The 57,671-nt window shown below is 43.6% G+C and carries 55 protein-coding genes, 1 tRNA gene, 1 rRNA gene and 1 riboswitch; of the genes, 17 read left to right on the top strand and 40 right to left on the bottom strand.

From position 1 onward, the window contains the following. Positions 1-609: 609 nt before the first annotated feature. Positions 610-1,062 carry an RNA recognition motif domain-containing protein gene (locus IQO02_RS00285; protein ID WP_102265622.1) on the top strand — a complete coding sequence of 151 codons (453 nt, stop codon included), beginning with the start codon at positions 610-612 and terminating at the stop codon, positions 1,060-1,062. Here the strand turns inward: IQO02_RS00285 and murI are convergent. The 3 genes from murI to btuB are packed head-to-tail and all read right to left on the bottom strand — an operon-like array spanning position 1,025 to position 4,441. Next, positions 1,025-1,831: a glutamate racemase gene (murI, locus tag IQO02_RS00280; RefSeq protein WP_029203650.1), complete on the bottom strand. Its 807-nt coding sequence runs from the start codon at positions 1,829-1,831 to the stop codon at positions 1,025-1,027. The two genes, IQO02_RS00285 and murI, sit on opposite strands and share 38 nt — an antisense overlap. 60 nt (positions 1,832-1,891) lie before the next feature. Beyond that, entirely contained in the window at positions 1,892-2,557 is a 666-nt protein-coding gene (locus tag IQO02_RS00275) for an ATPase (RefSeq protein WP_016795182.1), read from the bottom strand. 48 nt (positions 2,558-2,605) lie between these two features. Next, positions 2,606-4,441 carry a TonB-dependent vitamin B12 receptor gene (btuB, locus tag IQO02_RS00270; protein ID WP_102265623.1) on the bottom strand — a complete coding sequence of 612 codons (1,836 nt, stop codon included), beginning with the start codon at positions 4,439-4,441 and terminating at the stop codon, positions 2,606-2,608. Positions 4,442-4,480: 39 nt separating this feature from the next. Then, positions 4,481-4,685, bottom strand: a riboswitch (cobalamin riboswitch). Positions 4,686-4,839: 154 nt separating this feature from the next. Between btuB and trmA the strand changes: the two genes are divergently transcribed. Next, entirely contained in the window at positions 4,840-5,949 is a 1,110-nt protein-coding gene (gene trmA, locus IQO02_RS00265) for a tRNA (uridine(54)-C5)-methyltransferase TrmA (RefSeq protein ID WP_016783992.1), read from the top strand. Positions 5,950-6,029: 80 nt separating this feature from the next. Here trmA and IQO02_RS00260 read toward each other — a convergent pair whose 3' ends face one another. Both IQO02_RS00260 and fabR read right to left on the bottom strand, forming a co-directional pair. Further along, a complete protein-coding gene (locus IQO02_RS00260) occupies positions 6,030-6,401 on the bottom strand; it encodes a YijD family membrane protein (protein WP_004736696.1) in 372 nt (123 codons plus the stop codon). Next, positions 6,401-7,042 (bottom strand): HTH-type transcriptional repressor FabR, encoded by a 642-nt coding sequence (gene fabR / locus IQO02_RS00255; RefSeq protein ID WP_010438693.1) that lies wholly within the window; start codon positions 7,040-7,042, stop codon positions 6,401-6,403. The genes IQO02_RS00260 and fabR overlap by 1 nt, the downstream gene beginning before the upstream one ends. 327 nt (positions 7,043-7,369) lie before the next feature. On the opposite strand from fabR, the gene sthA reads away from it, so the two are divergent. After that, on the top strand, positions 7,370-8,770 hold the full coding sequence (gene sthA, locus IQO02_RS00250; RefSeq protein ID WP_010438694.1) for a Si-specific NAD(P)(+) transhydrogenase: 1,401 nt from the start codon (positions 7,370-7,372) through the stop codon (positions 8,768-8,770). Positions 8,771-8,959: 189 nt separating this feature from the next. Here the strand turns inward: sthA and dinF are convergent, their stop codons facing one another. From dinF to IQO02_RS00230, 4 genes are all read right to left on the bottom strand, one after another. After that, complete coding sequence (gene dinF, locus IQO02_RS00245; RefSeq protein WP_193838488.1) at positions 8,960-10,315, bottom strand: MATE family efflux transporter DinF; 1,356 nt, start codon at positions 10,313-10,315, stop codon at positions 8,960-8,962. Between the two features lie 117 nt (positions 10,316-10,432). Continuing rightward, positions 10,433-11,311, bottom strand: a complete 879-nt coding sequence (locus IQO02_RS00240; RefSeq protein WP_016768444.1) for a class I SAM-dependent methyltransferase — start codon at positions 11,309-11,311, stop codon at positions 10,433-10,435. A gap of 98 nt (positions 11,312-11,409) precedes the next feature. Further along, positions 11,410-12,030, bottom strand: a complete 621-nt coding sequence (gene lexA / locus IQO02_RS00235) for a transcriptional repressor LexA (RefSeq protein ID WP_022570862.1) — start codon at positions 12,028-12,030, stop codon at positions 11,410-11,412. A gap of 94 nt (positions 12,031-12,124) precedes the next feature. Next, entirely contained in the window at positions 12,125-12,487 is a 363-nt protein-coding gene (locus IQO02_RS00230) for a diacylglycerol kinase (RefSeq protein WP_010438699.1), read from the bottom strand. Between the two features lie 221 nt (positions 12,488-12,708). Here IQO02_RS00230 and plsB point away from each other — a divergent pair, with 221 nt between their 5' ends. Continuing rightward, entirely contained in the window at positions 12,709-15,132 is a 2,424-nt protein-coding gene (gene plsB / locus IQO02_RS00225) for a glycerol-3-phosphate 1-O-acyltransferase PlsB (protein WP_016791847.1), read from the top strand. Between the two features lie 101 nt (positions 15,133-15,233). On the opposite strand, the gene ubiA is transcribed toward plsB, so the two are convergent. Further along, positions 15,234-16,088: a 4-hydroxybenzoate octaprenyltransferase gene (ubiA, locus tag IQO02_RS00220; RefSeq protein ID WP_010438705.1), complete on the bottom strand. Its 855-nt coding sequence runs from the start codon at positions 16,086-16,088 to the stop codon at positions 15,234-15,236. Then, positions 16,089-16,631 (bottom strand): chorismate lyase, encoded by a 543-nt coding sequence (locus IQO02_RS00215; RefSeq protein ID WP_193838487.1) that lies wholly within the window; start codon positions 16,629-16,631, stop codon positions 16,089-16,091. Positions 16,632-16,793: 162 nt separating this feature from the next. Here IQO02_RS00215 and IQO02_RS00210 point away from each other — a divergent pair, with 162 nt between their 5' ends. Then, positions 16,794-17,201: a flagellar basal body-associated protein FliL gene (locus tag IQO02_RS00210; protein ID WP_010438708.1), complete on the top strand. Its 408-nt coding sequence runs from the start codon at positions 16,794-16,796 to the stop codon at positions 17,199-17,201. A 90-nt stretch (positions 17,202-17,291) separates the two neighbouring features. On the opposite strand, the gene glpG is transcribed toward IQO02_RS00210, so the two are convergent. The 6 genes from glpG to ftsY all read right to left on the bottom strand — a co-directional run bounded on the left by glpG (position 17,292) and on the right by ftsY (position 22,906). Beyond that, positions 17,292-18,134: a rhomboid family intramembrane serine protease GlpG gene (gene glpG / locus IQO02_RS00205; RefSeq protein WP_016768442.1), complete on the bottom strand. Its 843-nt coding sequence runs from the start codon at positions 18,132-18,134 to the stop codon at positions 17,292-17,294. Between the two features lie 55 nt (positions 18,135-18,189). Further along, positions 18,190-18,513 (bottom strand): thiosulfate sulfurtransferase GlpE, encoded by a 324-nt coding sequence (gene glpE, locus IQO02_RS00200; RefSeq protein ID WP_010438714.1) that lies wholly within the window; start codon positions 18,511-18,513, stop codon positions 18,190-18,192. Positions 18,514-18,931: 418 nt separating this feature from the next. Continuing rightward, positions 18,932-19,789 (bottom strand): RNA polymerase sigma factor RpoH, encoded by an 858-nt coding sequence (rpoH, locus tag IQO02_RS00195; protein ID WP_010438716.1) that lies wholly within the window; start codon positions 19,787-19,789, stop codon positions 18,932-18,934. 177 nt (positions 19,790-19,966) lie between these two features. Continuing rightward, on the bottom strand, positions 19,967-20,935 hold the full coding sequence (ftsX, locus tag IQO02_RS00190) for a permease-like cell division protein FtsX (RefSeq protein ID WP_010438718.1): 969 nt from the start codon (positions 20,933-20,935) through the stop codon (positions 19,967-19,969). Further along, positions 20,922-21,599: a cell division ATP-binding protein FtsE gene (gene ftsE, locus IQO02_RS00185; RefSeq protein WP_004736585.1), complete on the bottom strand. Its 678-nt coding sequence runs from the start codon at positions 21,597-21,599 to the stop codon at positions 20,922-20,924. The genes ftsX and ftsE overlap by 14 nt, the downstream gene beginning before the upstream one ends. A 77-nt stretch (positions 21,600-21,676) precedes the next feature. Continuing rightward, entirely contained in the window at positions 21,677-22,906 is a 1,230-nt protein-coding gene (gene ftsY, locus IQO02_RS00180; RefSeq protein WP_102282502.1) for a signal recognition particle-docking protein FtsY, read from the bottom strand. A gap of 230 nt (positions 22,907-23,136) precedes the next feature. Between ftsY and rsmD the strand changes: the two genes are divergently transcribed. Together rsmD and IQO02_RS00170 are read left to right on the top strand one after the other, a co-directional pair. Further along, a complete protein-coding gene (gene rsmD / locus IQO02_RS00175; RefSeq protein WP_016787986.1) occupies positions 23,137-23,739 on the top strand; it encodes a 16S rRNA (guanine(966)-N(2))-methyltransferase RsmD in 603 nt (200 codons plus the stop codon). 10 nt (positions 23,740-23,749) lie between these two features. Further along, the gene (locus tag IQO02_RS00170; protein ID WP_009848233.1) at positions 23,750-24,016 is read left to right on the top strand and encodes a DUF1145 domain-containing protein; all 267 of its coding nucleotides are present in this window, start codon (positions 23,750-23,752) and stop codon (positions 24,014-24,016) included. A 117-nt stretch (positions 24,017-24,133) separates the two neighbouring features. On the opposite strand, the gene IQO02_RS00165 is transcribed toward IQO02_RS00170, so the two are convergent. The 4 genes from IQO02_RS00165 to IQO02_RS00150 form a co-directional block, all read right to left on the bottom strand. Further along, positions 24,134-24,718, bottom strand: a complete 585-nt coding sequence (locus tag IQO02_RS00165) for a YhgN family NAAT transporter (RefSeq protein ID WP_010438728.1) — start codon at positions 24,716-24,718, stop codon at positions 24,134-24,136. A 215-nt stretch (positions 24,719-24,933) separates the two neighbouring features. Continuing rightward, a complete protein-coding gene (locus tag IQO02_RS00160) occupies positions 24,934-25,170 on the bottom strand; it encodes a YecH family metal-binding protein (RefSeq protein ID WP_010438731.1) in 237 nt (78 codons plus the stop codon). 90 nt (positions 25,171-25,260) lie between these two features. Then, the gene (locus IQO02_RS00155) at positions 25,261-25,881 is read right to left on the bottom strand and encodes a lysoplasmalogenase (protein ID WP_010438734.1); all 621 of its coding nucleotides are present in this window, start codon (positions 25,879-25,881) and stop codon (positions 25,261-25,263) included. 927 nt (positions 25,882-26,808) lie between these two features. After that, positions 26,809-27,183, bottom strand: coding sequence for a hypothetical protein (locus IQO02_RS00150; protein ID WP_010438737.1), 375 nt, complete (start codon positions 27,181-27,183; stop codon positions 26,809-26,811). A 244-nt stretch (positions 27,184-27,427) separates the two neighbouring features. Here IQO02_RS00150 and IQO02_RS00145 point away from each other — a divergent pair, with 244 nt between their 5' ends. Further along, the gene (locus IQO02_RS00145; protein WP_010438739.1) at positions 27,428-27,757 is read left to right on the top strand and encodes a DUF2500 domain-containing protein; all 330 of its coding nucleotides are present in this window, start codon (positions 27,428-27,430) and stop codon (positions 27,755-27,757) included. A gap of 74 nt (positions 27,758-27,831) precedes the next feature. Here the strand turns inward: IQO02_RS00145 and IQO02_RS00140 are convergent, their stop codons facing one another. From IQO02_RS00140 to rhtB, 7 genes are all read right to left on the bottom strand, one after another. Continuing rightward, positions 27,832-28,845, bottom strand: coding sequence for an acyltransferase (locus IQO02_RS00140; protein ID WP_010438741.1), 1,014 nt, complete (start codon positions 28,843-28,845; stop codon positions 27,832-27,834). Positions 28,846-29,014: 169 nt separating this feature from the next. Further along, on the bottom strand, positions 29,015-30,235 hold the full coding sequence (gene arsJ, locus IQO02_RS00135; RefSeq protein WP_010438743.1) for an organoarsenical effux MFS transporter ArsJ: 1,221 nt from the start codon (positions 30,233-30,235) through the stop codon (positions 29,015-29,017). Positions 30,236-30,332: 97 nt separating this feature from the next. After that, positions 30,333-30,842 carry a cyclin-dependent kinase inhibitor 3 family protein gene (locus IQO02_RS00130; protein ID WP_016784001.1) on the bottom strand — a complete coding sequence of 170 codons (510 nt, stop codon included), beginning with the start codon at positions 30,840-30,842 and terminating at the stop codon, positions 30,333-30,335. Positions 30,843-30,865: 23 nt separating this feature from the next. Then, positions 30,866-31,867, bottom strand: coding sequence for an ArsJ-associated glyceraldehyde-3-phosphate dehydrogenase (locus IQO02_RS00125; protein WP_016768437.1), 1,002 nt, complete (start codon positions 31,865-31,867; stop codon positions 30,866-30,868). Positions 31,868-31,908: 41 nt separating this feature from the next. Then, positions 31,909-32,250 (bottom strand): metalloregulator ArsR/SmtB family transcription factor, encoded by a 342-nt coding sequence (locus IQO02_RS00120; RefSeq protein ID WP_010438748.1) that lies wholly within the window; start codon positions 32,248-32,250, stop codon positions 31,909-31,911. A 99-nt stretch (positions 32,251-32,349) separates the two neighbouring features. Continuing rightward, a complete protein-coding gene (locus IQO02_RS00115) occupies positions 32,350-33,570 on the bottom strand; it encodes an EAL and HDOD domain-containing protein (RefSeq protein ID WP_010438750.1) in 1,221 nt (406 codons plus the stop codon). Between the two features lie 45 nt (positions 33,571-33,615). Further along, positions 33,616-34,233 (bottom strand): homoserine/homoserine lactone efflux protein, encoded by a 618-nt coding sequence (rhtB, locus tag IQO02_RS00110; RefSeq protein WP_016787982.1) that lies wholly within the window; start codon positions 34,231-34,233, stop codon positions 33,616-33,618. 81 nt (positions 34,234-34,314) lie between these two features. Between rhtB and IQO02_RS00105 the strand changes: the two genes are divergently transcribed. Both IQO02_RS00105 and IQO02_RS00100 read left to right on the top strand, forming a co-directional pair. Beyond that, positions 34,315-35,295: an alpha/beta fold hydrolase gene (locus IQO02_RS00105; RefSeq protein WP_016768436.1), complete on the top strand. Its 981-nt coding sequence runs from the start codon at positions 34,315-34,317 to the stop codon at positions 35,293-35,295. Between the two features lie 186 nt (positions 35,296-35,481). After that, positions 35,482-36,309, top strand: coding sequence for a Cof-type HAD-IIB family hydrolase (locus tag IQO02_RS00100; protein ID WP_016791844.1), 828 nt, complete (start codon positions 35,482-35,484; stop codon positions 36,307-36,309). An 87-nt stretch (positions 36,310-36,396) separates the two neighbouring features. Here IQO02_RS00100 and IQO02_RS00095 read toward each other — a convergent pair whose 3' ends face one another. After that, complete coding sequence (locus tag IQO02_RS00095) at positions 36,397-36,864, bottom strand: EVE domain-containing protein (RefSeq protein ID WP_004740480.1); 468 nt, start codon at positions 36,862-36,864, stop codon at positions 36,397-36,399. A 39-nt stretch (positions 36,865-36,903) separates the two neighbouring features. Here IQO02_RS00095 and IQO02_RS00090 point away from each other — a divergent pair, with 39 nt between their 5' ends. Then, positions 36,904-38,448 (top strand): COG3650 family protein, encoded by a 1,545-nt coding sequence (locus tag IQO02_RS00090; protein ID WP_010438767.1) that lies wholly within the window; start codon positions 36,904-36,906, stop codon positions 38,446-38,448. A 2-nt stretch (positions 38,449-38,450) separates the two neighbouring features. Continuing rightward, the gene (locus IQO02_RS00085) at positions 38,451-39,047 is read left to right on the top strand and encodes a tRNA-uridine aminocarboxypropyltransferase (RefSeq protein WP_010438769.1); all 597 of its coding nucleotides are present in this window, start codon (positions 38,451-38,453) and stop codon (positions 39,045-39,047) included. A gap of 132 nt (positions 39,048-39,179) precedes the next feature. On the opposite strand, the gene IQO02_RS00080 is transcribed toward IQO02_RS00085, so the two are convergent. The 8 genes from IQO02_RS00080 to lptM all read right to left on the bottom strand — a co-directional run bounded on the left by IQO02_RS00080 (position 39,180) and on the right by lptM (position 49,151). Further along, a complete protein-coding gene (locus IQO02_RS00080) occupies positions 39,180-41,660 on the bottom strand; it encodes an EAL domain-containing protein (RefSeq protein WP_016791843.1) in 2,481 nt (826 codons plus the stop codon). 192 nt (positions 41,661-41,852) lie between these two features. Continuing rightward, the gene (locus IQO02_RS00075) at positions 41,853-44,351 is read right to left on the bottom strand and encodes an EAL domain-containing protein (RefSeq protein WP_016791842.1); all 2,499 of its coding nucleotides are present in this window, start codon (positions 44,349-44,351) and stop codon (positions 41,853-41,855) included. Between the two features lie 168 nt (positions 44,352-44,519). After that, a complete protein-coding gene (gene yigB / locus IQO02_RS00070; RefSeq protein WP_016791841.1) occupies positions 44,520-45,236 on the bottom strand; it encodes a 5-amino-6-(5-phospho-D-ribitylamino)uracil phosphatase YigB in 717 nt (238 codons plus the stop codon). Positions 45,237-45,251: 15 nt separating this feature from the next. Continuing rightward, the gene (xerC, locus tag IQO02_RS00065; protein WP_010438782.1) at positions 45,252-46,184 is read right to left on the bottom strand and encodes a tyrosine recombinase XerC; all 933 of its coding nucleotides are present in this window, start codon (positions 46,182-46,184) and stop codon (positions 45,252-45,254) included. Beyond that, positions 46,153-46,851: a DUF484 family protein gene (locus IQO02_RS00060; RefSeq protein WP_010438784.1), complete on the bottom strand. Its 699-nt coding sequence runs from the start codon at positions 46,849-46,851 to the stop codon at positions 46,153-46,155. The genes xerC and IQO02_RS00060 overlap by 32 nt, the downstream gene beginning before the upstream one ends. Positions 46,852-46,896: 45 nt before the next feature. After that, positions 46,897-47,727, bottom strand: a complete 831-nt coding sequence (gene dapF / locus IQO02_RS00055) for a diaminopimelate epimerase (protein WP_016784009.1) — start codon at positions 47,725-47,727, stop codon at positions 46,897-46,899. Between the two features lie 11 nt (positions 47,728-47,738). After that, positions 47,739-48,992 (bottom strand): diaminopimelate decarboxylase, encoded by a 1,254-nt coding sequence (gene lysA / locus IQO02_RS00050; RefSeq protein ID WP_010438789.1) that lies wholly within the window; start codon positions 48,990-48,992, stop codon positions 47,739-47,741. A gap of 42 nt (positions 48,993-49,034) precedes the next feature. Then, on the bottom strand, positions 49,035-49,151 hold the full coding sequence (gene lptM, locus IQO02_RS22525) for an LPS translocon maturation chaperone LptM (protein ID WP_022570868.1): 117 nt from the start codon (positions 49,149-49,151) through the stop codon (positions 49,035-49,037). 75 nt (positions 49,152-49,226) lie between these two features. Here lptM and cyaY point away from each other — a divergent pair, with 75 nt between their 5' ends. Beyond that, entirely contained in the window at positions 49,227-49,541 is a 315-nt protein-coding gene (gene cyaY, locus IQO02_RS00040) for an iron donor protein CyaY (protein ID WP_010438796.1), read from the top strand. Positions 49,542-49,609: 68 nt separating this feature from the next. Here the strand turns inward: cyaY and IQO02_RS00035 are convergent, their stop codons facing one another. Continuing rightward, a complete protein-coding gene (locus tag IQO02_RS00035; RefSeq protein WP_016784010.1) occupies positions 49,610-52,138 on the bottom strand; it encodes a class I adenylate cyclase in 2,529 nt (842 codons plus the stop codon). 344 nt (positions 52,139-52,482) lie between these two features. Here IQO02_RS00035 and hemC point away from each other — a divergent pair, with 344 nt between their 5' ends. From hemC to IQO02_RS00015, 4 genes are read left to right on the top strand one after another with little or no spacing between them, the layout of a single operon-like run. Continuing rightward, positions 52,483-53,421, top strand: a complete 939-nt coding sequence (gene hemC, locus IQO02_RS00030) for a hydroxymethylbilane synthase (protein ID WP_010438801.1) — start codon at positions 52,483-52,485, stop codon at positions 53,419-53,421. A 2-nt stretch (positions 53,422-53,423) separates the two neighbouring features. Then, the gene (locus IQO02_RS00025) at positions 53,424-54,152 is read left to right on the top strand and encodes a uroporphyrinogen-III synthase (protein ID WP_010438803.1); all 729 of its coding nucleotides are present in this window, start codon (positions 53,424-53,426) and stop codon (positions 54,150-54,152) included. Positions 54,153-54,171: 19 nt separating this feature from the next. Next, positions 54,172-55,398: a uroporphyrinogen-III C-methyltransferase gene (locus IQO02_RS00020; protein ID WP_010438805.1), complete on the top strand. Its 1,227-nt coding sequence runs from the start codon at positions 54,172-54,174 to the stop codon at positions 55,396-55,398. Then, complete coding sequence (locus IQO02_RS00015) at positions 55,398-56,579, top strand: heme biosynthesis protein HemY (RefSeq protein WP_010438807.1); 1,182 nt, start codon at positions 55,398-55,400, stop codon at positions 56,577-56,579. The genes IQO02_RS00020 and IQO02_RS00015 overlap by 1 nt, the downstream gene beginning before the upstream one ends. Before the next feature lie 672 nt (positions 56,580-57,251). Here IQO02_RS00015 and IQO02_RS00010 read toward each other — a convergent pair. Both IQO02_RS00010 and rrf read right to left on the bottom strand, forming a co-directional pair. Continuing rightward, positions 57,252-57,328 (bottom strand) — tRNA-Asp (locus IQO02_RS00010). A 67-nt stretch (positions 57,329-57,395) separates the two neighbouring features. Next, positions 57,396-57,511, bottom strand: a 5S ribosomal RNA gene (gene rrf, locus IQO02_RS00005). Between the last annotated feature and the right edge of the window lie 160 nt (positions 57,512-57,671).

The raw sequence follows: 57,671 nt of genomic DNA, 5'->3' as shown, positions 1-57,671 counted from the left end.
CTCTTTCGAAAAAGATTGATGAACATGTAATTCTAAAGCTATTACCCCTCTCTTCTTAAATAAATAGGAACAGAATGGTAATGAATTGACTGTGCCGAATAACTACAAGTAGTTAAACGTATTGGTCACTCAGTTCATTGAAATCAAGTTTGTTACCGAAGTAACTGTTACTACCTAAGTAATAACGTTTTGATATTCATCAACGAGTGCCCACACAGATTGATAGGTTTAAATTGTTAAAGAGCGCTAGCGTTTTGTGATTCACATCTCAGTCGCTAGGGGTGCGTACTATACCTGCACCACTTTGAGAGTCAAGGGTTATTTTCAAACTCTTTTTCTCTACCGATTTCGCTGTGTGACTCTCGTCTCACTCTGTGTCGGTGAGGCGGCATTATAGAGAGATTGATATGGAGCACAAGGACTTTTTCAAATAAAAATTTCGTTCGTCTAAAAAGCCACCAGATTCGCATTTTTCGAATAAAAACTAAACATTTGAGACGTATCACAGCAATACATTGGAAATATGGAAGCCATGAACGTAAGATTCATGTGTCTATTTTGTTAATAGTAGATGCGTCTATTTCGTTTATTAATATGTAGTATTCCGATATGAACTCAAAAAAATCGATGTTGTTAATTGTCGCACTGGCTGTATTAGGCGGCATTGTTTTCTCTCAGGTAGATATATCGCCTGCAATTACCTTTATCCTTGGTGTCTTGGCTTCCGCTTTTGTTGTTAACTTTTCAAGCACCGACTCAAAATCTGATTCTGAACCTAAGGCTTCAACAAAAACACTTTATGTGGGTAACCTTCCATACAAAGCGAATGAATCACATGTACGTGAATTATTCTCAGAGCATGGTGAAGTATTTGCAGTACGTTTAATGAAAGACAAACGTACTGGTAAAAGAAGAGGCTTTGGATTTGTTGTTATGGCAAGTGATGATGTGAATCATGCAATCTCTGCACTTAACGATAAAGATTACATGCAACGAACTTTAAAAGTGCGAGTTGCAAATGATCCTAAACATCCAGAAACGGACGAAGCTGAACTGAGCTAAATCCTAACTGCTTCAACATGCTATTTAGTGCACTTTCTTTCTTAGGAAGTGCACTACAAAAAACCTCACGCACTCCCCCTTCTTTATCACTACTCTCCAAATCCAATAAATCTTGAACTCGCTTCGCAATCGCTTTACCGGAATCAACCAATAAAACACTCTTACCTAGGACTTGTTGAATCTCTGATTTTATTAAAGGGAAATGTGTACACCCTAAAACGGCCACATCAATTGTGTTGATCATCGGTTGAAGGATGAGTTGCAACTCTTCAAGATCAATCGCCTCACCTCTGAGTTTATCTTCGGCCATATCCACCAGCCGAGTAGAGCCTAAAAGTTCGACTCTTTTATTACTCGAGAAGTTTTTGATGAGCTCGTGTGTGTATTCACGAGTAATCGTTGCGGGAGTAGCAATAAGACCCACCGCTTTATTGGCAAGTAGGGATGCAGGTTTGATTGCCGGAACAACGCCAACAATTGGGATTAGATTATTAGCACGCAGTGTAGGTAAGACAATCGTACTTGCGGTATTGCAGGCTATAACTACGATATCAATAGCGTGGCTAGCCACAAAGCTAGCGACGATACTTTGAACTCTGCGGACAAGAACTTGTTGATCGAGTTCACCGTATGGGTAAGCCTCGTTATCGAATACATAAGTATAGTTATGATTCGGTAGTAACTGGCTTATCTCCTTATATACAGATAGGCCACCCACTCCAGAATCAAAGACCAATATATTTTTTTGTAGACTATCCGACACAACGATTACCTATAATAAGTTTCGCTGCAATGATACTCCTTCGCTTAGTTTTCGCCAATCCTCACTCTATATAATGCAAGCTTGATAACGTTGATGAACAAAGCGCTTACCTTGCTCCACATTTTCTTGATCTATCTTGAGCTTACCTTTAAAGCATGGCGCTGATGTCACTAAGGTATGGAACTCGCCATCTTCGCCACATGGATCAACATGACTCGGTAAGCTGTCTATTAGTTCAAGCGTGTATTTTTTCCCGCAATAGCTCATGTCTAATGCATCGCTATCGACCGTTACAAGAAAGGTTTCGATTCCTCTGTCTATTATTTCACTAGCAAGTGCCTGACTGCTCTCTCCCATAAGAGGAAACACACACTCCCAACCCGCTGGTTCTATATAGCTTCTTCGATAGTCGGCAATACCATTACAAAACATGTCTCCAAACGCGACTGCATCGATTGATAAACCAGAACCTTTAAGTGCGGAGACAATGGTACTTTGATAAATCTCATTACTAGGGAACACTTCTGGAAGCTCAATCGTGATTAATGGCAACCCGACTAACTTAGCTTGCATAGCAACCACATCAATCGGAGTCACTTGAAAAGGAACTTCATCTCCAACATGCGTCGTATAGAGAGCGACAACTTCATATTCGGAGCTTTCAAGTAGACGCTCCAGCGTTAATGTCGAATCCTTCCCTGACGACCAACTTATGATGACTTTCTTTTTCATTGATATACCCAATAAGAAAAAACCGCCCGGAGGCGGTTTAGGTGTAAATTAGAATTGATAAGCTACGTTCAGGTAGTAAGCACGCTCTGCGGCTGGGTACCCTAAAGCCGTTTCGTAGTCTTCATCAAGTAAGTTATCAACACGAGCACTGATCGTAGTGTTCTCATTAGCATAATAGCTAACAGCAGTGTCGACCAATGAATAAGATGGGAGAGTGACATCACTATATGGCCACGTCCCGTAATCAACATCAGGTCGCTTACCTACATATTGATAGCTTATAGACCAATCGACGACGTCAAATGCCACCAATGCATTCCACTTATACAGTTCTTTTGCTCGGCGTTGCAACTGCTTGCCATCATCACCTTCTGCATCTTTATAATCAGCACTCAGCTGGTGTTGAACAATGCCCGTATCAAACTCGGCAGTCAGCTCTACACCTTGAATATGCGTCTCACCATCAACGTTGATGTATTTATATGTTGTTGGGTGGTAATCGATTAGATTGGTGATTTTGTAATCGTATCCAGTTAATGTCCAATATACGTCTTTCACTAGACCATAGAAGCCTACCTCAATCGCATCAGATTCTTCTGGCTTAAGATCTTGAGTTCCGTAAGACGGATCATACTGTTGGTAAAGGTTTGGAGCTTTAAAAGCTGTACCGTATGAAGCTTTCATACCAAATTCTGGAATAAATTGATAACCAGCCCCGACGTTATATGTCGTTTCTGTACCAAATTCTTCATTGTCATCGACTCTTGCACTTGCTTCTAAAGTTGCAGAATCAACAGTGACCGAAGATAGACCGAATACTGCCAAGTTAGAACGGTCGAATGTTTTATTCGCATTCTTATCTACATATGACTCATCGCGCCAATCAACGCCACCAGCTAACACAACATTCTTGTTTAATTTATAGCTATTAATCCACTGAACATTGCTTTGTTCTAACTCGTCTTGAGTTCCAGAGGTTTTGCTTTCACCAAATTGATAGTTCCAAGAATCTTGGCTTTGTACTGTAGCTTGCATTTCAGAGCGTAATTGAAGGCCTTGATAAGTACCACCAATCGACACTGATAAATCGTCTTTTTCAGATTCCATATAACTACGTGTACTGTATGTATTGTCGTACTGGTAAATATTCTCATAGGCACGAACATTACCAAATACACTGAATTGTTCATTCAACTTATGAGTATAACCAATCAAACCGTTCAACGTCTCGAAGCCATGGCGGTCGCCATCATTTAAGCCTGGTACGGGCTTAACATTGTAGCCTTCATCGCTTTCATGGCTAATAGCAAGGTTTAGCTGACCATTTTCAGAAGTCGCAACACCGGATGCTAGACTAAGTTCTTGATAGTCTAGGCTACCCAAACCAGCACTCAATGTTGTTGACTCATCCGTCGCACGAGCAATCGTAATAATGTTGATTACACCACCAATAGCTTCGGAACCGTATAAAGAAGCTCGAGCTCCTCGTACATACTCGATCCTCTGAACATAACTCAATGGAATCTGGTTGAAATCTACCGCACCTTTTGCTGCACGAGCAAAACGAACACCATCAACTAAAACGAGGACTTGATCAGAACTTGTTCCGCGAACAAATATAGAAGCGAGCTGTCCCCTACCACCATTTTGAGTAATCTGGATCCCTGTTAATCTTCTCAACACATCTGGGATTGTTTTAGCTTGTGTTCTTTGAAAATCTTGGCGGGTAACAACTTCAACATCAGTTAATGTCGCCGTGGCAGACTGCTCAAAACGGTTAGCCGTAACCACCATGGTTTCGTCGGCAGTGGCTTCTTGGGCATGTAAATTGGAGATAGGTGAAAGCAGCGATGCTACAGCAACCGCTAAAAGGGATTTTTTCATGTTGTGATCCTAAATCGCGTAAAGTCCTACCAAACCACATTGTGTGACTTAGCCGCTGGCAGGTATTCGGACTCAAGAGCACAACCTTATGGTTACCTAATATTCGACTTCCCACAAAAAGCTATTTGCAGTGTCTTATGAATATTCGTTCTCTTTTACCGCTGCGCGTCAGTTCTGGATTCACACCAGATTCCCTCTTCAGCCATCTATACATCCAAATGGCACCAGCTTGTCGGAGATAGTATTAACCTATGAATCATTTGTCTAGTCTAAGATAGTTATAAGCTATAGTTTTCAAGGTCGATTTACATTGAATAGCTCTCAACACTGGACAAGCGCCTGTGATTGAATAAAATCTGCGCTCTTGATTTAAAAGCACGACAGCAAAAGGCATAACAATGGCGAATTTAGATGTAAACCCGCAACGCTACCAAGAACAGCTCGCAGAAAAGACTGAACGTCTTACTGAAATGTTCTCACAATACAATGTGCCTGAGCTGGAAGTGTATGAATCTCCAGAACAACACTACCGCATGCGTGCTGAATTCCGCGTGTGGCATGAAGGTGACGATATGTATTACGTCATGTTCAATCAAGAGACCAAAGAAAAATACCGCGTAGACCAGTTTCCTGCGGCTAGTCGTCTTATCAACGATCTAATGCCTCTATTAACGGATGCAATGAAGAGCAACCACTCTCTACGCCACAAGCTATTCCAAGTAGACTTCCTTTCTACGTTAAGCGGTGAGATTTTGGTGTCACTGCTTTACCACCGTCAATTAGGTGAACAGTGGATTCAAGATGCTAAAGCGCTTAAGCAGCAATTAAATGATGAAGGCTTTAACCTAAACCTGATTGGCCGTGCGCGTAAGATGAAAATCGTACTGGATCGCGACTACGTCATTGAAAAGCTAGATGTGAATGGTGATAGCTATATATACCAGCAAGTAGAGAACAGCTTTACTCAACCAAACGGCAAAGTAGCAGAGAAAATGTTGGAATGGGCTGTCGACTGTACTCAAGACAGCAAAGGTGACTTGCTTGAGCTTTACTGTGGTAACGGTAACTTCTCATTAGCTCTGGCACAAAACTTTGAGCGTGTACTTGCAACAGAGCTAGCGAAGCCATCTGTAGAATCTGCTCAATACAACATTGCGGCGAACAAGATTGATAATGTTCAGATCATTCGTATGTCTGCGGAAGATTTTACCGTAGCAATGGAAGGTAAGCGTGAATTCCGCCGCCTACAGCAAGCAAACATCGATCTAAAGAGCTACAACTGCAACACTATCTTTGTTGATCCACCGCGTTCAGGTATGGACGTTGATACTTGTAAGATGGTGCAAGGCTACGAGCGCATCATGTACATCTCTTGTAACCCTGAAACACTGAAAGAGAACCTAGAGATCTTAAGCGAAACCCACGATATCACTCGTTTTGCTCTGTTCGACCAGTTCCCTTACACGCACCACATGGAAGCAGGTGTGTTCTTAGAACGTAAAGCATAAAACACGCTTTCTCGACCTAAGACAAACAGCAGATACAAAAAAACGAGCCAATCGGCTCGTTTTTTTATTTATAGGTTGGCTTAAGCTGTCTTGCCGATAAAGCCTAACTTCTTACCTACCCAAGCTAAAAGCAGCATCGCGACAATAATCGCAAAGAAGTTTGAACCTGCATCAGGGTGCTGTGCTTTCACAAAAGCCGAGTGGCCAAATGCACCTACAAAGAAACAAGCCAAACCCACTAACGGAATATCTTCAGATACTGGATTAGTTAGGTATTCTTGGTAAAGCGCTTGTACAGCCAAAACTAAAGCAATCAACGGGAAAATAGAGAAGCCCACTTCGCTCATTGTTACCCAAGATAACAGTGCATCACCACACACACCTGCAACAACAGCAAGTACGAGTGTCTTTCTTTCAGAACCACGGTTTACAGTATTATTTTCATTCGACATTATTCAATCCCGCCTTTTAATCGGTTACGTTCACGTTCTTTACGATACCAAAAAGCCCCTTTGGCCATCATTCGTAATTGCATGATCAAGCGTTCAGCCAATTCATCTCGCTGACGTCGATCTAAATCTAATGCTTCTGCCCCTGAGTTGAAAACCAATATGACCGAGGCTTCTGCTTGAGTAAAAGCTTCATCTCTTGTCATGCCTGTCGTTATCAGGTATTCGGTTAATTCAGCAGAGAAGTGTTGTATCTCACGAGCTACCGCTGCACGAAACTCAAATGAAGTTCCTGAGCGCTCGCGTAATAACAGTCTGAATACGTTTGGGCTGCTTTCAATGAATTCCATAAAGGTTTCAACCGATGTGCGAATCACACTGCCTTCTTTTACTATACGCTGACGAGCTTGACGCATTAATTGGCGTAATAATAAACCACCTTCATCAACCATGGTTAAGCCGAGCTCATCCATATCTTTAAAGTGACGATAAAAGGAAGTCGGTGCTATTCCAGCCTCACGAGCGACTTCTCTCAAGCTTAGGTTGGAAAAACTACGATCGGCGCTGAGTTGGCTAAATGCTGCATCAATTAAGCTACGACGAGTTTTTTCTTTTTGCTGTGCGCGAATGCCCATTGGTTTCATACTTTATCAATTTCTTCTTTTACAGCCTAAACAGGCATGTCTGATTCTCTGGTTAATATAACGCGAATCACTTCTTTATATAAGGCACTCTGGTTATATAAGACACTAAACACACCTCTTTGTTCACGTATCGAAGTAAATACGTTCGAAGAAAAAATTTCAATATCCACACTGTCATTTGGAGACATACGACATACCAAATATTCTTTTTTCGATGACTCGGCGTGATCTCACCGACTCTCTGATACCCTTTTCATGTACCCAAGAACAGAATCAGTTAAAATCTCGCTAAAGCAATGTTAATCAAATATAACAAGGAAGATAGCTATGCCACACTCCAACCACTTTGATGTAATCGTAATTGGTAGTGGCCCCGGAGGAGAAGGGGCAGCGATGGGATTAACCAAAGCCGGGTTGAACGTTGCAATCATTGAGAAAGAAAGCAGCGTTGGTGGTGGTTGTACTCACTGGGGAACCATTCCGTCAAAAGCACTGCGTCACGCTGTTAGTCGTATTATCGAATTCAACAGCAATCCGCTGTTTTGTCAGAACAACAAAAGCATTCACTCAACGTTCTCTAACATCTTGGGGCATGCTAAATCAGTCATCGACAAACAGACTCGCTTGCGCCAAGGATTCTACGACCGCAACCAGTGTACGCTAGTGTTTGGTACTGCACGTTTTATCGATACTAACACTGTCTCGGTAATGCAAAGCGATGGTACTGAAGAACATTACAGTGCGGACAAATTTGTTATCGCGACAGGTTCTCGTCCTTATCAACCAGATAATGTCGATTTTCTGCATGAACGTATTTACGACAGCGACTCGATTCTTTCTCTTAAACACGACCCGCAACATATCATCATCTATGGTGCTGGCGTTATTGGCTGTGAATACGCGTCGATTTTCCGTGGTTTGGGCGTAAAAACCGATCTCATCAATACTCGAGACCGCTTACTGTCATTCTTAGACAATGAAACCTCAGATGCGCTTTCTTACCACTTCTGGAACAGTGGCGTAGTCATTCGTAACGATGAAACCTTTGAGAAAATTGAAGGCACTGATGACGGTGTAATCATTCACCTAGAGTCAGGTAAGAAAATGCGTGCTGATTGCCTACTGTATGCCAATGGCCGAACAGGTAACACAGACAGACTAAACCTTGGTGCTGTTGGGCTAGAATCGGACTCTCGTGGGCAAGTCTCAGTAAATACCAATTACCAAACCAATGTTGATCATGTTTATGCTGTCGGGGATGTGATTGGCTACCCTAGCCTAGCAAGCGCTGCTTATGACCAAGGTCGATTTGTGGCTCAAGCAATAGTGAAAGGTGAAGCTGAACGCCACCTTATCGAAGACATTCCAACAGGTATCTACACCATCCCGGAGATCAGCTCTGTTGGTAAAACTGAGCAAGAGCTTACCGCAGCTAAAGTACCGTATGAAGTGGGACGTTCTTCCTTCAAGCACCTAGCTCGTGCTCAAATTGCGGGTAAAGACATTGGTAGCTTGAAGATTCTGTTCCATCGCGAAACCAAAGAGATTTTAGGTATCCACGTGTTTGGTGAGCGTGCCGCTGAAATCATCCATATCGGACAAGCGATTATGGAGCAGAAAGGTGAAGCGAATACCATCGAGTACTTTGTAAATACAACCTTTAACTACCCAACGATGGCAGAAGCTTATCGTGTTGCAGCACTCAACGGGCTTAACCGTTTATTCTAGACAAAGAACCAATAGGAGTATTTGACCATCCATAGGCCAAATACAAAAACAGCAAGCAGCGCGCTTGCTGTTTTTATTTAAGATATTGAACATTAAAGCATTAATAGTAATTAGATCATGATGTTCTAAATACACCTTTTCCTGTACAGCCTCTATTTGTTGCTCCCTGAACTGAGCTATCTAAGTAAGCTAAGCGAGAAACTCACCCTTTTTCCACTGAGAAACAAACAACACACCAAGACCAATTCCGCGCATTGCCATAAAGCTCAGCATCGCTAGCCACAGTGCATGGTTTTCTAAGCCTGATGCTAAGTAGAAAATCGCGAAAAAACTGCAAGTCGCAACAAACATACTATTGCGCATATCCTTGCCTTTAGTGGCCCCAACGAAAATACCATCCAACAAGAAGCACCACATAGATACCAATGGCATCGCAATCAGCCATGGCAGATACACCTCGGCTTGGCTCTTCACGTCTGGGATTGTGGTGATCATATTGATTAAGCTAGAGCCAGCGATTACGAACGCTATGGTCAGTACTAAACAAGTATTGAAGCTCCAGAAGAAAGTACCAATCAATGACTGGTTTAGTTCATCTTTGTCTTTCGCGCCAATCGCCTTACCGACCATAGCTTCCATTGCATAGGCAAAGCCATCCATCCCATAAGAGATGATCATCAAGAAACTCATCAACACGGCATTGGCCGCAACAACATCATCGCCAAAGCTTGCACCTTGGAAAGTCATGAAAGTGAAAGTCGCTTGTAGACACAATGAACGAAGAAAGATATCGCGATTCAGTTTCACGAAACGACTCAAACCTTGGCTAGTTTTCTTAAGCAGATCCCATGGCGATGGTAACTGTTTCTTCGCCCAGATTCGGTAAACACAAATCAGGCCAAATGTTAGACCAGCATAATCCGCCATTACAGATGCCAATGCAGCACCTTCCACTTGCCACCCTAAACCGATAACAAAAACGATATCCAAAATGATATTGGTGATGTTGGCGATAATCACCATCCACATTGGCGCTTTGGCATTTTGAGTTCCGAGTAACCAACCTAAAATTACAAAGTTAGTTAGCGCAGCAGGTGCACTCCAAGCGCGGATTGAGAAATATTGCTGACCATAGTGCTTAACTTGATCACTGGCGCTACTCAATGAGAAAACTAAATCGGCGACTAGACTGTGTAAAAGCAAAAAGACACCAGCAAACCCTAAGGCCATAGTCACGCCTTGCACAAAGACTAAGCCAAGTTGCTTGCCATCATTCGCACCATAGGATTGTGCGGCTAGCCCTGTTGTCGACATACGCAGGAAGCCAAGCAACCAAAAGGTCACACTGATCATAGTGCCGCCTAATGCCACACCACCTAAATACCAAGAATGCTCTAGATGACCAATAACCGCCGCATCGACTAAGCCCAGCAGTGGAACCGTAATATTAGAGAGAACCATCGGGATCGCGAGCAACAACACTTTTTTGTGCATCGCCTGATTGGATAGCGTTTGAAAAATAATTTGGGGATTAAATAGCTTCACGATCACCTCTTAGTTTAGAGGCGATAGTTTAACCTAGTGGGTGGGCTTTCACTATGTTGTGTACTTTGTGTATTGGTTAGCTTTTACCAAACTATGTGTTGATAGAAGAAGCTAACGCTACCATTTAACGAGTACTAATTGAGGAGTTAAACGCTTTTTAAACTGAGAAATCTTACACAACAATCGCTGCCACAACTTCCAACGATTACATTGCTGCTCTAATGGTGAAAATGACTTAACCCATTGCGCCCATGGCAACCAATTGAGAACACTGTCTATTGGTGAAGACAACCCGTGAGCATACTTTCCAGAACCGAGCTTTTGCCCAAGAGCACTCGAGCTTTTGTCTCCAGCTAACACTAAACACGCGTGTGCATGAGTAAAGTAACGACTCAATGACTGAATAAAGTGCGCCGTCAGCTGTTCATTACAATCAAGCAGAGCATGTTCACACACCACCATCACAGAAGCTTGCTCTGGAATGTTAAGTTCATCTAACCAAGTTAAGTCGTCAACAGAGCCACACTCTAAACGATAGCGTTCATTTTTGTGGAACAGGCGTTGTCGCCAAAGCAGATTCTCGGTTACATCCAGCTCAACCCAATGACAGCGGCCATTATCTAAACGGTAGAAACGGGTATCGAGCCCTGCTCCCACGTTAATAATCCAAGCATCTGGGTTATGAGATAAAAACTGTTGAACTTGAGAATCACAAAGTTGAGTCAATGTCGCGTAAAGGAGTTGTTGTTGGTCGAGTTCACCAGTAAGACATTCTGGTGCTAATTGGCAGCGTTTGCAGGCTTGAGCTGCGATAGGGTCATAGACTAGGCCGTCATCGGCAAGGCTTTCGCGGCTGCGAAACCAAAGATGTTGAACGAGATTCGTCGGAACTTGGAATTCTTGATGTGCAGACCCTTGATTAGAAGAAGCCTTTTGAACAGAGGAGCGCGGCTTACGAATAAGCGGCTTCATTTGAGGTTTGGTTGGATTTGGCATCATCATCTTCCTTGTATCTAGACAAAGAAGATGATAATGAATATCAATTACAATAACAAGTTATTGAGAATAAATATCAATAAGCTTTTTTGCAATGACTACATCCAGTCGGTGTTACGAATAATACCAACAGCCAGCCCTTCAATAGACAAATGTTGAGATTCTAGATCGACGTGAATTGGAGAAAACTCTTCATTTTCAGCATGTAACAGAACCGTTGAACCTTTGCGTTCTAGGCGTTTTACCGTTACATCATCATCAACACGAGCTACAACAACCTGACCGTCGCGTACGTCTTGTGTTTTATGAACAGCCAGTAGATCACCATCCATAATACCGATGTTTTTCATACTTTCGCCATTTACACGAAGTAAGAAGTCAGCCTGAGGTTTAAACATACCTGGGTCTACTTGGTAATGCATTTCTACATGTTCTTGAGCCAGAATAGGCTCACCAGCGGCAACCTGACCGATTAATGGTAAACCTTGTTCCTCATTTGCTGCATCTTCAAGCAAAATACGAATACCACGAGACGCACCCGGGATAATCTCTATCGCTTCTTTACGAGCAAGAGCTTTTAAATGTTCTTCTGCAGCATTAGCAGAGCGGAAGCCTAGTTCTCGTGCAATTTCTGCACGTGTCGGTGGCATACCGAAATCGTCAATCTTACTTTTGATAAGATCAAAAACTTGTTGTTGGCGCGGCGTTAACGGCTTCATGATTCACCTGTCTTTTTATACAGTTGACTGTGAGTATATCCAGTAACTGAACAAAAGCAAAGCAATTGGTTGTTTTTAGTTCATTTTTCAAGAATCACAAAAATAGGATCTCTAGCCACACGTAACCCGCTAGTATTAGACAGATGAGAACAGCCGCCGAGCCGACATCTTTCGCCATCCCAGAAAGCTCATGATGCTCACTACCGATTCGATCAACAACTGCTTCAATCGCGGTATTGATTAACTCGACAACCATCACTAACACAACAGCTGAGATCATCAAGATTCGCTCAACTTGGCTTACGTCCAAATAGAATGCCAACGGAATCAGTATTGCTGCCATGAACACTTCTTGCCGAAATGCAGCCTCGCTTTTAAACGAACTTGTGAGGCCTTGCCATGAAAAGCCTGCTGCTTTTATGATGCGTTTGAATCCGGTGTTTGATTTTTTGGTCATTTTTAACTCTATACTCAATCAGTCGATGAATGATTTTCCACAAACTTAACGGCAATATGACTATTTCCATTAAAAGGTTAGACCAGTTTCTGGTATTCTTGCATCGATTAAATTTACGCCTAGGCTTATCCCTATTTCACTCATAGGATTTATCCTTTTTCATCATAGAAATAGAGATACGCTTGAGCACATTGAAATAACTATTGAGGCAGTGAACCTATATGTCTTCTGGACAATCTTTTTCACGTTCATTAATGAAGCTACCTTTATCCGTATTGGTAAAGGGCACATCAATTCCTTCAAACCCTGTTGAGGATTTGAACATTGATTTGAGCAAACCGATTGTATACGCCTTACCGTTTCGCTCAAGTGTCGACATTCTTACATTGCAAAAACATGCACTTGAATTAGGTCTACCTGATCCATTAAGCAAGCTTGAAATCAACGGCAAATCACTGCAACGCTACGTTTTTATCTCTTCTCGCAAAACTCTGCTTCAAGACGATGATTATGTACCAAGCTCTTCAATTGAAGTTTTCTCTGAGTTGCTTTCACTGCATGCTGAAGACTCTGAGCTCGATGTTCAAGTTATCCCTACCACTGTACTTTGGGGACGTAAACCTGGTAAAGAGACTAACCAGAAACCTTACCTACAAGCAATGAATGGCTTAGAGAAATCAAAAGCGGTATTGCTCGCTGGTCGTGACTGTCTAGTTCGCTTTAGTCCTGTGGTATCTCTTCGCTACATGGCTAATTCACACGGTACCGACAGCACCATCGCGCACAAACTGGCGCGTGTGGCACGTATTCACTTCTCTCGCCAAAAGCTTGCTGCATCAGGCCCTAACCTACCAAGCCGCCAAGCTCTGTTTGATCGTCTACTCAAATCAGAAGCAATCAAGAAAGCAATTGAAGACGAAGCACAAACAAAGAACATCTCGATCGAGAAAGCGAGCAAAGAAGCTCAGGACATCATGGATGAGATCGCAGCTAACTTCTCTTACTCGTTAATTAAACGCGGTGAGAAAATTCTTGGTTGGTTGTGGAATAAATTGTACCAAGGTCTGCATATTAGCAACGCTTCAACGGTTCGTAAGCTAGCTCAAGACGGTCACGAGATTGTTTACGTCCCTTGTCACCGCAGCCACATGGATTACTTACTGCTTTCTTATGTGCTTTATCATGAAGGCATGGTGCCTCCGCACATCGCGGCGGGTATTAACCTCAACTTCTTCCCTGCCGGTCCTATTTTCCGTCATGGTGGTGCGTTCTTTATTCGCCGTAGCTTCAAAGGCAACAAGCTTTACTCGACGATTTTCCGTGAATACCTAGCGGAATTGTTCGCTAAAGGTTACTCAGTAGAGTACTTCAGTGAAGGTGGTCGTTCTCGTACGGGTCGTCTTCTGCAAGCGAAAACGGGCATGCTAGCGATGACCATTCAGGCAATGCTACGTGGTATGAACCGTCCTGTTACTTTGGTCCCTGTGTACATTGGTTATGAACACGTGATGGAAGTGGCGACTTACGCGAAAGAACTTCGTGGCAAGCGTAAAGAGAAAGAAAACGCGAGCTTAGTGATTCGTACCATTCGTAAGCTACGTAACTTTGGTAAAGGCTACGTGAACTTCGGTGAGCCGATTCAACTGAACCAATACCTGAATGAACACTCACCTGAGTGGACCAAAGACATCGACCCAATGGGCACCAGTAAACCACAATGGATGAATCCAGTGGTTAATGACCTGGCGACCAAAATGATGACGCACATTAACGATGCCGCGGCGACCAACGCATTGACCCTTTGTGCAACCGCGCTATTGGCCTCAAGACAGCGCGCATTGTCTCGTGACTCTTTGGTTTCTCAGATCAATTGCTACCTGTCTCTGCTTAAGAACGTTCCATATTCAGCAACGTTCACTGTGCCAAAAGACAGCGCTGAAGATTTGGTAAAACATGCTGAATCACTGAACAAGTTCTTGATTGAATCAGACTCAATGGGCGACATTATTTCGCTAGACCGTCACCAGTCAATTCTGATGACCTACTACCGAAACAACATCATTCACTTGTTCGCTCTGCCATCTTTAATTGCCCAGATGACCATTCGTCAGCGCGGTTTATCGATTGAAGCGATTCAAAAGAATGTTGCAGCAATTTACCCGTTCTTAAAGAAAGAGCTGTTCTTAAGCTACGACGAATCACAGCTTGAAGGCGTAGTATCAAACATCATTGATGAACTTGTTAGCCAGGGCATGATTGTTGTGTCTGACAATGAAGTGACGATCAACCAATCGAACAGCCAAGCTCTTATGCTGTTAGGCCGTACGATTTCAGAAACGCTACAGCGCTACTCTATTGCTCTAAACTTGCTGGCAGAGAATCCGGAACTGGACAAATCTGACCTTGAGCAGAAAAGCCAAGACATCGCACAGCGACTTGGTCGATTGCATGGTATCAATGCTCCCGAATTCTTCGATAAAGGCGTGTTTGCTTCTATGTTCGCAACGTTGAAGCAGCAACAGTACCTAGATAACGACGGCAACTGCGATTTAGAGAAGACTCAGCAATTCGCTAAGCTTCTTTACTCGATGCTTTACCCAGAAGTCCGTCTGACTATTCAAGAGAGTATTCACCAAGTCGAGTAATTCCTGTATATAGCAGGGCTCTGATAGCAGATTCAACGCGATCAAAAAAGGCACCCACTGGGTGCCTTTTTCTTGAATATTCGTTTGATAAAAACTGATGCTTACCAGAAGGTAACGAACAAACCGACCGTTACGGCCATGCCAACATAGTTGTTATTTAGAAAAGCTTGAAAACATAAGTCTCGGTCACGATGCCGCATCAAATGTTGTTGGTACACAAACAAGCTGCCTGCGGCTAACAATGCCCAATAGAAAGTATCACCCAATTGGTAGTGCATACCTAACACAATCAGCATCGCTAGAGTAACAAGTTGCAAAGAGCCGACGATAAGCTTATCGAAGCGACCAAATAAAATAGCCGTCGATTTAATACCAATCTTCAGGTCATCATCTCGGTCTACCATCGCATATTGCGTGTCGTAAGCAACCGTCCACAAAGCATTAATAACGAAGATAAACCAAACAATACTTGGTAGTTCATTGGTTTGTGCAGCCCATGCCATTGGTATCGCCCAACTAAACGCTAAGCCGAGGAACAACTGTGGAAGATGTGTAAAACGCTTCATGAAAGGGTAAATGAACGCCAGACCCACACCAATAAATGAGAGCTTAATGGTCAGTGGATTCATGGTGAGTACTAGCAAAAATGAAACTACGGCTAGCACTAAAAAGAGCAGAATCGCTTCCTTACTGGAAACCAAACCTGAGGGTAATGGACGCTGCTTGGTGCGTTTAACATGGCCATCCACTTTACGGTCCGCAAAATCATTGATCACACAGCCAGCTGAACGCATCAACACGACGCCGAGTACGAAAACAACCAAGACATCAAAATCAGGCATACCTTGTGCGGCGATAATCAGCGACCACAAAGTCGGCCAAAGGAGTAACAGAGTACCAATCGGGCGATTCATTCGCGTTAATTGCCAGTACGCCTTCGCTTTGGTGGCAAACATTTACACACTCTCCTTAGAGTAAATGGGTGATGTTGGTAAAAACAGTTCTGCCACAAGCATCGGTTTATGGTTCATCCATAATCGAGAGCGACGCGCGAGTAAACACTCATCACCTGCGATAACCCAACCGACTTGCAGCGCATCCCGCTCGACATTCTCAGCACTAAACACCGTTAGTCCAAGCGGGACATTTCCTTGTTGAGAAAGGTCGGAGTGTTGATGATCTTCTAACGTCACACGGGGAATCAAGGTTCGACCTAGCACCCATGGGGCATCATCACCCTTCAAAATCACTTTACGCAGCAAGCAATCAAATGATGATAAAAGATGTTCCTCGTCTTGTTGCAACATTGAGCGTTCTACAACTTGATTATGAAGCAACTCAACAGACAGGTGCTGACAACACTTCCCCAACTTGCGGGAAAGAGAATCTTGCTCCATAAGCCACTCTTTGGTGGTTTTATTAGGAAAATCAAATGTTTCTGTACTTTGCCAATCTACATTCATTAACGAATTAAGATACAGCGATATTGGCTGATTCATACTAGTATTCAATAGGTGACTTTACACGTACAATAAAGCTTCAACTTTCGAACAAAATTAAAGCGTTCTTCGAATCGTAAACGTATTTAGATTTAGACCGCTCATTGTAACAAGACTAATGCGTTTCGAATATCGCGAATAAACTAAAGAAAAGTCACAAATATGCACAAACGTTATGTAGCCCAAATATTTCTTGCGATTACTCTACTCTTTTCAGCATCTAGCTTCGCAGAAGAGGAGTCGGGGCCCAAACTAGCCTACTTCACGCTAGAGCCAGACCTGACCACTAATTTTTACACCAAAGGTAAAAAGCTGGGCTATATTCAAGTTCGCCTCGATATCATGGTCGCGAATAGCGATGACTTGGCGGCCATTGAGCATCACCAACCATTGATTCGCGATGCAGTGATTGAATTGCTTGGCAAACAAAACGAAGAAACCATCAAATCTCTGTCTGGTCGCGAAGATTTAAGAAAATCCTTAGTTGAACATCTCAACAAGATTCTGCTTCCTGAGACAGGTAAAACCCTCATTGCTGACTTATTGTTTACCAAATACCTTTATCAATAATGAAGATGTGAAAAGAAATCCAAATAAAAAAGCGGCTCATCTGGCCGCTTTTTTGTCTCTAGCACTTGTCTATTCTCGATGATACGAGAGTTAGCTTGTTGCAGAGCGAGGTGCTTTCATTGAATCAATTAAACCGATAATTAAACCTGCCGCCAAACCGGCTAAATGAGCAGTATTCGCGATAGCCATGAACGGCTGCATGTAACCAAGCACTAACCACAACAGCATAAAGCCTACGATCTGCCTTGGGATACTCAAACCAAGCTGAGGGGCTTTCGACCCTAAAATCCATAAGTAGCCAACCAGAGCATAAACAACACCAGACAAGCCGCCGAAGTTTGCTCCTTCAACCCAATACTGTCCAGCGCCAGAAAGCGCAGAAGATATAGCAAATATCTGAAGTAGCTTGAGGCTACCTAGCTTTTTCTCGATGTCTCCACCTAACTGCCACCACCACAAGATATTAAATGCGATGTGCATAACAGAGAAATGCAAAACGGCATGACTCAACCAGCGCCATAGCTGCCATTGCTGCCCATCGACTGCTGGAAAATGCAGAGCATTGAAAATAGCTTGGCCAAAACCGATCTGTTGCAGCACAAAAATCACAACACACACCAACATCAGGCTTAGTGTCACAGGGCCTGCTTTCGCTTTGATCATGCCCATAAAGCTTGGAGTATGGTAATGGAAGTTGCTCTTTCTAGTCTCTGCCATGTCCCAAGAGGCCGCTTGATAGCGTTTATGATTAGGTTCCGCAAGAAAACGATTCAGCTCCGCCTCAGTTTCCACCTGGTATTGACTGTCTATCAGCCAAAGAGCAAAACGTCCCTCTCCCTCAGCAGACATTTGAATAGGGATCTGACGAGAAGCCATATAATCAATAAATGCTTGCGCAAGACGAGGATTGTCTAACACCATCAGTCTAATCATTGTTATTTCCTATTCATGCTATTAGAAAGGCTTGAAGTGGCTAAAGTGCTAAAGGCTATAACCCAGCGATCACTGGAAGTTCAGCACGATGCCAAGCTTCAAAGCCACCATCAACACTATATACCTCTTCAAAGCCTTGGTTCACTAAATATTGTGCAGCACCTTGGCTACTAATGCCGTGGTAACACATGACTAAAATAGGTTGTTCGAACTCTACCTCATCCATGAACGACACCATCGTATCATTGGTAAGGTGATAAGCTGTCTTTGAGTGAGCCACCGCGAAAGACTGCGGGTCACGAATATCGACAAGTCTTGCTTCGCCTTGTTCTATAAGGGCTTGAGCGCTTTTAACATCGATATGTTTAAACTGGTCCATGACTTTCTCTTTTATGCTGATTTACTTTGCTGCCATTGTAACCTATCCCAAGGCTAACAATCACATCCACTTAATAAGGTTATCCACCAGCGATCACTTTTACACCGTTTGTGGATAAATCTGTGGATTGCGTGAATAAAGTGTTTTTTTTAAAATAGATCCACAACATGTAGTGATGATCCTGATCTAACTGTGGGTGTTATGAAAAATATCCCCACATCAAAAACCCTCACAAAGCCTTACTACACCCTGCTTTTAGACAACTGACGAATAAACTTCTCACAGAGTTATCCACAAAATCATTTTGCAAATTTCGATCGCAAAAGTTGAGAAATCGATCGAAAATAAAAAGGCCGAGATCTCTCGATCTCGGCCTTTTCAAATTCAGCTTATTTTACCGCTTCAGGCTTATCTGCCTTTAAAAGTCGCCAACAGCTTGCTTCAACTTCTTCATCGCATTCTTTTCTAACTGACGAACACGTTCTGCAGAAATGCTGTAAGTATCGGCAAGGTCTTGCAGCGTCGCTTTGTTGTCATCTAACCAACGTGAGCGAACAATGTGTTGGCTACGCTCATCTAAGCTCTTCAATGCGAGACCTAAACGATTGTTGGTATGAGATTCCCAGTTAGCGGCTTCAACTGTCTCAGCAACATCTGATGCTTTGTCTTCAAGGTAATAAACTGGTGCAGTATAAGCAGAGCCACCGTCGTCATCATCCATAGGCGCTTCAAACGTAGCATCTTGAGCCGCTAAACGAGATTCCATTTCACGAACCTCTGAAGGCTCGACACCTAATTCACGAGCAACAGTCTCGACTTCACCATTATTGAACCAACCTAAACGCTTTTTAGACTTACGTAGGTTAAAGAACAATTTACGCTGTGCTTTAGTCGTTGCGATCTTAACAATACGCCAGTTACGCAATACGTACTCATGAATCTCAGCTTTGATCCAGTGAACAGCAAAAGATACTAGACGAACACCAACTTCTGGGTTGAAGCGCTTAACAGCCTTCATTAAGCCGATGTTACCTTCTTGGACAAGATCAGCCATTGGTAACCCGTAGCCAGAATACCCTCTTGCAACGTGTACCACGAATCGTAAGTGGGAAAGGATCAAGCCTTTCGCAGCATCGATCTCACCTTTGTAATGTAATCGCTCTGCAAGTCCACGTTCCTCTTCAGGGGTCAGCATTGGGTAGCTGTTCGCTGATCGGATATAGCTATCTAAACTATCTTGTGTGACTAAAGCCATTTGATACGCTTGGTTTGCCATTCGGTTCCTCATCAATCTCTGATCTGGAGTAATACATCTATTAAAACCCAACAATCTTGAACCTAAAATGAACAGGTTTCAAGGAGGGGGAAGTAATTATGCATAATCAATTCGTCTATACAAGGCTAAAACTGGTTAAGAAGTGCCTATTTTTCGTCTAATTATGACTCTATTCACCTAAACAGGTTCAATTTCTTTTAGGTGACGCTGCGCAGAAAGCTTCGCAGCCACGCTACCAAGCAGGGTTCCAACGATCAAAAGCAGTAAGGATTCATCCCAACTCAAGCCAATTAGGCGGAAGTGGCTGTCATAAAGCTGAGCTAAGTCATCTACTGCGCTGTTGAGCAATATGGTAATCAATGCCGTCATGATCCAAGCACTAATCGAACCTAAAACACCAAACCACATCCCTGCATAAAGGTATGGTCGGAGAATAAAACTGTCGGTCGCACCAATCAGCTTCATGGTTTGAATCTCTTCTTTATGCGCCAATACATTAAATCGCAATGTGTTACCGATAATTAAAAACACCGCGCCCAACATCAATACCGTTAAGGTAATCACGATGACAGCCGCTAATGCTTTGATCGCATCTAATCGCGCTAACCAATCTTCGTCTAAACGAACATCGGTCACTAATTCTTGTTGTTTAACTGTGCCTGCCAGTTCTTTAATTAGGGTATCGCTGTGTACGCTTGGTGTAATCACCAACACACCTGGCAGTGAATAATCGTCGAGGATGGTTAGGGCATCTTCAAAACCAGAATACTGGCTGAGGTCTGCAAGCCCTTGTTGCGGAGAGATGTACTCCACCAGCTCAACTTGATCCCAACTTTCGATTTCATCCTTAAGCACCATAACTCTAGGCTCAGGAATGCCATCCTCTATATAAGCACTTATTTGTGACGGGCTAGTGACATCTTGCGCTACTTCACCAACATTTTTACCCAGTAGGTATAAACAAGCTGGCATCGCCAAAGCCATTGAAATAACCGCAAGCGTCAGCAAGTTACCCAAAGGTCGTTGCCACATTTGCGTGAAAGATGATTTTGCTTGCTTCCAATGAATAACAAAAAAGCCGTCACTTGAAGCGCGGTTTGCTGCTCGGTTAGATTGAGGTTTCTTGATACGCTTATTCGCGGCCATAGTCTTCAACCTCGCTCAAAAATCCTTGGTTTAATTCAAGGTGACGATATTGAGGGCGAGTGTTTACTAACCCGATATCGTGCGTCGCTAGGATAATGGTGACGCCCGCGCGGTTAAACTCTTCAAAGAGTCGCAACACACGGTTAGACAATTCAGGATCGAGGTTACCTGTGGGTTCATCCGCTAACAGCAGCGTTGGACGGTTAACCACGGCGCGAGCAATACCTACTCGTTGCTGTTCACCACCAGATAACTGACTTGGTAGGCAACGCGCCTTATCAAGTAATCCGGTTTTATCCAACGCAGCACTAACTCGACGTTTTATTTCGTTTTCAGAAATAGATTCAATACGCATAGGCAGAGCGACGTTATCGAAAATCGAGCGATCCATCAGCAGGCGGTGATCTTGAAAAACAATCCCAATATTACGTCGTAAAAAAGGAATGTCTTTGGCTGGAATCCGAGTGATATCGTGATCATTGAACCAAACACGGCCATCAGTCGGACGCTCAATAGCACAGATCAACTTCAGCAAGGTACTTTTACCAGCTCCAGAGTGACCACCCAAAAAAGCCATCTCTCCACGTTTAAGATGAAAATCCACTTTTTGGAGCGCTTGTCGCCCACCTCGGTAGGCTTTGCTCACTTGCTGAAATTTGATCACCGAAAATTCCTCTTACGATCACTCATATCAAATTTAAAACGGTAGCAGGTTAAGGATAAACCACTTTGCTACGCGCGTTACTCTTCACGACTAAATAGTGCTTCAATAAAGTCTTTCGACTCAAACGGACGCAAGTCGTCAATACCTTCACCCACACCGATGTAGCGGATTGGAATCTGGAACTGATCCGCGATTGAGAAAATCACACCACCTTTTGCAGTGCCATCTAACTTCGTTAGCGTAATACCCGTTACTGGTGCAACTTCACTGAACAGCTTTGCTTGGCTGATAGCATTCTGACCAGTACCGGCATCTAGTGTTAGCATGATTTCGTGTGGTGCAGAATCATCAATCTTCTTCATTACACGAACAATCTTGCGTAGCTCTTCCATCAAGTTGCTCTTATTCTGCAAACGACCTGCAGTATCTGCAATCACAACATCAACACCACGAGCTTTCGCTGCTTCAATCGCATCGTAAATAACAGACGCACTGTCAGCACCAGTGTGTTGAGCGATAACGGGAACATCATTGCGCTGACCCCAAACTTGAAGTTGCTCAACCGCTGCTGCACGGAAGGTATCACCCGCAGCAAGCATCACTTTCTTGCCTTCACCTTGGAACTGTTTAGCCAGTTTGCCGATAGTGGTTGTTTTACCGACACCGTTCACACCGACCATTAAGATAACGTAAGGTGTTTTTGTTGTATCAACCACAAGAGGCTGTTCAACTTGGCTTAGGATATCGGCCATCTCTTCTTTGAGCAGACCATATAGAGCTTCACCATCTTTTAGGTCATTGCGAGATGCTTTTTCTGTTAGGTTTTCAATGATTTTTACGGTGGTATTCATACCCACGTCAGCAATCAGAAGTTGCTCTTCTAGCTCTTCAAATAGATCTTCATCGATTTGCTTACCTTTAAATAAACCAAAGAAGCCAGCACCAATATTGGCTTTGGTGCGACTAAGGCTACGCTTAAGGCGTGTAAAAAAGCTTTCTGTCGGCTTTTCTTGTACTTCTTCAACCTTAGCTTGAGGAGCTGCCACTTCTTCCTGCTCTGCTTCTACTTCGACAGATTGCTGCTCTTGTTGAATCTCTTCAAGCGCTTGCTCAGGTTCAACTGACTTAGATTCAATTGGCTTAGCTTGTTCAGCTTCAGGCGCGACCTGTTCAGCCTCAACTTGTGATTCAACTTCAGTTTGATCTTCAACGTTTTCTACGTTCGCTTCATTCTGAGTTTTTGGGCTTTGTTCTTCTTCACCAAAACCAAGCCACGATAATAATCCGCGCTTCTTTTTTTCCGTCATCAGAGGAGTTTCCTAGATCTACTAATTAGCTGTATTGACTTAATACACGTCGACTCTTTGCTATTGTTATACAATACAAGCTTGTATAAACGAATAGTAAAGAAAAATGACAAAGCAGTGATAAGTTTGCTTTTAGCTTGATACACTTTGTCATTGTAAATTTATTTAATACACGAACCCACTTAAATTGGGCTCGGTATAGTATCACTTTATTAGCGGTCAAAAAATCTATGGTAAGACGTCGCCAGCAAAACACATCACAAAAAAAGCCATCCGGAGGCTTTGTTCGAATTATTAGTGGCTCGTGGAGAGGTAGAAAACTGCCCGTTCATGATTTAGAAGGATTACGCCCAACCATTGACCGAGTAAAAGAGACACTCTTTAACTGGGTGGCTCAAGATATCCCACATTCAACTTGCTTGGATGTATTTGCCGGTTCTGGTGGTCTAGGTTTTGAAGCCGCTTCTCGCCAAGCAAAAATGGTGACACTGCTCGAAATGAACCAAAAGGCAGCTAAACAGCTTTCTGATAACGCGAAAGAGCTTAAGGCAGACAACATCAATGTCGTGAATACTGATGCTATCTCTTTCCTTAAGAAGCCTGGCACTCCTTACGATATGGTTTTCCTTGATCCACCATTTCGTAAAGGCTTGCTGGCAGAAACAGTACAACTGCTTGAGAGTAATGGTTGGCTTGCAGACAATGCGATCATTTACGTTGAAACAGAGAAAGAACTGAAACTCGAAGCTATGCCAGATAACTGGGAATTGCATCGCGATAAGACCACTGGCCAGTCTAGCTACCGACTGTTCAATCGAATCACTGAAGAATAGGAGTTATTGAATGAAGTTCTTGCTTCCACTAGCAAAAGCAGCCATCGCCTTTGTTTGGTTTATCTTAATCGCCAATATTTTCTACCCATTCCCGGGTAATGCTGCGATTGCGCTTTATATCATGACAGCATTTTTGTTCTTCATGCACGGCCTGCAGATGCTGATTTTCATCGGTGCTTTTGGCGATAAGATCGAAATGTCACGTTGGGAGAAATGGTCAATACTGATTTTCGGAGTCTTTGCCCTACTCGATATCCGACGCAAACACATGATGTAATCAAGCTTAAGCTCAGATACAAAATACTGAACTACAGAAAACATCATGACAGAAACAGTCGATACAAAAGCGCCGCTCATTTGAGCGGCGTTTTTTTATTCATCGTTGATACTGATGTTAGCCCATGTAGCCCTTTACACCATCTAGGAACATTTGCGTCGACAGCATAACCAGCAACAAGCCCATCAAGCGCTCGATGGCTTTAAGACCTCTCTCTCCCAGTACTCGCAGGAAGAAGCCATTAAACATCAGAATAAAGAAGGTCGCGCCCCAAGCCAGCATCACAGCAGCTGAGAGCTCTAGCATGTTGTCAGGATGCTGGGTCGACAACAGAATCAATGCCGCAATCACTGACGGGCCTGCAATCATCGGAATCGCCATAGGCACAATAAACGGCTCTTCACCTGCCGCGAGGCCTGTAATACTACCTGCGCTTGGGAAAATCATCTTAATCGCGATGATAAACAAAATAATACCACCTGAGATACTCAAGGTTTCAGGTTGTACGTGCAGGAAGTTCATAATGCTTTGTCCAGCAAACAAGAACAACAGCAAGATAATCAGTGCAAACATCAGTTCACGAACAAGAACAATACGGCGACGCTTCGGATCGAGGTGCTTAAGGATAGAGAGCACAATTGGTAGATTACCAAGCGGGTCCATAATAAGAAACAGCATGGTTGCTGCAGATAAGATTTCCATAAGTTGGTCTCGAAAAGCGAAGGTGCGCGGAGTATAACAGCCTCACATTGATTTTCGAACACAGTAGTTGGCATCGTTAAGAGGGAATTTACAGAGGGAAGTGATACGGAAATAAATATAGGAGTGGAGTCAAAACCTCTCATCCACTCGCCCAATATCTGAAGATCAAAAGACTCTGAAACCAAAAATATCTAAAACTCAGTACCTACTAAAGATCAATGATTACACACGCGCTCGCGATTGGTACAAAGCTTGTTATCAACAATCACGACCTTTTCCATCTTCAGAAAAAACTTCAACAAAGCATCCAAATCTAGACCGTCTAGCTTACAAGTGTGAAAGCGAGCTTTTGCTCCATACGTCAGAGCCAGTTCTTGTGTCAGCTCTTCACGAGTCAGTGGTTTTTCACTAAGCAAATTTAAAACGTTGTGTGCGTGAATTTCGATAGTCATAACTCAATCTCATGTTTAATGAATTAAGCGTAGAGTACAGACTTTCAACAAGGCTGCCTTGATGTAGCTCAGAATTGAGTAAGCTCTACCCTAAATGGTCAGAGATGCCACAATAAGTGCATGTGCAAATAAATAACTGCCCGTCACCCAAAAGTAAGCACCTTTGATTGGGCTACGATAACAGTTCAGTGCATAAGCCAATGCAGAAAGCAGCAACACACTACAGCCAGCAAAGCCCACCGCATGGGACAGTTTAGGATCAAGCAACCAAACCTCACCAGAAGCCCATGCCAGCTGAATAAGCACCATCCCCATGATAACAACAGGAAAGACAAGTTTATCTAAGCGAGGCAATAATAAGAAGAAAGCAACAATACATGCCGCTAACAACAAAGCGAACAGCCACCAGACCATTTCTCCTGACAACTGTAACCAAAATGCTTTGCTATAACAAAGTTGAGCAACCAAGAAACAAACAAAATGTAGAGAACGTTTTTGAGTGAAAGTATGAAGAACATCTGCAATCGCAGAGATAGCCAGTCCAGCCACTACCCAATAGGTAAAATCAGCAACAACAGATTGAGTTAAAGCAATGATCGCTAATAATACAAAGGTAAAAACCTTATACGATAAGGCCTGACCGATATGTCCATGTTTCGTTCCTGCTATTACTCCAATACCAGACAAGGAAACCGCTAACCAACTCCACATATCATTTACCCTATTGCTTTAAAACGTCGCCAGTCTAGGCACACGAGTGTTGATGTAAAGCCTAAGCCTTTCAAAATTGGATCTTGATTACGCTTCCACTAAAAAAGCACCTCTTTCCCCCAAGCAATAAGAAATCCCTTAGCTCTCATTGATATTTGTTTAAAACTAGAACACTTTCATACAAAACCTCTTTAAAGCTCGACTCCAGCCCTTCAACTTGTCATTTGGACAATTCTAGTCTAACGAAACTGTCAAAAATGAGCAAAAACCGGCTAAAATCATGATATTAAATACAAACCAAAAATAAATTAAGCAATCAAAAACAGCAACTTAAAACAAAAAAACAAAAATAAAACAGAAAAACAAAAGGCCAAGTAGCACTAGCCCACTAAAGTAAGAGGTTTGCTTTGATTTAACGTCTAATTGTCAGAACAATCCTATACCTATGTAAAAACTACCACTTAAAACCTAACAAAAAATAGAAAATACAGCCAAAAACAACCTGGACATACCCAACCCCTATTAATACAGTTTAACAACTTTTAACAATATCAATTACACAATACACCACAACAAAAACAACAACTTAAATACAATAAGAACAAACATGAATCACAACGAACAAAATAAGAACACACCAAAAAATACAGTTAAATCGAGATTTACAACTTAAAAACTGGCACTTTTCTTCTACTTTTAAAGCTTTCGAAAGTAATACTTGATCTAAAGCCATAAGTAGTGCTATTCTTTTAAACATAGCGAGAGACAACCAAATTTAGGAGTAGTGTTATGATTTCATCTTCGCAAAGACAAGGACTTGTAATGATCGCGGTAGTTGTAGGTCTAATGACACTACCGATGATGTACTAAGCAAGTTACAGATAAAAAAAGGGACGCCATGAGCGTCCCTTTTTTTGTTCAGATTTTTCACTTCGAAAACAAATGTAATGTTAATACATCCCAGTTCGCATAATAGAAACCAGCAGCAGCCAAAGTCATTACCATCATCAGTAAGATCGCAACTCGCCAAATAAAACGACCGCTACGAGGTGTCAGTTCCTTCTCACAGTCGTTACACATCATTATAAATTTTTGCTGGTCTTCCAGCTGAGCCTCATGTTCATTCACTACCTTGTTACGACACGTTGCGATATAACGCAGCTTGATTACCATATCGTGCGGTAGCCTTTCTTCACAGCTTGTTACAAGCTCATGCAATCCTTCGCCTTCAGCGTGATATTGAAGTCTCAATAATTTTTCTATATTGCGAGTTCTATTCACCACTTTTTCAATATCGGTCATCTTGGCCCTCCCACTCCACACTATAATTCTAGTCGAGCATTTCCTTATTCTTATACAAAATCATTGTTATTTACGAGAGAAAGAGACAATAAATAACAACGCTTTATCCCAAACTAGCCATTAAATGTGATATCAGCCGAAAAATAATCAGCTTGGCTTACAACACTTCACGAATAACGGCTTCAAACACATATCCCTATTGCTTGAAAGACTAGAATAACCATCACGACTACATGGAGGTTATATGCCTAATTCACTCTTTTTTGCCATCTTTGCACTCGCCGGTCTAGCAGCTTGGGTATTTCTTGGTTTCTATCGAAAACACACGCAAGGTGAAAATGCGCCAGAAAAGAAAGTGAATGTCACTGTGTTAGACAAACAATCCATCGATCTTCCTGACGCCGAACCGGGGCAAGAAGATCAAGAATACTGGATTTACGTTCAACGTGGGGTTGTTGGTCCGAAGCGAGAATTCCAAGTCGGTATCCACTATTTCCACGCACTTAATCCTGGTGATAAAGGAACCTTAACTTACCAAGGCGATAAATTTTTGCACTTTGCTTTGAAACGCTAGTCATAAACCGCCTCAACCATCTGTCATCAAAGCAAGCCAAGCACAGTTCGCAAGAATAGCCTTAGTACTAATCGCTAAGGTAAAAGCCAACGTGTCTTCTCTGACTTAGATACTAACCAGCTCATCCATAAAGCCCCTGCACCACTAACCACGATCCATAATGGAATCACCCAAGCAGGATGTCCTTGGAACCAACCGAACTCTTTCATTGGCCACAAAAAGATAGGATGCAGCAGGTAAATACCTAAACTGTGTTTACTGATAAAACCAACCACTTGATTGCTCTTATCAGATAAACCCTCTCCGTAATAACGACACAGCATGAACACCATGCTTGCAGCTAATACCGTATTCAATGTTTTGTAAGATAACCAACGACCTACCGTGTATTCCTCAGCTATCAGGCTTGCATCAACCACCATGTAGACCGTGGTTAGTAATGCTAACCCACCAAGTAAAACACTCACACCGACCGTCACCTTGTTAAGCGGAACGATTTTATACAGCATATACCCCAAAGGTAGGTACCCAGTGTAAAGCCACAGCTCGTGACTCCATGGGCCATCTATCCTGAGTAAGAACAACAAAGTGGTAAATAGCCACACTGCAGTGAAACCATAAACCGCTTTGTCCCCATACTTTCTAACCATGATCTGTAAGAAAGGAATCACAAAGTAGAGCGGGATAAAGTAATAGAAGAAACCAAGATGGTAGTACGTGTAGTGATGGTAACTATTGAGCAAAATATCCCAACTCACATCAGCATCAAAACCCATCGCAGACCAACCAGACAGGTAGGTATAGAAAAGCGACCAGACAATGAAAGGGATCAGTACCTTGCCCAATCGACGCTTAAGGTAGTATTTCGCATCAAACGGGCGTTGGTCACTGAGCATCAGGGCACCAGTAATCAAGATGAACACCGGCACCGCCCAGCGGCTGAAACTGTTCACCGTGATGGCGGTAAGCCATTCGCCGAAAGGAATGGTGTTCAATTCATTACGATAAGGAGCCAAAACATGAATCGCGATAACCGCTACGGCCGCGACACATCGTGCTAAATCAAAAAAGAGAATTCGCTGCTTCATGTAAATGCCTGATTAATATTCAATCATTCTACTATAGCAATAAAAAAGCTGACCGGAATAAATACCAAGTCAGCTTAGTGTTAAAGGAGAGGCTTATCGCGAATTAAGTTCATTCGACTTTAGGCTATACAAGCCTCGCTCTTACGACTAAGACTCATGCGGCTGAAGCTTATGCCGCTGAGATTTGTGGCACTTTCGGTAAACGCAAAGAGATCAGTGTCGTTATCGCTAAGAACGCGAAGGAGACCCAAAGACACGCAGACAAGCCGGCCATTTGGAAAACCAAGCCTGATAATATCGTACCAATCAAACGGCCCATCGCATTCGCCATGTAGTAGAAGCCGACATCAAGCGACACACCATCGCCTTTCGCATAACTCACAATCAAGTATGAGTGCAATGATGAGTTCACCGCGAAAACGGCACCAAACACCATCAAGCCACCGATGATCACTAACTCTGGTTGCCAGCCAATTTGCACCGCATAGGCAATACCAGCGGTCACAATAGCCAACGCCCCCGCCCACAATAGCGCTGCATGGCCATCAGGTACCTTACCTTGCGCTTTACCGGTAATCTTTGGTGCAATGCCCTGTACAAAGCCGTAAGCGATGGTCCAAGCCGCTAAGAAGCCACCAACCCATGAGTGATCCCAACCAAACACGCTGCCTAGATAAATCGGCAGAGCAATCACAAACCACACATCACGAGCACCAAATAGGAACATACGCGCAGCCGATAAGATATTGATGGATTCAGATTTGGAGAAAATCTGTTTGAACTTGGGTTTAGTTTTCGCTTTCCCCATGTCCGCTTCTAAGCTCACCAAACTGCCAATGAAGACCAATGTCAGCACAGCAGCCATCGCGAGCACAGCGTACTGGAAACCAATCATCGAAAGCAGTAAACCACCGATAAAGAACCCGGCACCTTTCAGTGCATTCTTAGATCCGGTTAGAACCGCAATCCACTTATAAAGCGCACCTTGCTGTTCATCAGGGACTAAAGTTTTGATTGAGCTCTTGGCACTCATCTTATTGAGGTCTTTAGCGATACCAGACAACGCCTGCGCCGCCATTACCCAAGGGATGGTCAACATTGCGCTTGGCACCGCGAGCATACTCAAGGCGACAACCTGCATCCCTAAGCCGATATTCATGGTTTTATTGAGGCCAAGACGCGCCCCTAACCAACCACCGATTAGGTTAGTCACTACACCAAAGAATTCATAAAAAAGGAACAGTGAGGCGATCTCTAACGAACTGTAGCCAAGGTCATAGAAATACAGAACCACCAGCATACGAAGTGCACCATCCGTAATGGTGAAATTCCAATAGTTGAATGTCACCAACATATATTGGCGAACGCTCTTACTTAGGTTTGAAAACATAATGCTATCTCTGCAATCTAAACAAAAAGAGCTTTTGGATCATGATAAGTTCAACACTCCAGATACCAAAAGCTCCTTGTATAACAACCATGGCTTATTAGCCGTTCGCTACGCCATTAATGTACTCAATCTGGATCGGTTTAGTGAAGGCGCCCGGACGAAGTGATTGTACTTCTTGAACAATCTTACTCAGATCCCAACTCTTCTCTAACAGCAAGTGTGCAGCAAGCAAGCCAGTACGGCCAGAACCGCCCATGCAGTGCATTGCTACCTTGCCGCCGTTATCCACCACTTGGTGTAGCGCAGGGCTAGCCGCCTGCCATTTCGCAGCAAAATCAGCACCCGGAGCACAATCGTCTTCGATTTCGATTTGGAACCACTGCATGCCTAGTACTTGCGCTTTCTCGCCTAGCTCAGATACGTTCTTGCTCGCCAGTTCTTCACTGTCTAGAGCCGTCACAATCGCTTCCACGCCTTGTGCTTTCAGTTGCGCTAGAGATGCATCTAAGTCAGCACCTTTTGTACCTGGACATGGAGTAAGCACTAACGCACCAGTTTCTAAATCTAGTTGCCATGTTGGATGTACTTGAGAGTTTGTCATCGTCATCTATCTCTTAAAAATCTTGTAAATTAAGCCAGACCAACAGTACGAACTAGCTCAGCAGTACGTGTTGCGTAGCCCATCTCGTTGTCGTACCAAGCGTAAATCTTGACCATGCGCTTACCCACTAACATGGTTGATAGTGCATCCACGATGGTTGAGCGTTGGTCACCTTTGTAATCGATAGAAACCAGTGGACGCTCTTCAAAACCAAGAATGCCTTTAAGTTCATTCTCAGACGCTTCTTTCAGCATCGCGTTAACATCTTCGGCTGTGGTGTCTTGCTTCACTTCAAAGATGATATCTGTCAGAGAAGCATTCGCTAGTGGTACACGAACCGCGTGGCCGTTGATGCGGTTTTCAAGCTCTGGGAAGATCTCAACAATCGCTTTAGCGCTGCCTGTCGTTGTCGGGATAAGACTCATACCACATGCACGAGCACGACGTAGGTCTTTGTGCGGCGCATCTAATATAGTTTGTGTATTGGTTAGATCGTGAATAGTGGTAAAGGCTGCGTTCTCGATGCCTAACTTCTCGTTAATCACCTTCACAACAGGCGCAAGACAGTTAGTAGTACAAGATGCAGCTGTCACAATCTTATGTACCGCTGGATCGAAGATAGCGTCATTTACACCAACTACGATGTTGGCGACACCGTCTTCTTTCACTGGAGCCGATACCACAACACGCTTCACGCCTTGCTCAAGATATTTATTAAGGAAAGAGGTTTTACGGTGAACACCAGTCGCTTCAAGAACAACATCACAACCTGACCAATCAACAGCATCAATATCGCGTTCTTGAGTCGTCTTGATACGCTGTCCATTGACGATCATCTCATCGCCTTCAACATTCACTGCGTGGTTCCAGCGGCCTTGAACAGAATCAAACTCAAGCAAGTGAGCCAATGTCGATGTATCGCCAGCAACATCGTTAATCTGAACAAACTCTAGCTCAGCCCAATCGAATGCGGCACGAAGTGCTAGACGGCCGATACGGCCAAAACCATTAATACCTACTTTAACTGTCATTGTGTGTTCTCTCAGTCAGTGGTGAATCTAAAAATATTCAATTAAACGCAACATTGAGGGCGTGAAGTTATTGCTTCTAAACGCTCAATATCTTGCTGGTATTCCGTTTTCAAACAGTTCGATGCGATAAGGTCATCAATTAACTTGAGCATCCAACCGGGTAAATCTTGTGACAGACGATAAAACACCCACTGCCCTTGGCGAACATCCGTCAAAATACCATTTGAGCGCAACTGCGCTAGGTGACGGGAAATCTTTGGCTGACTTTCTTGTAATGCTTGAGTCAACTCACCAACAGAAAGGCATTCATTGCGCACAATCAGCATTAAGCAACGCACTCGCGTTTCATCAGACAGTAATTTAAAAAATTGGTGAGGAAGCATAATTACATACTCATATATGGATATGCATATATCTTAATTATAAAAAAACGCACGTCAAGGCGTGCGTTTCAATTGTCATTAAAGTTTAACAAAGATAAATCAAAGCTGGTTAGTAACGGTATGGCTCCAGCGTCGCGCTTCGGTAAGCTCTGTTTTTACTTGCTCGACATTAAGTCCTAGATCAGCGCAATGCTCATCAATTTGTTGCCAATCTGCATGCTCAAAACTCTCTTCAAGTGCCAGTAGAGTCCCGTATGGCCCTTCTCTTCGAAGCAAAGCAACCTTGATACTTTTACACAACGGCAACTGCTCTACGAGATTCTCTAACGACAGATCAAGCAGCGCATCAAGCAATGAAAACAAACCAATCATAAACGCCTGCTCAGTGTGCCCTGCAAATGCCTGGTAACGAGACATGCGCTGGCAAAATTGAGCACGCTGTAAAGACAGGCCATACAACTCTTTTGGTTTTTTATCAGAGACATAAGATGCCACCGCCAACGAGACAAACATTTTCAGTTTCTCTTGCCCCAGATACACTAAGGCCTGACGGAACGAAGAAATAGTCACCTCAAGACGAGGCGACATGGTGTTTACAAACCGCAGTAACTTATAAGATAAAGCGACATCTTTCGCGACAATGCTTTCAACACGTTGGAAGTCGACGTCCGGTTTACACACCTCTTGAAATAACTCCATGGCAATCACTTGCTCTGGGCTAATATACTTGGTCTTGATGATTTGCGGCTTACTAAAGAAGTAGCCTTGGAAGAACTTAAAACCGGCCTCTTTCGCTTGCTTGAATTCTTGTTCGGTTTCAACGCGTTCAGCAAGAAAGCTAAACTTCTTCCCTTGATGGGCTTTAACCAAATCACACGCCTCATCCAAACCCATTTGCATGATATCGAGCTTAACGATGTGCGTATACCTCAGGAAGCGTTCCCATTCAGGCGTCGATGTAAAATCATCAAGAGCAATCATGTAGCCAGCTTGGTAAAGCTCTTTTACCGCATCTAATAACTCATCGGTTGGTTTACAGGTCTCGAGGATCTCTACCACCACCTTGTCTTTCGGTAAACTTAAAGGAAGTCGACGAATCAGGCTTTGGTATGGGAAATTGATAAAGCAGCGCGAAGATGAGATCGAAGGGTTAAGCCCTACCGACAAAAAGTTTTCAACAATCAGACGATACGTTGCTCGATTAGACTCAATATGCGCTGGATAGGCATTCCTCTCTCCATCGCGAAACAACAGCTCATAACCGAGCGTGTTCTTGTTACGATTTAAGATAGGTTGTCGAGCAACGTACGTAGCGGTCATTTATTGATAACTCTAATTGATTTAACTATAACTCTATTACTTTCATTAAGCTTTGGCAGCAGCTAGCAAAGCGCCGCAACCCATGAACATACCACCAAATATTTTATTTATCTTACCCATTATGCGATCAGAGCGAATAAAACGTCCCATTTGTGAAGCTAATGAGGTGTAACCCAACATAACAACGCTATCAATGAATACCGTTGTCACACCGAGGACTAACAGTTGTGGTGCTTGAGGTTGTGTCGGGTCGATAAACTGAGGAAACAGAGCCACTAAAAACACGATAGATTTCGGGTTAGTGAGATTAATAAGCACAGCATTTCTAAGTAACTTACTACTCGATAGCGTAGAGCTCTCTTCTGAAGCCACCAAGTTAGAGTTATCACGCCATTTTTGAATGCCCAACCAAACCAGGTAAACTACACCAACCCATTTGATAATGGTGAATGCCAGCGCTGATTTTGCCACTAATGCACCGATACCCGCCCCCACCAACAAAATGTGGAATGCAAGGCCAAGCTGTAAGCCTGCGATCGACGCAAGTGACTTCTTAGTGCCATAACTAAGTCCATTACTGATCGAGTTAACGGTACCTGAGCCCGGAGCCAAACTAAACAATATCGCAGTGACGACATAAGCAAGCCAAACATGAGTATCCATTTGCATTTCCTTACTAGTTCTTTAATCTAACAACATTAGTAGCAATAAAGCTCTCACATGCATCAGTTCAGGTAATTTCCCATGGAAAACCACAGTGAAGCCCCGTTTTCTTACACGCAAGAACCTCAGTTCGAACAAGCGATTAAACACCCTATCCCCACCCTTTGGCAACAACGAAAAGATGGGTATCTAACAACATCTGGCAAAAAGAAGCTGTACTGGTGTAGCTTAACCTCACCAACGCACACCAAAGCCATTGTTATTTCAAATGGCCGCATTGAATGTTGCTTGAAATACCAAGAACTCTTTTATGATTTCTATCAGCAAGGCTATGACGTTTATTCATTTGACCACCAAGGTCAAGGCCAGTCTGAACGCATGGTAACAGACTCTGACATTGGTCACATTCATGAGTTTGATGATTACGTTTCAGATATGTCTGACGTCATTGCCAGTTTTGATCTAAGCCGATATTCCAATTGCTACCTGCTCGCACACTCAATGGGTAGTACTATAGCTACTCGATACTTGCAAACTCATCCAGCTCACCCGTTTGACAAAGTCACCCTGTGCGCTCCAATGTTTGGTATCAACACCGAGTGGTATTTTAAACCTATCGCGATGCTCGTTGGACAAGCGTTAACGGCTTTTCACGCTAAACCAACGTATGCCCCGGGCCAACAGGCCTATTATTCAAAGCCTTTTGAAAACAACCTACTAAGCCACAGTAAGGTGCGTTATCAGTGGTTTCGTTGCCTGTATGACGGCTCCCCCTCTTTGCAGGTTGGCGGACCAAGCACACGCTGGGTATGGCAAGGGTTAATGGCCGCTAAACAGGCGATACAACAAACTCGTCAAATAAAAATCCCGCTGTTATTGATTCAGGCAGGGGAAGAAAAAATTGTCAGTAACGATGCTCAAGTAAAATTCATCAATAAATTGAAGAAAACCAACTCAGATTGCCTGTTTAAGGTCATTGAAGGATCTAGGCATGAAGTATTGTTTGAACAAGATGAATACCGTAATCAAACACTAGACGCCATCAATCAATTCTTTGCTTAACGAGGACGATTAAGAGGGCAAGCCTTTAAGAATTGAGGTGCTAAAGAGGAAGAGAAGTAGGAGAGCTTTGCCCTCTTTTCTTACGCAAATTTGGCATACAATTTCCAAGTACAGATATTGTAGTTAAAGAGAATACTAGCGTTAGCTAGTGTCGATTTTAGTTAAGCATTTTGCAATGAGGGTTAAATGACTATTCCTGCACTAAAAGATTCCGTGAAAATTGTTGCCTCCGATTTAGATGGTACGCTGTTAGCGCCAAACCATCAGCTCAGCGACTTTACTAAGCAGACACTCACGAAGTTACATGGACAAGGTTATACCTTTATCTTCGCTACTGGCCGACACCATGTTGATGTTGCAGGCATTCGTAAACAAACAGGCATCCCCGCTTACATGATCACCTCGAACGGCGCGCGTGTGCATGATCAAGACGACAACCTGATGTATGCCAAAAACCTGCCAGTGGATCTTGTACAAAGCGTAGTTAATGTTCTCAAACAAGACCCTGAGATCTTTATTCATATCTACATGAACGACGAATGGTTGCTAAACCGTGAAGACGAAACCATGAAGAATTTCCACGATCAAACTGGTTTTACATACCGACTGTATGACGTCGACAATGCGCCGACCGAAGGCATTGCTAAAATCTTCTGTACTCACCCAAATCAAGAACATGAACACCTTGTTCCGTTCGAAGATAAATTGAACGAGCAGTTTGGTGACAAGCTGAATATCGCATTCTCAACGCCTTGGTGTTTAGAAGTGATGGCAGCAGAAGTGTCTAAGGGTGATGCGCTACAAGCCGTTGCACAATCTATAGACCTAGAACTTGAGAACTGTATTGCCTTTGGTGATGGCATGAACGATGTCGAACTCCTTTCAATGGCTGGAAAAGGCTTAGTGATGGGTACATCGCATGAGAAGGTCCTCAAAGCTTTGCCACACAATGAAGTGATTGGCAGCAACGCCGACGATGCGGTTGCACGCTACTTAGAAAAACATCTGCTCTAACCTTGTCTCGTCGAAGCCATCTTAATAAATAAAAAGGCAGCCAACTGGCTGCCTTTTTGAACCTTACGTAAAAAGCTCTCTCTAACGCTATCGAGAACCTAGCACTTCTTTGCTTAAGATTGCCTGCCACTCTTGTTCGGTAACCGGCATGATAGATAAGCGATTACCGCGCTTCACCAATGGCATCTCTGATAGTTCAGGCATGGCTTTAAGCGTTGCTAAGGGAATCAAGCGTTCAGTCACTCGAACAAACTCGACATCCACCATTATCCAGCGCGGGTTATCTGGTGAAGACTTAGGATCGTAGTAATCACTCTCTGGGTCGAACTGAAAGTGGTCTGGGTAGGCTTCTCTGGTTACTTTGGCGATCCCTGCTACGCCAACTTTCTTACATGATGAATGGTATATCATCACTAGGTCTCCAAGCTTAACTTCATCGCGCATCATGTTTCGAGCCTGATAGTTGCGTACACCCTCCCAACAAGAGGTTTTTTGTACTCTCAGAGTCTGAATAGAAAAGGTGTCAGGTTCTGTTTTAAATAACCAATATGCCATAATAAATCCAATTAACGGTTGCTCCGAGGAAGATATAACATGAAGGTAATAAAAAACCCAGTGACATGGCTAGTCGCATTCGCTCTACAAGGCTGTGTCACAGCGCCAAATGTCCCCCAAAAGCCAGAACTACCACCAGCAACCTTGGATGAGCCACTGAGCATCCAACCGCAAACCTTCATCATGCGTGGTCAGGTTGTGGTTGGCCATGAAAGCCGAACCTTCACTCCTTGCGGTAGCCAACAACAATACTGGTTAGATTTATCACCAGAATTAGCACTGGAAGCTCAAGGGCTAGCAACCCGACCTTACCAAGCTTTATATGGCGAGCTGATTGGATACCTAACTGTGCCGAGCCAAACGGGTTATAACGCAGATTTCACGGCACGTTTCGTGGTTGATCAAGTGAATATCCTAACCGCAGAAAACCCTAACCGTTGTGACCAACCCCTACGTTCAACACGCGTATTTGGCAATGAACCTTTCTGGTCCGCAGCCTTCGATAAAGACCAACTCAAATACGCTCAGATGGGCGAAGAACCACAACGCCTAAATATTGAATCAAGCCGCACCACACCAAACAGTCGTGATTACCAATTAGAAGGTAAAACGGCGCAAGGAAAACTCAATCTCAAAAAAGAAAGCTGTAGCGATGGCATGAGCGACTCAATCTACGGCTTGGAAGCCAAGCTCAATCTCAATGACAGTAGCTACAGTGGCTGTGCGACATTATCAAATCAAGATCCAACGCTGAACTGGAGCGGGCTCTACTTCGCAAGTTCAACGAAGAACACAGGGTTCTCTATCAACCTTGAACTCAACGATGATCACAGCGCTGTGACCACATACTCGTACAGCAATGGCGACCCTTCAATTGTTGAACAAGGCTTCTGGCAGCAACTGAACCAAAATCAAGTACAAGTGGTAATGACTCGCCACCAGCAACAATACTTAATCTCTGAACGTATCTTCACGCTCGACAACGGCAAGCTGGTCGCTGAAAAAGAGAAAGTAGGCAACGTTGTCTACCCGATTGCCAATGGCGGTTTGGTGTTATTTGAAGCCAAGAGTGAACAGGCGCAAGTAAACACGACCACGGCCGTGGATCTAACCGCAAAACAGGTTAACTCGAGCGATCAACTTGATCAAAAAGTCGACCAAGCGATCCGTGAGTATTTCAAGATCAATAACACCTCACCGGACAACACTAAGTATCGTTGGCTGACTTACGATCTTAACGGTGACGGTAAAGAAGAGTTACTCGCTCAACTCAACTGGTGTGGCTCTGGAGGCTGTACTTTACTCATTTTTGAAAACCATCAAGACAACTGGCGTTTCAACAGCCGGGTAACATTGGTCAAAGGGGATATCCGCCTTGGCAAATCACAAAGCCACGGCTGGCACGATCTTATCTTCAATGTCAGCGGAGGTGGGGCAACACCGGCGAAACATACACTGTCTTACTCTGGTGTCAGCTACCCACTTAACCCAAGCGTAGCGCCAGTCGCAGATAATGCTAATATCAGCGATGTGGTTTTGTTCGCGGATGGTATCTCACCAGCAAAAATCGGAGTTAAGTTATAAACATGAGTAACCAACAAGCTTGTGGTGGTTGTGGTTTTACTCACCAATGCGTTTGTCATTTAATACCAAGTATTAAGAGCCAAGTCGACCTTGTACTGTTGACTCACGAGAATGAGTTTTCGCGAGACACTAATACAGGGAAACTGCTGCAACAATCGCTTGAGAAGTGCGAGGCGTTCGTGTGGCAACGAAAGACGCCACCTGCCGATCTAATGGCATTACTTGAAGATGAAACACGACAGCCTTTTCTATTGTTTCCAAGTGATAAAAGCATCGAATGTCAGCAAGCCGTGTCATCTGTAGCTGGAGATCGTAAGCCGCTATTCATTATTTTGGATGGAACATGGCAAGAAGCGAAGAAAATACTCAACAAGAGTGTTTGGTTACAAGCGATTCCACAAGCTCACCTCAACATTACCAGTGAATCCTCATACACTCTGCGCCGCAACCAAGACAGTGGTCATTTGTGTACCTGTGAGGTTGGCGTTGAACTGCTCAAGGCATTAGGTGAAGAAGAGCAAGCGCGACAGATTGATGACTATTTCCAACATTATCTAAAAGTATTCCAAGCCGATAAGTGTGGCCACTCACTCAAATAGTTGAGTGCAGATGCTGGAGATAAATAGCTAAAAACAAAGGGTGAGCCATAAGCTCACCCTTTTTACATCGCACTTTAGTTTTTGAACCAATGAGTGTTTCACGTGAAACGATCGGCTACGTCAATCGCCCCATCAAAACAGACGCTTGGGTTCACCAAAATGATACCCCTGCAAGTAATCAACCCCCATATCCTCTGCTATTCGACATACCTGTTCATTATGTACGAACTCCGCTACCGTCTTAGCGTTTAAGATATGACACAGACTGACGAGTTGTTGAGCTATTTTGCGTTGCTTCTTATCTTTATCGATATTGCGAATCAAGCTGCCATCGAGCTTTATCACTTGTGGTTCCAGTTTCAATATTTCATCGATGTTCGAATAGCCAGAACCAAAGTCATCGACAATGATATTCACCCCAAGATCGCGAAAGTGATTACACACCTCGATCAAGCGACCGTAATCCTGAATTTGCTCAGTTTCTAACACCTCTAAACCAATACGCTGTGGGTGGCTAATTTTTTTGATGGCTTGCTCAAGGTGTAAAATGGTTTTCTCATTGCTGAAATCTTGTGGCGCTAAGTTAATTGAGAACGAATCGGTTCTCTGGCTCATGAAATCAAAGGTGCGCGTTATCATTTGGCGACTTAAGCGTGTATAGAGGTGGGTACCCTCAATAATAGGTAAGAACTTACCCGGTGCGATCAACTGGCCATCTTCTTCGATTCGAACCAAGCACTCGTAGCTTTCTAATTGATGACTATGTGCCGACACAATGGGTTGCGAGCAAGCAACAATATTTTGGTTGAGCACCGCGCGGCTGACACACGATAGCCAACCGAGTTGTTCTTGGCGATGCTTCTCTAATTGGATTAACGCCTTAGCACTCACCAGATGTTTATTCTGACTCACCGCGCTGCGTCGAGCTTCAATCGCTTTCAGTAATAAATCATCAATGGAGGTCGTAGGGAAATCGCGACGACTCGCGACACCAGCACAGACTGAAACCGAAAGATAATCGATATCCGGTAACCCCATTGGCTCAAAGTTGACATGCTCGGTTTGATCTGCAAATTCAGAGAAACGCTGGTGGATTTGCTCTTGACTAGCCCAACTGTCAAAAACCACGGCCCACTCGCCAATGCCAATACTATAAAGTTGGCAACTCTCATCAAAGAACTTCAAAAGTGCTTTTTGAAGGTATTCACTCAAGTCATGCAGAAGCTTATCACCTACTCGATAACCGTACTTCTCATTGATTTGACCAAAGGTGGTGACCTTCAGCGTTAATAAATGGCTATCAAAACTCATTGTCGACAATGCTTCACGCAGTACACTTCGATTGGGTAGGCCAGTACGGCGATCAATTCGGTAGCTCGCAGTCAATGCAGTCGCTTGCTGTTGAATCTTACTGGCCATACTGTTGTTCATATCATCGACATCAAGCAGTGCGTTTCGAATCAGTGAAAATAGCGGGGATATATTGGTTGCTGGTTGTGTTTCGAGTGGCAACGCAGCCTTACCTTCCCCTTCTCTTAGGGCGAGATAAGTTAAGCTATGATGCAAGATTCTTTGTTGACCCGTATCTTGATAAAGCTCGCCCATACAATAAACACCGTAAGTATCCGCCAGCTTTTGGAAAACCTCTACCTCTTGGTTACCATCGATAAAGTCGATTCGAGAAGTGCAGTTATAGATAAAGAGCTGTTCTGGTTTATGTGAGGCAATTTGTTGAACGCCAAGCCTAACTTGCTCTAAAGTCAATGAGGGGTGGTCATAACAAAATCTGACCTCATCGCCCACCTGAAACTGACCACTGAACTCTATCTCTCCGCACTCCATGACCTCAAGTGGCAGGTGAATATTTTGCTCTTTTGGGTCGCCAACCATCAAAGGGAAGTTGTGCAACTGTTCAAAAGGGACTTCCAGACCATCAGCAAGGTAACGATTATAAAGATCACGAATCGGTATTCCATCCAATTTTGCTAACCGATTATCTTGAGCGCCCGTCACTCGAAAGGTTCGACCGATTGGATTCCACTCAGTGTAATAACCTTTGGTAATGGCAAGCTTTGAGCTGTGCAACGCCACCATCACATAGGCATTTTCATAACAGACACCATTGAGCATTACCCATCGGCCCCCCTCTGTAATGGTAGAGGCACCACCACAAATAGGTAATGAGTACCTCGATTGCTCAAACGCTGCAAACAGAGCTCGGTTGTTTATCTGCAAGCAATCTGCGAAACAGATGATACTTTGAGTTTCGGCATGACACTGCAGCTGCTCCGCCATCATTCCACTATCGAGTAGAGGCTGCTCACTGTATTCCACAATACCGCAAGTGTAAGACGTCGCGTCAAAGCGAGTGACAATAAGATAAAGGCCTTGATGCAGGATGACACCTTGGCTGATGTAGTGGTTTGCACTACAACCAATGAGTTTGGCGTTGGGGAAAATCGATTTAATCACTTGGCAGGCAGCCAAAACCGAACCTTTCTCGAAAGAAGAGAACACCTGAATCAGCAAACTTTCATGTTTATGAAAATCTATCTTGTCCAATTCATGTTGGGTTTGTTCTATGTCTTGTATCAGGAGAGAGGTCGACTGCATATTCACATTAATCGTTACGTTAATGATTCGTCATTGTGCTTATTATAAATACAGCTTGCACGGAATAATTACGATCGTCGTACTAATAATGTGACGTTAGTTAAACATCATTCATTTCAATAAAACCAGGCGGTGAGCTGTGATTGCGCGCCGTTCAATAGATATATCGTATAACAGCCTGACCTTTGTATTTTAAAACAATCGCTTAGGCTCACCAAAGTGATAACCTTGTAGGTAGTCGACACCCATTTGCTCCGCGATATCACAAACCTGTTGGTTATGAACAAATTCAGCGACTGTTTTAGCATTAAACACCTGACATAAACGCACCAGTTGAGAGGTGATATTTCTCTGTTTTTCGTCCTTATCAATGTTGCGAATCAAACTGCCGTCCAACTTAATGACTTGCGGTTCAAGCTTGATGATTTCATCAATATTGGAATAGCCTGAGCCAAAGTCATCGACAATGATTCTCGTCCCTAGAGCACGGAAGTGATCACATACCTCAATCATTCGGCCATAGTCTTTAATCTGCTCTGATTCTAAAACCTCTAAACCAAGTCGAGTCGGATCATTCATACCGCTAATCGCCGCCTCAAGAACCTCAAGCGTCTTATCGCTCAATAAATCTTGCGGGGATAGATTGATAGAGAACGAGCTCTGCTTATCCGCCATATAACCGATGGTGCTTTTAATCATATGTCGGCTAAGACGAGTATAAAGATGCGTATCAGCAATGATAGGTAAGAACTTACCAGGAGGGATAATCGAGCCATCTGATTCCATGATTCTGACCAAGCACTCTTGAGCGATCATTTCATGAGTCCCCGCCGCTACAATAGGTTGTGAGTAGGTAATTATGTTCTGATCTAAGATCGCTCGGCTTACACAACTCAACCAACCAAGTTGCTCCTTACGATCTTCTTCGCTGACTTGAATATTCTTAGCATTAGTAATGTGAGTATTATTTCGCACACCATAACGACGAGCTTCAATGGCCTTTAATAAGATCTGATCACCGCTGTCGCTTAAGAAATCACAACGGCTCGCAAAACCACCGCATAACGATACTGAGAGATAATCAATATCAGTGAGTCCATAGGGTTCAAAGTTGGTGTGTTCGATATCATCAGCGAACTCGACGAAACGTTGCTCTATCTTTGTACTATCAACACTTGCATTAAAGATGATAGCCCACTCACCAACACCAATACTGAACAGCTCTACCTTTACCTTGGATTCCTTAACCACGCGAAGGTGCAATCGCTCTACAAAGTAATTAGAGAGATCCTGTAATAACTGATCCCCTACTTGGTAGCCATATTTCTCGTTCACTTGGTGGAAATTGGTCAGTTTGAGCGTCAACAGGTGCTCAGTGAAGAGAATCATATTGAGGCGTTCTTTTAATACAATGCGATTAGGCAGCCCGGTACGAGAGTCAATACGATAACTTTCCGTTAAACGACGTGCCTGTTGATGAAGTTTTTCCTCCATCTGAATATTCATGCTATCGAGATCAGCAACGGCATTTCTTACTAAATTAAGCAATGGTGATACTGTAGAGTCACGCTGATAACCCCCACAGCGAAACTCATCGATCTCGTCCGACTCTCTCATCGCAATATAAGTAAGACTATGATGAAGTATCTCTTGGCGATCTTCATTACGATATAGCTCACCCATGCAGTATGCTCCGCACGTATTCACGATTCCTTCGAATGGCTTCAGTTCAAGTTTACTATCGATGAATTCAAGTCGAGAGACGCAGTTATAGATAATCACAGACTCAGGCTGATGGATGGCCAGCATCTCAGCGCCATGACGAACTTTTTCTGCGGTCAAAGACGGATGGTTATAGCAGAACTGCGCTTCTTCACCGATATGCCAAGGGCTATCAAACTCGATACTTCCATCATCGTTGATACGCAAAGGTGTCGATATCCCCTTCTTTCTGCCAAGTTCTCGATAAAGTGGAAAGCTCATCAGTTGACTAAAGGGAAGATCTTTTCCATCGGCAAGGTAATGTTTGAAAACCTCAATGGCAGGCTTATCATTTAATGCATATAAGCGATGACCCTCAGCGCGCGTTACTCGCAGCTTCATCCCGATCGGGTTCCACTCAGAATAAGCATCTGACCAAACTTTTAATTTAGGGTTACTCAAAGCAACAGCGACACAAGCGTGCTGATAAATTTCTTCGTTGTGCATCACCCAACGACCAAATTCATTCTCATGACATAACCCACCAGCCACCGGCAAAGCGTAAGGCAGATTCTCAAAGGCGTTATAGATAGGGTAATCACGACCTTCAACCTGATCACATAGACTGATCACGGTCTTGGTATCTTCAGATAGGTTTAACTGAGCAGTTAACGCTTGGCTGTCATAATTAGGGTTGCCAGTAAAAGGCTGAACAGCAGTAGATAAACGAGTTTCGTTAAATTCACTGATAATGATTAACGTACACGTACTTTCAAGGCAGTTGTCACAAATAACATGGCGTGCACTTTGCCCAATTAGCGTCGCACGATTTAAACGCTTTAAGGCAATACTCGCGATTCCACGAGCGACATCAGAAGATTGAGCAGAAAAGAGCTGGATAAGGTATTGTTTGTTGTCACTCCACTCTCGCAGATTAAATTGAGACTTAAATAACTCCTCAGTATTTGCGAGAAATGTAAATGTTTGCATGCCAACCCTTGTTCAAAATCGAGTGAATTGAATAACCCGCAACCTCTGCTTGACTGAAATGAATCTATAAAAATAGCCGCCAATTATCCTAGCCTAAACCGGCTTTTAATGGCGACCACTGTAACAATTCATTATCATAAATGCGACACGATAAGCTTATAGTGGCGATTAAATGAGTCGCATAAGGTCGCTGAGCTGATCTATTTCAACATCAGGTAACACACTTGCCTTAGAAGATAGATATAAATTGGAACCCGTATCATTAAACCAGCATGCTTGGAAGCCATTTCGCTTCGCCCCATAGACGTCAGTTCTGAGATGGTCACCAACATGAAGGATATTCTCAGCATCGAACTCTAAGTACTGCTGAGCGGTATCAAACATATCAGGGTAAGGCTTTGCTTTGCCGTCAGGACCAGCTTTGAGGATTAACTGAAAGTACTGTCCTAACCCTATTTTATGCGGATCGACGTTACCATTAGTAATCGCAACGAGCGAAATACGCTGGCTGAGTTCTGTCATCACTCGGTGTGTTTCTTGAGGCACATCGACTTGATTACGCAACCACAAGGCATGCTCAATACCCTCTCGAGCCGCTTGTTCTGCTTGCCGCAGAGAATAGCCCAATTGCAGCAAACCAATTTTAATCTGAGTTTCACGCCACACAGTGACATCATGTTTTAAGGTTGGATTTTCAGATGCGACTTGCTGCTTGATGCCCTGCCACTCTTCGAGCGATAAAGAAGCCGACACAGGGTGCTTTTGATAAAGCCACTGTGCCATCTCCTTCTCAACCTTCATGATCACAGGCCAGTTGTCATACAAGGTGTCATCTAAGTCAAAGGTCATGGCTTTGATGGGCTTTAACCCTCGATAAATTCGCATAGTAAACCCTTTAATCTAATCTCTATTCTTCTTACGAGCTCTCGGATGAGCCTGATCATAAGCTTGTGCCAGGTGCTGGAAATCTAAGTGGGTATACACTTGGGTCGTCGAGATATTTTCATGTCCAAGTAACTCTTGAACTGCGCGAAGATTTTGGCTCGACTCAAGCACATGTGTTGCAAAAGAGTGACGCAATTTATGTGGGCTAATGTGACTCGCGACGGATTGCTTCTTACCCCACTCTTCCATACGCTTTTGTACGCTGCGATGAGAGATACGGGTCCCTAGTTTTGACACAAACAGGGCGGTTTCACCCGGTGAAGCCAATTCACCACGAACTTTAAGCCATTTATCGACCCACTCTTTAGCTAAACCAGAAAACGGCGCTTTACGTTCTTTGTCACCTTTACCAATCACTCGGATTTCACCCTGCCGGCCTAATACATCTTTAAGGTTGATTCCGACTAATTCAGCGAGTCGCAAGCCTGCACCATACATCACTTCCATCATCGCTCGATCACGAATCGATAATGGGTCATCTCCGTTCACTTCAAGCAGTTGACCCACTTCATCAACATCGAGGTTCTTAGGTAAAGGGCGTTGTTTACGTGGAGCTGAAACCCCTTTTGCTGGGTTAGCGTTCATTTCACCACGTAACACAAGGAAATCAAAGAAGCTGCGCAGTGAAGATAAGCGCGTCGCAATACTGCTCGCCTTCATTCCCTCTCGCATGCCTTTACTGGCAAGTTGTCTTACCCACGCCGCATCGACTTGGCCCCAGTCTTTTAGGCCAAGAGTTACTAAATGAGCGGCCATGGTTTCAAGCTGTTGTTTGTAATTACGTTGGGTGTGTAGGCTGAGTCCCTTCTCGCTTCTGAGATATTCATAGAAGCGAGAAAGTGGCTTTTGAAGGCTGCTAGGAAGAGGTGTTTTGGGCTCTAGGCTCATTATTTATCTGCCAAGGTAAGGTATCCGCCAAATGAGCTACTACCAGCGCTAAATGGCGTAAAAAGAGCGTGTCCATATGGGGTTGGAAATGTCCGCCATCTTCACTAGAAAAGGCGAGCAAACCCAATGGAGACAGCTTAGCGAGCGGTAGTACTACATAAGAGCCTAGCTCTGGAACGGGAAAATCACCAAACAAATCGTGTCTGTCGGTTTTTCTCAAACGCCCTAAGTAAGCATCTTTACCATTGAAATGGTTAAGTGAGAACTTAGAGTAACGCTCTTCATTGAGCTGATAAAAACCTGATTGCGAAAGGATTCGAACATGAGCCTTAAGCCCTAGATCTAACGCTTTTTGCTCAACAGCTTTTATCACCTGCATGAAGTCACTGCATTTCAGCACCTGCGCTTGCAGATCCATAAATTCATAGAAGGTCTTATCGTTATTTGCAGCCAACGACATCAAACCGGTGATCTCTTCTTCGAGCTCTTCGATTCTGTGGCGTTGGCGTTTTAGCTGAACCTCAACCAGAGAAACAGCCCCCTGCTCAACGTTATTGATAGCAAGGCGATCAACCAAATCTTTCCTGTCTTGAAAAAAATCTGGGTTATCACGTAAATATTCCGCGACCACTTCTGCGGTGAGTGCGTCGGCTTCAACGTAAGACAAAACCTATCCTTTATGTTTTATGAATCGATGAGTGATGAATCGTTCTTAGCAAGAAAGTTGACCATCAAACACATGCGTTGCAGGGCCAGTCATAAACAAAGGCTTACCCGGACCTTGCCAGCTGATCTGTAAATCACCTCCAGGCAGACGAACTTTCACATTCTCAGCCAATAAGCCTTGAGTGATACCAACCGCAACGGCGCCACATGCACCGCTACCGCATGCTTGAGTTTCACCCGCACCACGTTCGTAAACACGCAAACGAATTTCATCACGGCTGATCACTTGCATAAAGCCAGCATTCACTCGCTCTGGGAAACGCTCATGCGATTCAAGAAGTGGGCCCAAGGTGTCTACGTCAGCGGTATCAACATCATCAACAACGGTAACCACATGTGGATTACCCATGCTAACGGCACCACAGAATAAAGTGTGGGCATCCGTTCTTAAGATGTATGTCTTCTCTGACTGTTTCGCCTTGAATGGAATCTTGCCTGGTTCGAACTCAGGAACACCCATGTTTACGGTGATCTGGTCATTGTCTTCAATCTTAAGAACCATTTTACCTTTCTTAGTGCTTACGTTGATGCTGTACTTATTCGTTAAGCCTTTCATGCGAACGAATCGTGCAAAACAACGAGCACCATTGCCACACTGCTCCACTTCACTGCCATCCGCATTGAATATGCGGTAATGGAAGTCAGTTTCTGGGTCATAAGGAGCCTCAACCACAAGTAGCTGATCAAACCCCACACCAGTGTGACGATCCGCCAAACGACGGATCAAATCTGGAGAAAAGAAAATATTTTGAGTAATGCAGTCCACGACCATGAAATCATTGCCCAAACCATGCATTTTAGAAAAATGGAAGTGCATAACGCTTAAAATTACTCCGGAAGAATGTTTTCAAGTTCCCACAAACTCGTAAGCTCTTCACGCTGACGAACCAAGTGAGTTTTATCGCCATCCACCATCACTTCAGCCGCACGCGAACGAGTGTTGTAGTTAGATGACATCGCGAAGCCATAAGCACCAGCTGAACGAACTGCTAGTAGGTCGCCTTCTTCCAGAACAAGGTCACGATCTTTACCTAAGAAGTCACCCGTTTCACAGATCGGACCAACCAAGTCGTAAGTCACGGCTTCACCCTGACGAGGGCTGACTGGCACAATATCTTGCCAAGCTTGATAAAGTGCTGGGCGCATCAGGTCGTTCATTGCCGCATCGATGATGGCAAAGTTCTTATGCTCTGTTGGCTTGAGGAACTCGACTTTCGTCAATAATACACCAGCGTTAGCAGCAATCGCTCTTCCAGGCTCGAAAATCAGCTCTAGATCAGAATGATTGTCTAAGCGAGCCAATAAAGCTTTTGCGTAATCTGAAGGCTGTGGTGGTAATTCATCACGATAAACCACACCAAGGCCGCCGCCGACATCAAGGTGTTTGATGTTAATCCCATCAGAACGCAGCTGATCAATCAGCGCGAGCAGGCGATCAGTGGCATCGATAAAAGGTTCGATATCGGTTAACTGAGAACCGATGTGACAATCAATACCATGGATAGACAAGTTATCGAGTGTTTTTGCAAAAGCATAGACGGCAGGGGCACGGTCGAACGCAATACCAAACTTGTTGTCACGCAGACCTGTAGAAATGTAAGGGTGAGTGTTCGCATCAACGTCTGGGTTGATACGCAGAGAAATCGGCGCTTTAACACCAAGTTCACCTGCAACTTTATTTAGTCGCTCTAGTTCTGGCTCAGACTCTACATTGAAACACTTAATGTTTAACTCAAGCGCACGCTTCATTTCTGCGGCTGTCTTACCAACACCAGAGAACACAACTTTAGCTGGATCGCCACCTGCAGCAACCACACGCTCTAACTCACCACCAGAAACAATATCAAAACCAGAGCCCAAACGAGCCAAAGTATTCAATACGCCGAGGTTTGAGTTAGCTTTAACGGCATAACACACTAAGTGTGGGTGCTCACCAACCGATGAATCAAACGCATTCCAGTGGCGTTCTAATGTTGCACGAGAATATACATACAGCGGTGTACCATATTGCTCTGCTAGTTGTGAAAGTGCGACGTCCTCAGCCCAAAGCTGGCCATCTTCCTGATAGTTGAAGTAATCCAAAGTTCTTATCCCTTATAAATAACGATTTCTGCGTGTTTTCACTTATTGTGGTTGTTCGGTCTGTTGAACATCTTCAGGATCGTACAACGGACCCGTTTGACCACAACCAGAAAGTCCAATAACGGACACCATAAACAGAGCGGTAATTAATTTTTTCATTTTGCATATCGTGATTATTAACTCAATGCCCCCTATAATCGCACCACACTCAGGAAAAGCAATAGGATAGAAAGGATGAACGATACTGAATTTCATCAACTGGTCGATATACAGATGCAAAACATCGAAGAAGCTATCGATGAATCAGAGGCAGATGTTGATTACGAAGTGACTGGTAACGTGATGACACTAGAGTTTGAAAACCGCAGCCAAATTATTATCAACCGCCAAGAACCAATGCGTGAAATCTGGTTAGCCTCTAAATCTGGTGGCTTTCACTTCAAGTTAATTGATGACAAATGGACATGCTCAAAAACAGGCATGGAATTGTTTGAGATGGTGAAAGAAGAATGCGTGAAACATGCAGGTGAAGAGATCAATTGGGTCTAATCATTTGTAAGCGAAAGGAAAAAGGAGTGAATCAATCACTCCTTTTTAATATCTGTCGGCTCAAAAACTTAGATATTGACTATCTTCGAGCTACGAGAAGACAAAGTAGCATCGTTACGATAAGGCACGACATAAGAGTTGCCTTCTTCCGGATGAACAATTTGATAGTACTGAGGTAGATTGAAATTAATCAACCTAGAGGACACCTTCGTTTCATCTTTTACTGAAGTGTAGAAAGAGTTCACGCTTGCGATCATCTCATCTTTTTCACCACTGTATTGGTGGTACACCTCAACTTGATTCGATTCATCCAATACATAAATATTGAAGCCTTTATCCGTGTCTTCAAAAAAGAACTGGATTAAACCCTCACTAGCAAAACCATCAACCACTTCGGGTAATTGATACTCTTGCTCTTTATCTAGCATCTGTAAAGGCGAGCCCTTCAGCTTGTTGGTTGAAATACTACGATAGAAATCAACCGAGTTTTCCAGCATCTGTACCGAGACACCACGACGTTCAAAGAACAGACCAAACATTTTGTTAGCTAAACGGATAGCCTTAAAACGACGACGCTTTTCAGGCTCAATCGGTTTCAATCGCAAATCAATGCACTCAGCCAACAACTGATACACCATGTTACGCATCACACCACGTAGGTTTTTGCTGTAACAGAACACATCAACTGATTCTGGCGGTAAAGCATCTTGGTGCATTTTACCCAGTACAGTTTTAAGGGCGTCCAACATCGCGGTATCACCTTGAAAATGAAGCGTACGCACTTCATGCCAAGAATTACGATAAACCAGATCAACACTCCCAACCAAGCTCTTACCTTCTTCACCAAAACTGAAGATATCGGCATTCTTAAGATCAAGCTTCAATTCACGAGGACTCAACTCAGAAGTCGGATCATTCTCAAAGTTGATGAACATCGCCAGCTGGCTTATTTCACATGGACTGGCCAGCGCTTGCATGCTTGGGCGGCGCTTACGCAAAGAAAAAGTATTTCTCAGGTCACTGACCATTTGATAGAACTTATCAATATCAATATGAGCATCACGAACAACAGAATGTAAACGAGTCGATTCGGTAATCAAACCATTAAAGAATGACCAAGCAACCAACTTACTCAAGTACTCATGATGCTCTAAAGATGGCTGACCAAGAATGCGGTGTGCAATCAATGGTTGTTTATACAAGTACCAGCCCGCTTTGTTCGCCTGGCCTTGGCGCACCTCAATAAAACTCAAATCCGATTCATGTAAATCAGGGGAAATTTGAGGGTTCAATAGCGTCACTTTGCCAGGTAAAACTTCAAACGCAGCATAGAGCTTGCGAGCTAAAATACTGATGTCTTGTGGGCTGATAGCTGAAGTAATGTCATTGCGACGTGCAAATTGAATCAGGTTACGGTAGCTCAACATCAAGGCATCAAGCAGTGCATGGTGCACCACTTTAACTTGCTCAACTTTCCAGTTACGGCGGTTGTCGAGCTCAGCGATCGTTTCATGTCCCCAATTCCAAGATTTAGTCATCTCGGTCAAGGCTTCACGACGCCATGCAACAGAACCATTACCTGCTTCGCGCGACAACTTTTCGTGGGTCTTGAGGTAGAAACAACGTCTAACTAAATCCAATCGAGTATGGTCGTTAATGCGTTCTAAATAGCGCGTTACCTTCTCAAGCATCAGATAATAGCTATCCATGCCGTAAAGATCAGGTTCGTCCGCAAAGAAGCGACGCTTGGTATCAATGCTAAGCAGTTGAGTATGTGGGTACTCCCATGAATAAGCTTCTAACAGAATAGCCTTCAAAACCGATTTATACGGTGAGTCGATACTCTTATAAAGTTGCCATAGGTTTGAACCAAAGTACTCTTCGGCAGGAATGCGATTCAACTTACCAAAGTCGATCCACTGCGAGCAATCAAGATAACCATCCTGACATAAACCTTGAACATATTGGTCGTAACACTCCTCCATTTCTGGTGGAATGATCTGCCATAACAAACGCTGGCCAGCCAAACGAACTGCAGAGCGATAAAACTCATCAAGTAATAGCAAATGTTGTGAAGAACCACAGTTATCGCCAGTCATCTCTTCAGAATGATTTGAACGAAAACGTTCTCCATCCATTAAGAAGAAGTTTGCTTCAACCCCTAAGGTTTCAGCCCAATCGGTAATAAGCAAACATTTGTTAGTCAGGCTATCGCGCGATGCACCGTCCATATCTGGAGAAACACAAACCCAGATATCGAGGTCGCTTGAGGTACTTTGGCCAATAGAAGAAGTGCTACCCATGGTGTAAAGACCAAGAATTGCAGGTTCAGCCGCTTCGGTCAGCTTGCCACCAAGTGTTAATTCAGTATCTGAGACAAATTGCTTTTGGAATGAGTTAAGCGTGAAGCTATGAATTCCAAAAGGAACTTGCTGGTCGTAATAACCAGGCATCATGGGATGATTGAAATGAAGCAGTGTGGGAATAAGGTTAAAAACTCGCTGACCTTGGACATTCATCAACGCCAACGCACGATCAATGCGCTGCTGATTTAGATTGTCTAATCGTTGAATCAAAGTCTGAGTGTAAGCCTGCAAGGTAAGTCCTTGGTTTGAGATTAAATGCACTTCTGTTTAGTTACTGAACGAAAGGAGCAACAAAACGTGATCAATTTAACACTTTTACCCCTAATGGTAAAGCAAAGGAGCTTGTCATGCTGGCCAATTCTTTAATGACAAAAAGTTAAACTCACGGCGCCGTAGTGTCCTCTGTATTGACTATTTCTAATAATAGCCCATGTTTCAAATGAGATACCAATCACACTATTTTGGTGAACTAGTGAAAATCCCTCAGCTATAAAAGGGGGAAGCGATCAAACAGTAAGAATTTTCGCCTCACAATGGTAGGATTAGGTTATTACAGAACCTATATCGGAAACACCATGACAAATTCAGCACCAATCCGTATCGCAACCAGAAAAAGCCCTCTTGCCCTTTGGCAGGCATACTTTGTAAGGGATGCACTGCAAGCTGCTCACCCTGGTTTAGAGGTTGAGTTGGTAACTATGGTGACCAAAGGTGACATCATCCTAGACACTCCTCTTGCGAAAGTAGGTGGTAAAGGGTTGTTCGTTAAAGAACTCGAAGTAGCCATGCTAGAAGGTCGTGCTGACCTAGCGGTTCACTCAATGAAAGATGTGCCTGTCGACTTCCCTGAAGGTCTAGGTCTGGTGACGATTTGTGAACGTGAAGATCCTCGTGACGCTTTCGTATCAAACACATACAACAACATTGATGAATTGCCACAAGGCGCTGTCGTTGGTACGTGCAGCCTGCGTCGTCAATGTCAGCTACTGGAATACCGCCCTGACTTGATCATCAAAGAACTACGCGGCAACGTAGGAACTCGTCTAGGTAAACTCGATGACGGCCAATACGATGCTATCGTCCTAGCGGCAGCTGGTCTTAAGCGACTAGAGCTAGAAGAGCGTATCCGTAGCTTTATCGAACCAGAGCAGTCTTTACCAGCAGTGGGCCAAGGCGCTGTCGGTATTGAATGCCGTCTTGATGATGAACGTCTAATTAAGCTTCTTGAACCACTAAACCACAAAGATACCGCTGATCGCGTGCTATGCGAACGTGCAATGAACCTTACCCTAGAAGGTGGTTGTCAGGTTCCTATTGGCAGCTACTCACTACTAGATGGCGATAATATCTGGCTACGTGCGTTAGTTGGCGAACCGGATGGTTCTAAAATGGTTCGTGGTGAGATCTCTGGCCTTCGCAAAGATGCAGAAGCACTTGGCGTTACTCTGGCAAATCAATTGCTGGATGACGGTGCGAGAGAAATCTTAACCAAACTATACGCAGACCAAGATTAGCCATGACAGTGTTGGTAACTCGTCCCGGCCCAGAGGGACAATCGCTTTGCCAACAACTAGCGGATGAAGGGATTCAAGCAATCCACCATCCGCTTATTCGCATCGTTGATAATCCACCCTCATCGAATTTAAGCACCCTGCTTAAGAACAGCGATATTATCATCGCCGTCAGCTATCACGCTGTGACCGCGGCCCAAAACATCCTTTCTAAAACTGCATCTATTTGGCCATCTTCGCCGCTTTATCTTGGCGTTGGTCAAAAAACTGCGCACGTTTTAAGCAAAGTCTGTAAACAAAAAGTAAACTATCCTCAAGTTAGTGATAGTGAACATCTTCTTAAACTTACTGAACTTAATGATGTAAATAATAAATCCATTTTGATACTGCGTGGTAATGGTGGACGCGAGCTCATTAGAGACTCTTTACTTAACAGAGGCGCACAAGTCTCTTATTGTGAGACCTACCGTAGAGAATATATTCCTATTAGCGACCACAATACCTATCAAGCATGGATAAACGAAAAAACATCCAAAGTTGTCATCACTAGTCAGGAGCAATTGGAATATCTCCGCTCAATTACTCCTGATGAGTATTTGGCTTGGCTTTCAACAAGACAACTATTTGTCCCAAGCCAGCGCATAGTGGAACGAGCACAACAACTCGGTTTCGCTGACGTAACTAATACTCACAGTGCTACGAACCAAATATTACTGGCTGCTCTCCGGCCTTAGCTAGAAACAGGAAATAAGCATGACAAGCAAAAAAAATAACGAGCATATTGAACCTGAAAAGAAACAAGAGACTCAGACAGTAGTTGTTGAAAACGAAAAAGCTGAATCTGAAGAGACAAAACAGCCAGAAGATAAGCTTGATGGCTCAGTGTCAAATGTAGCTCAAAATGATGAGACTCAAGCAGAGCACCAAGAGCAAATAGAAAAAGCCGAGAAACAAGGTAAGCGCGGTGTCAAATTAGGCGCAATTGCGATCGCTATTTCTATTATTTTCAGTGGCGGTATCGCATTTCAAATGCAGCAAAAGAGTGCTGAATACTCGGCGGAAATTGCAGCCCTACAAGTTGAACTGAAAAATACTCAGTCTGCAGTAAATAAAGATCTCCAAACTATCAAGCAAGAGACCATCCAAGAAGCATCACATGCAGTAGAGAAAACTCAGGTAGTGCAATCCCAACAGCAAAAGAGCATTCAAAGCCTTCAACTAGCCGTTGCTGATGTAAAAGGCCGTCGCCCTAATGACTGGTTACTTGCCGAAGCCGATTACCTTGTGAAACTTGCTGGCCGCAAGTTGTTTCTCGAACATGATGCCGTTAGCGCAACCAAACTCATGGAAAGTGCCGATCAACGTATCGCAGCGTTAAATGACCCTAGCTTAGTATCTCTCCGTCAATCAATGACTAATGACATTACCAAGCTTCGTACGATCCCTCTGATCGATCGTGATGGCCTAGTATTGCGAATTACAAGTCTTCAACAACAAGTCGACCACCTACCGCTTGCCAATGCAATCCTGCCTGAGGCTGCCGTTGTTAAGAAAAAAGCGGTATCAGGTGATATTAATGATTGGCAAAACAACCTAATGACGTCGATGAAAGACTTCTCAGAAAACTTTATTACGTTTCGTAGCCGTGATGGCGAAGTAATACCACTACTGTCTCCAGAACAACACTTCTACCTACGTGAAAACATTAAAGGCAAACTCGAAACCGCTATTCGTGCTGTGTACAAAGAACAAGGTGATGTTTATAACGCAGCGCTTAAAACGGCTAACGAATGGTCGACGGCTTACCTAAACCAAGACAACCAGTCGGTAATCGAGTTTGAGAAGGCTATCAAACAGTTAAGCGAACAAAACATCTCTGTAAAATACCCAGTGAAACTTGAGTCTCAAAATGAGTTGTCAGATGTAATACGCGAACGTCTGCGTCGTGAAATGACCGTTATGACCACGGAGGAAAAATAATGATTCGTTGGATTTTTCTTTTTCTCATACTGGGTGCAGGTCTGTTTGTTGGTACCCAGTTCTCAGGTCAACAAGGTTATGTATTGATCTCGATTGCTAATAAGACTATCGAGATGAGTGTAACGACCCTGGTTATTTTTGTGATTGCTCTTTTAGCCGCTTTATTCGGCCTAGAGTACCTATTTAAAAAGCTAATTTACGCAAGCTCAACAACTTGGAACTGGTTCAGCGTACGCAAGCTAAAACGCTCTCGTCGTTATACCAATGAAGGAATCATCAAACTTCTGGAAGGTGACTGGAAAGGCGCAGAGAAAAAAGTGACTCGTTGGGCTAACCATCACGACATGCCTCTGCTTTGTTATTTAGTCGCATCTCAAGCTGCTCATGAACAAGGTAATACCAGTGACCGTGATAAGTATATCGAACTTGCTAGCCAACAAGAGGACTCTCTACTAGCCGTTGAGCTAACTAAAGCAAAACAACAGATCAGTGAGTCGAACTACGAAGCCGCATTCGATACACTTTCTACCCTAAAAGGCTCCTACCCAAACAACACGGCTGTACTTGGCCTACTAAAAGCCACTTACACGCAGCTTAAACTCTGGCAGCCATTACTAGAGTTAACGCCTAAGCTAGCTAAAAACAAGCTTCTTACGGCTGATGAGCAAGTTGAGTTAGAACAGAAAGCTCAGTGTGGTTTGCTTCACGATGTCGCACAACAACAAGGCAGCGAAGGTTTAATCAGCCATTGGAATAGGCTTTCTAGAAAACAGAAACAAAGCTCACACTTAGTGTCATGTTTTGTTAAACAACTGATAGCTCGTAAAGCTGACTCAGAAGCGTTCACAGTGATTAAAGAGAACATTGCGAAGAATGGTTCAAATGAGCTTTACATGCTTTTACCTGAGCTTAACCTGGCCGATCACCACCCAATAGTAGTGATGTTAGAACGTGCTATCAGTAAGGATGATAGCAATGCTGAAGCGCATAGCGCATTAGCTCAATTCTACCTCAGAGAACAGAAATGGGCGGAAGCACAAAACCATTTTGAAAAGGCATTGGCACTTCGCTCAAACGTATCAGATTACGGATACCTATCCGACGCGTTAGAAAAACAGAACTTAACGAAAGCAGCCCACGAAGTTTCTCGTAAAGCTCTGACTTTAGTTCAACCATCTTAAGCTAATAATAACTAACACGAAGCCGATGCCTAGCATCGGCTTTTTTGTATCTTCTGTTTATCCCAAGATCGCCTCTACACTATCTATAAACCACCTCCCTACACACCCAAAATAACCAAAACAAGTATTATTCAATAGAGGCACCTAAACACACGGAAAGCTACTTTAGCTGTGTCTCGTTTTTTTTGAGCAAGCTCTTTAAAAGAGATTCAAGAAGCTTAGTCGATGAAGTGATACCTATACCCCCACAGTGAATGACGTTCATTTCGAGAGTAACAGAAGATGTTTAAAGATATTTACCAGTAAATTCAAACCACGGTAAGTTAGCCATTAAGTAACTATCCATATCCAGCTATAGAACGTTAAAAGCTTGTTATTTTTATCGACGCTCAGCTTAATAATAAGTAAGCCGTTCTTAGACACTCTGAAAGGTTAACCAATGAAAGGTCATGATCAGCGAACAACACTTCGACAGAACTCGGAAACGAATATTCAAACTCATACGTCGTAAACGACGAAAGCCTAGTCGTCAGACTAGGCTTTCTAATATGTGCCGGCATAGCGTTAAGTGCAGGGGCTCGATGCCTTTACCGCACCCATACAATCTAAAAGCAAAACACTTTCTTCAAATGTAAAAAAGCCCTGCTATTACTAGCAGGGCTTTCTAATAAGTGGCGGAGTGGACGGGACTCGAACCCGCGACCCCCGGCGTGACAGGCCGGTATTCTAACCAACTGAACTACCACTCCGCAGTGGTCAACTCACTAAGTGAGCGTCCATATCTCCAGGTTGGTCAACCTAAAGATTTAATTTAAAGCCTGGCGATGTCCTACTCTCACATGGGGAAGCCCCACACTACCATCGGCGCTATTGTGTTTCACTTCTGAGTTCGGCATGGAATCAGGTGGGTCCACAATGCTATGGTCGCCAAGCAAATTTGGTTTAATTGACGCGTTAGCGGCAATTAATAATTCGGAAAACTGATTTAAAAGTATCTCTTCAAACGCATTCAAGGTCTGTCTTTCTATTGAGTCCACAAAACCCCTTGGGTGTTGTATGGTTAAGCCTCACGGGCAATTAGTACAGGTTAGC

Origin of the sequence: Vibrio sp. OPT24 (assembly GCF_015163545.1) — a bacterium.
Taxonomy (GTDB): domain Bacteria; phylum Pseudomonadota; class Gammaproteobacteria; order Enterobacterales; family Vibrionaceae; genus Vibrio; species Vibrio cyclitrophicus.
The sequence above is the reverse complement of the archived record's forward strand: the minus strand, read 5'-3'. Positions and strand labels throughout refer to the sequence as shown.

Excerpts from the sequence above, each read along its gene's own strand:
- cyaY (WP_010438796.1), top strand. The coding sequence starts at position 49,227 with ATGAACGATACTGAATTTCATCAACTGGTCGATATACAGATGCAAAAC.
- IQO02_RS00130 (WP_016784001.1), bottom strand. The coding sequence starts at position 30,842 with ATGACGATGACAAACTCTCAAGTACATCCAACATGGCAACTAGATTTA.
- btuB (WP_102265623.1), bottom strand. The coding sequence starts at position 4,441 with ATGAAAAAATCCCTTTTAGCGGTTGCTGTAGCATCGCTGCTTTCACCT.
- xerC (WP_010438782.1), bottom strand. The coding sequence starts at position 46,184 with ATGAGCCTAGAGCCCAAAACACCTCTTCCTAGCAGCCTTCAAAAGCCA.
- dapF (WP_016784009.1), bottom strand. The coding sequence starts at position 47,727 with ATGCACTTCCATTTTTCTAAAATGCATGGTTTGGGCAATGATTTCATG.
- hemC (WP_010438801.1), top strand. The coding sequence starts at position 52,483 with ATGACAAATTCAGCACCAATCCGTATCGCAACCAGAAAAAGCCCTCTT.
- IQO02_RS00120 (WP_010438748.1), bottom strand. The coding sequence starts at position 32,250 with ATGCTTCCTCACCAATTTTTTAAATTACTGTCTGATGAAACGCGAGTG.
- IQO02_RS00085 (WP_010438769.1), top strand. The coding sequence starts at position 38,451 with ATGAGTAACCAACAAGCTTGTGGTGGTTGTGGTTTTACTCACCAATGC.
- IQO02_RS00015 (WP_010438807.1), top strand. The coding sequence starts at position 55,398 with ATGATTCGTTGGATTTTTCTTTTTCTCATACTGGGTGCAGGTCTGTTT.
- IQO02_RS00125 (WP_016768437.1), bottom strand. The coding sequence starts at position 31,867 with ATGACAGTTAAAGTAGGTATTAATGGTTTTGGCCGTATCGGCCGTCTA.
- trmA (WP_016783992.1), top strand. The coding sequence starts at position 4,840 with ATGGCGAATTTAGATGTAAACCCGCAACGCTACCAAGAACAGCTCGCA.
- glpG (WP_016768442.1), bottom strand. The coding sequence starts at position 18,134 with ATGATTAGACTGATGGTGTTAGACAATCCTCGTCTTGCGCAAGCATTT.
- sthA (WP_010438694.1), top strand. The coding sequence starts at position 7,370 with ATGCCACACTCCAACCACTTTGATGTAATCGTAATTGGTAGTGGCCCC.
- IQO02_RS00095 (WP_004740480.1), bottom strand. The coding sequence starts at position 36,864 with ATGGCATATTGGTTATTTAAAACAGAACCTGACACCTTTTCTATTCAG.
- IQO02_RS00170 (WP_009848233.1), top strand. The coding sequence starts at position 23,750 with ATGAAGTTCTTGCTTCCACTAGCAAAAGCAGCCATCGCCTTTGTTTGG.
- IQO02_RS00100 (WP_016791844.1), top strand. The coding sequence starts at position 35,482 with ATGACTATTCCTGCACTAAAAGATTCCGTGAAAATTGTTGCCTCCGAT.
- IQO02_RS00230 (WP_010438699.1), bottom strand. The coding sequence starts at position 12,487 with ATGACCAAAAAATCAAACACCGGATTCAAACGCATCATAAAAGCAGCA.
- IQO02_RS00080 (WP_016791843.1), bottom strand. The coding sequence starts at position 41,660 with ATGCAGTCGACCTCTCTCCTGATACAAGACATAGAACAAACCCAACAT.
- IQO02_RS00215 (WP_193838487.1), bottom strand. The coding sequence starts at position 16,631 with ATGAATCAGCCAATATCGCTGTATCTTAATTCGTTAATGAATGTAGAT.
- IQO02_RS00090 (WP_010438767.1), top strand. The coding sequence starts at position 36,904 with ATGAAGGTAATAAAAAACCCAGTGACATGGCTAGTCGCATTCGCTCTA.
- IQO02_RS00210 (WP_010438708.1), top strand. The coding sequence starts at position 16,794 with ATGCACAAACGTTATGTAGCCCAAATATTTCTTGCGATTACTCTACTC.
- arsJ (WP_010438743.1), bottom strand. The coding sequence starts at position 30,235 with ATGTTTTCAAACCTAAGTAAGAGCGTTCGCCAATATATGTTGGTGACA.
- IQO02_RS00145 (WP_010438739.1), top strand. The coding sequence starts at position 27,428 with ATGCCTAATTCACTCTTTTTTGCCATCTTTGCACTCGCCGGTCTAGCA.
- ftsY (WP_102282502.1), bottom strand. The coding sequence starts at position 22,906 with ATGACGGAAAAAAAGAAGCGCGGATTATTATCGTGGCTTGGTTTTGGT.
- IQO02_RS00285 (WP_102265622.1), top strand. The coding sequence starts at position 610 with ATGAACTCAAAAAAATCGATGTTGTTAATTGTCGCACTGGCTGTATTA.
- IQO02_RS00020 (WP_010438805.1), top strand. The coding sequence starts at position 54,172 with ATGACAAGCAAAAAAAATAACGAGCATATTGAACCTGAAAAGAAACAA.
- IQO02_RS00155 (WP_010438734.1), bottom strand. The coding sequence starts at position 25,881 with ATGTGGAGTTGGTTAGCGGTTTCCTTGTCTGGTATTGGAGTAATAGCA.
- IQO02_RS00150 (WP_010438737.1), bottom strand. The coding sequence starts at position 27,183 with ATGACCGATATTGAAAAAGTGGTGAATAGAACTCGCAATATAGAAAAA.
- IQO02_RS00160 (WP_010438731.1), bottom strand. The coding sequence starts at position 25,170 with ATGACTATCGAAATTCACGCACACAACGTTTTAAATTTGCTTAGTGAA.
- lexA (WP_022570862.1), bottom strand. The coding sequence starts at position 12,030 with ATGAAGCCGTTAACGCCGCGCCAACAACAAGTTTTTGATCTTATCAAA.
- rpoH (WP_010438716.1), bottom strand. The coding sequence starts at position 19,789 with ATGGCAAACCAAGCGTATCAAATGGCTTTAGTCACACAAGATAGTTTA.
- yigB (WP_016791841.1), bottom strand. The coding sequence starts at position 45,236 with ATGCGAATTTATCGAGGGTTAAAGCCCATCAAAGCCATGACCTTTGAC.
- fabR (WP_010438693.1), bottom strand. The coding sequence starts at position 7,042 with ATGAAACCAATGGGCATTCGCGCACAGCAAAAAGAAAAAACTCGTCGT.
- IQO02_RS00115 (WP_010438750.1), bottom strand. The coding sequence starts at position 33,570 with ATGACCGCTACGTACGTTGCTCGACAACCTATCTTAAATCGTAACAAG.
- ubiA (WP_010438705.1), bottom strand. The coding sequence starts at position 16,088 with ATGTTTGCCACCAAAGCGAAGGCGTACTGGCAATTAACGCGAATGAAT.
- IQO02_RS00260 (WP_004736696.1), bottom strand. The coding sequence starts at position 6,401 with ATGTCGAATGAAAATAATACTGTAAACCGTGGTTCTGAAAGAAAGACA.
- rsmD (WP_016787986.1), top strand. The coding sequence starts at position 23,137 with ATGGTAAGACGTCGCCAGCAAAACACATCACAAAAAAAGCCATCCGGA.
- IQO02_RS00275 (WP_016795182.1), bottom strand. The coding sequence starts at position 2,557 with ATGAAAAAGAAAGTCATCATAAGTTGGTCGTCAGGGAAGGATTCGACA.
- glpE (WP_010438714.1), bottom strand. The coding sequence starts at position 18,513 with ATGGACCAGTTTAAACATATCGATGTTAAAAGCGCTCAAGCCCTTATA.
- IQO02_RS00025 (WP_010438803.1), top strand. The coding sequence starts at position 53,424 with ATGACAGTGTTGGTAACTCGTCCCGGCCCAGAGGGACAATCGCTTTGC.
- plsB (WP_016791847.1), top strand. The coding sequence starts at position 12,709 with ATGTCTTCTGGACAATCTTTTTCACGTTCATTAATGAAGCTACCTTTA.
- lptM (WP_022570868.1), bottom strand. The coding sequence starts at position 49,151 with ATGAAAAAATTAATTACCGCTCTGTTTATGGTGTCCGTTATTGGACTT.
- ftsX (WP_010438718.1), bottom strand. The coding sequence starts at position 20,935 with ATGGCCGCGAATAAGCGTATCAAGAAACCTCAATCTAACCGAGCAGCA.
- IQO02_RS00075 (WP_016791842.1), bottom strand. The coding sequence starts at position 44,351 with ATGCAAACATTTACATTTCTCGCAAATACTGAGGAGTTATTTAAGTCT.
- rhtB (WP_016787982.1), bottom strand. The coding sequence starts at position 34,233 with ATGGATACTCATGTTTGGCTTGCTTATGTCGTCACTGCGATATTGTTT.
- IQO02_RS00140 (WP_010438741.1), bottom strand. The coding sequence starts at position 28,845 with ATGAAGCAGCGAATTCTCTTTTTTGATTTAGCACGATGTGTCGCGGCC.
- IQO02_RS00240 (WP_016768444.1), bottom strand. The coding sequence starts at position 11,311 with ATGCCAAATCCAACCAAACCTCAAATGAAGCCGCTTATTCGTAAGCCG.
- IQO02_RS00165 (WP_010438728.1), bottom strand. The coding sequence starts at position 24,718 with ATGGAAATCTTATCTGCAGCAACCATGCTGTTTCTTATTATGGACCCG.
- IQO02_RS00105 (WP_016768436.1), top strand. The coding sequence starts at position 34,315 with ATGGAAAACCACAGTGAAGCCCCGTTTTCTTACACGCAAGAACCTCAG.